General features: G+C 72.3%; 50 protein-coding genes and 4 pseudogenes (1 of these 54 running past the window's edge). 23 read left to right on the top strand and 31 right to left on the bottom strand.

The annotated features are described in order from the left end of the window. Positions 1 to 232 precede the first annotated feature (232 nt). Genes BT364_RS17100 through BT364_RS17085 form a run of 4 tightly spaced genes read left to right on the top strand, consistent with a single transcriptional unit; the run spans position 233 to position 3,826 of the window. Positions 233 to 1,348, top strand: a complete 1,116-nt coding sequence (locus BT364_RS17100; RefSeq protein WP_072486021.1) for an aliphatic sulfonate ABC transporter substrate-binding protein — start codon at positions 233 to 235, stop codon at positions 1,346 to 1,348. A gap of 36 nt (positions 1,349 to 1,384) precedes the next feature. Continuing rightward, positions 1,385 to 2,176: an ABC transporter ATP-binding protein gene (locus BT364_RS17095; protein WP_072486020.1), complete on the top strand. Its 792-nt coding sequence runs from the start codon at positions 1,385 to 1,387 to the stop codon at positions 2,174 to 2,176. Next, complete coding sequence (locus BT364_RS17090) at positions 2,163 to 3,053, top strand: ABC transporter permease (protein ID WP_072486019.1); 891 nt, start codon at positions 2,163 to 2,165, stop codon at positions 3,051 to 3,053. The genes BT364_RS17095 and BT364_RS17090 overlap by 14 nt, the downstream gene beginning before the upstream one ends. An 8-nt stretch (positions 3,054 to 3,061) precedes the next feature. After that, a complete protein-coding gene (locus BT364_RS17085; protein ID WP_072486018.1) occupies positions 3,062 to 3,826 on the top strand; it encodes a sirohydrochlorin chelatase in 765 nt (254 codons plus the stop codon). A gap of 12 nt (positions 3,827 to 3,838) precedes the next feature. Here the strand turns inward: BT364_RS17085 and BT364_RS17080 are convergent, their stop codons facing one another. Beyond that, positions 3,839 to 4,471 (bottom strand): DsbA family protein, encoded by a 633-nt coding sequence (locus tag BT364_RS17080; protein WP_072486017.1) that lies wholly within the window; start codon positions 4,469 to 4,471, stop codon positions 3,839 to 3,841. A 101-nt stretch (positions 4,472 to 4,572) separates the two neighbouring features. On the opposite strand from BT364_RS17080, the gene BT364_RS17075 reads away from it, so the two are divergent. Beyond that, the gene (locus BT364_RS17075; RefSeq protein ID WP_072486016.1) at positions 4,573 to 5,790 is read left to right on the top strand and encodes a hypothetical protein; all 1,218 of its coding nucleotides are present in this window, start codon (positions 4,573 to 4,575) and stop codon (positions 5,788 to 5,790) included. Positions 5,791 to 5,806: 16 nt separating this feature from the next. Here the strand turns inward: BT364_RS17075 and BT364_RS17070 are convergent, their stop codons facing one another. Continuing rightward, complete coding sequence (locus BT364_RS17070; protein ID WP_072486015.1) at positions 5,807 to 6,391, bottom strand: TIGR03086 family metal-binding protein; 585 nt, start codon at positions 6,389 to 6,391, stop codon at positions 5,807 to 5,809. Positions 6,392 to 6,782: 391 nt separating this feature from the next. On the opposite strand from BT364_RS17070, the gene BT364_RS17065 reads away from it, so the two are divergent. Next, the gene (locus tag BT364_RS17065; RefSeq protein WP_371268597.1) at positions 6,783 to 7,652 is read left to right on the top strand and encodes an aldo/keto reductase; all 870 of its coding nucleotides are present in this window, start codon (positions 6,783 to 6,785) and stop codon (positions 7,650 to 7,652) included. Positions 7,653 to 7,737: 85 nt separating this feature from the next. Then, a complete protein-coding gene (locus tag BT364_RS17060; RefSeq protein WP_072486014.1) occupies positions 7,738 to 8,535 on the top strand; it encodes an ABC transporter ATP-binding protein in 798 nt (265 codons plus the stop codon). 7 nt (positions 8,536 to 8,542) lie between these two features. Here the strand turns inward: BT364_RS17060 and BT364_RS17055 are convergent, their stop codons facing one another. The 6 genes from BT364_RS17055 to BT364_RS17030 all read right to left on the bottom strand — a co-directional run bounded on the left by BT364_RS17055 (position 8,543) and on the right by BT364_RS17030 (position 14,335). Continuing rightward, positions 8,543 to 8,944 (bottom strand): nuclear transport factor 2 family protein, encoded by a 402-nt coding sequence (locus tag BT364_RS17055; protein WP_072486013.1) that lies wholly within the window; start codon positions 8,942 to 8,944, stop codon positions 8,543 to 8,545. Then, the gene (locus BT364_RS17050) at positions 8,941 to 9,552 is read right to left on the bottom strand and encodes a DUF1697 domain-containing protein (RefSeq protein WP_256259899.1); all 612 of its coding nucleotides are present in this window, start codon (positions 9,550 to 9,552) and stop codon (positions 8,941 to 8,943) included. The genes BT364_RS17055 and BT364_RS17050 overlap by 4 nt, the downstream gene beginning before the upstream one ends. An 88-nt stretch (positions 9,553 to 9,640) precedes the next feature. After that, positions 9,641 to 10,843 carry a S8 family peptidase gene (locus BT364_RS17045; protein WP_072486012.1) on the bottom strand — a complete coding sequence of 401 codons (1,203 nt, stop codon included), beginning with the start codon at positions 10,841 to 10,843 and terminating at the stop codon, positions 9,641 to 9,643. A gap of 407 nt (positions 10,844 to 11,250) precedes the next feature. Beyond that, positions 11,251 to 12,549 carry an ABC transporter substrate-binding protein gene (locus BT364_RS17040; protein WP_072486011.1) on the bottom strand — a complete coding sequence of 433 codons (1,299 nt, stop codon included), beginning with the start codon at positions 12,547 to 12,549 and terminating at the stop codon, positions 11,251 to 11,253. Further along, a complete protein-coding gene (locus BT364_RS17035) occupies positions 12,549 to 13,388 on the bottom strand; it encodes a carbohydrate ABC transporter permease (protein ID WP_072486010.1) in 840 nt (279 codons plus the stop codon). The genes BT364_RS17040 and BT364_RS17035 overlap by 1 nt, the downstream gene beginning before the upstream one ends. Further along, positions 13,385 to 14,335 carry a carbohydrate ABC transporter permease gene (locus BT364_RS17030; RefSeq protein ID WP_072486055.1) on the bottom strand — a complete coding sequence of 317 codons (951 nt, stop codon included), beginning with the start codon at positions 14,333 to 14,335 and terminating at the stop codon, positions 13,385 to 13,387. Before BT364_RS17030 ends, BT364_RS17035 begins: the two co-directional genes overlap by 4 nt. A gap of 125 nt (positions 14,336 to 14,460) precedes the next feature. On the opposite strand from BT364_RS17030, the gene BT364_RS17025 reads away from it, so the two are divergent. Continuing rightward, entirely contained in the window at positions 14,461 to 15,327 is an 867-nt protein-coding gene (locus BT364_RS17025; protein WP_072486009.1) for a phosphotransferase enzyme family protein, read from the top strand. 36 nt (positions 15,328 to 15,363) lie between these two features. Here the strand turns inward: BT364_RS17025 and BT364_RS17020 are convergent, their stop codons facing one another. Together BT364_RS17020 and BT364_RS17015 are read right to left on the bottom strand one after the other, a co-directional pair. Beyond that, complete coding sequence (locus BT364_RS17020) at positions 15,364 to 16,095, bottom strand: 3'-5' exonuclease (protein ID WP_072486008.1); 732 nt, start codon at positions 16,093 to 16,095, stop codon at positions 15,364 to 15,366. A 78-nt stretch (positions 16,096 to 16,173) separates the two neighbouring features. Continuing rightward, the gene (locus BT364_RS17015; protein WP_072486054.1) at positions 16,174 to 17,406 is read right to left on the bottom strand and encodes an SAV2148 family HEPN domain-containing protein; all 1,233 of its coding nucleotides are present in this window, start codon (positions 17,404 to 17,406) and stop codon (positions 16,174 to 16,176) included. 566 nt (positions 17,407 to 17,972) lie between these two features. Between BT364_RS17015 and glgX the strand changes: the two genes are divergently transcribed. Both glgX and treY read left to right on the top strand, forming a co-directional pair. Then, complete coding sequence (gene glgX / locus BT364_RS17010; RefSeq protein WP_072486007.1) at positions 17,973 to 20,138, top strand: glycogen debranching protein GlgX; 2,166 nt, start codon at positions 17,973 to 17,975, stop codon at positions 20,136 to 20,138. 90 nt (positions 20,139 to 20,228) lie between these two features. Beyond that, positions 20,229 to 22,598, top strand: coding sequence for a malto-oligosyltrehalose synthase (treY, locus tag BT364_RS17005; protein WP_072486006.1), 2,370 nt, complete (start codon positions 20,229 to 20,231; stop codon positions 22,596 to 22,598). On the opposite strand, the gene BT364_RS17000 is transcribed toward treY, so the two are convergent. After that, positions 22,585 to 23,640, bottom strand: a complete 1,056-nt coding sequence (locus BT364_RS17000) for a cytochrome P450 (RefSeq protein ID WP_072486005.1) — start codon at positions 23,638 to 23,640, stop codon at positions 22,585 to 22,587. The genes treY and BT364_RS17000 overlap by 14 nt on opposite strands. A 124-nt stretch (positions 23,641 to 23,764) precedes the next feature. Continuing rightward, a pseudogene (locus tag BT364_RS16995) lies at positions 23,765 to 24,334 on the bottom strand (LysR family transcriptional regulator substrate-binding protein); the annotation flags it as partial. Here BT364_RS16995 and BT364_RS16990 point away from each other — a divergent pair. Beyond that, positions 24,327 to 24,869 (top strand): annotated as a pseudogene (locus BT364_RS16990) (dihydrolipoyl dehydrogenase); the annotation flags it as partial. The pseudogenes BT364_RS16995 and BT364_RS16990 overlap by 8 nt on opposite strands. Before the next feature lie 26 nt (positions 24,870 to 24,895). Here BT364_RS16990 and BT364_RS16985 read toward each other — a convergent pair. Further along, positions 24,896 to 25,462, bottom strand: coding sequence for a DUF1707 and FHA domain-containing protein (locus BT364_RS16985; RefSeq protein WP_072486004.1), 567 nt, complete (start codon positions 25,460 to 25,462; stop codon positions 24,896 to 24,898). A 184-nt stretch (positions 25,463 to 25,646) separates the two neighbouring features. Here BT364_RS16985 and BT364_RS16980 point away from each other — a divergent pair, with 184 nt between their 5' ends. Next, positions 25,647 to 26,600, top strand: a complete 954-nt coding sequence (locus BT364_RS16980; RefSeq protein ID WP_072486003.1) for a GNAT family N-acetyltransferase — start codon at positions 25,647 to 25,649, stop codon at positions 26,598 to 26,600. 256 nt (positions 26,601 to 26,856) lie between these two features. Here BT364_RS16980 and BT364_RS16975 read toward each other — a convergent pair. Then, positions 26,857 to 27,422: pseudogene (locus BT364_RS16975) on the bottom strand (family 1 glycosylhydrolase); the annotation flags it as partial. Between the two features lie 183 nt (positions 27,423 to 27,605). Here BT364_RS16975 and treZ point away from each other — a divergent pair. Then, positions 27,606 to 29,408 carry a malto-oligosyltrehalose trehalohydrolase gene (gene treZ / locus BT364_RS16970; protein WP_072486002.1) on the top strand — a complete coding sequence of 601 codons (1,803 nt, stop codon included), beginning with the start codon at positions 27,606 to 27,608 and terminating at the stop codon, positions 29,406 to 29,408. 49 nt (positions 29,409 to 29,457) lie between these two features. On the opposite strand, the gene BT364_RS16965 is transcribed toward treZ, so the two are convergent. From BT364_RS16965 to BT364_RS16955, 4 genes and pseudogenes are all read right to left on the bottom strand, one after another. Next, positions 29,458 to 30,585, bottom strand: coding sequence for an aminopeptidase P family protein (locus BT364_RS16965; RefSeq protein WP_072486001.1), 1,128 nt, complete (start codon positions 30,583 to 30,585; stop codon positions 29,458 to 29,460). A gap of 71 nt (positions 30,586 to 30,656) precedes the next feature. After that, positions 30,657 to 30,895, bottom strand: a pseudogene (locus BT364_RS39195) (hypothetical protein); the annotation flags it as partial. A gap of 38 nt (positions 30,896 to 30,933) precedes the next feature. Continuing rightward, entirely contained in the window at positions 30,934 to 31,593 is a 660-nt protein-coding gene (locus BT364_RS16960) for a LuxR C-terminal-related transcriptional regulator (protein WP_072486000.1), read from the bottom strand. Then, positions 31,581 to 32,888: a sensor histidine kinase gene (locus tag BT364_RS16955; protein WP_072485999.1), complete on the bottom strand. Its 1,308-nt coding sequence runs from the start codon at positions 32,886 to 32,888 to the stop codon at positions 31,581 to 31,583. Before BT364_RS16955 ends, BT364_RS16960 begins: the two co-directional genes overlap by 13 nt. 169 nt (positions 32,889 to 33,057) lie before the next feature. Here BT364_RS16955 and BT364_RS16950 point away from each other — a divergent pair, with 169 nt between their 5' ends. Next, entirely contained in the window at positions 33,058 to 33,774 is a 717-nt protein-coding gene (locus BT364_RS16950; RefSeq protein ID WP_072485998.1) for an ABC transporter ATP-binding protein, read from the top strand. Continuing rightward, complete coding sequence (locus BT364_RS16945) at positions 33,771 to 36,425, top strand: ABC transporter permease (protein ID WP_072485997.1); 2,655 nt, start codon at positions 33,771 to 33,773, stop codon at positions 36,423 to 36,425. The genes BT364_RS16950 and BT364_RS16945 overlap by 4 nt, the downstream gene beginning before the upstream one ends. Positions 36,426 to 36,444: 19 nt before the next feature. Here the strand turns inward: BT364_RS16945 and BT364_RS16940 are convergent, their stop codons facing one another. From BT364_RS16940 to BT364_RS16915, 7 genes are all read right to left on the bottom strand, one after another. Continuing rightward, positions 36,445 to 37,377 carry a LysR family transcriptional regulator gene (locus BT364_RS16940; protein ID WP_072486053.1) on the bottom strand — a complete coding sequence of 311 codons (933 nt, stop codon included), beginning with the start codon at positions 37,375 to 37,377 and terminating at the stop codon, positions 36,445 to 36,447. An 85-nt stretch (positions 37,378 to 37,462) separates the two neighbouring features. Next, positions 37,463 to 38,656: a glycine C-acetyltransferase gene (locus tag BT364_RS16935; RefSeq protein WP_072485996.1), complete on the bottom strand. Its 1,194-nt coding sequence runs from the start codon at positions 38,654 to 38,656 to the stop codon at positions 37,463 to 37,465. Between the two features lie 51 nt (positions 38,657 to 38,707). Further along, complete coding sequence (tdh, locus tag BT364_RS16930; RefSeq protein ID WP_072485995.1) at positions 38,708 to 39,736, bottom strand: L-threonine 3-dehydrogenase; 1,029 nt, start codon at positions 39,734 to 39,736, stop codon at positions 38,708 to 38,710. A 366-nt stretch (positions 39,737 to 40,102) separates the two neighbouring features. Further along, complete coding sequence (locus BT364_RS16925) at positions 40,103 to 40,741, bottom strand: GNAT family N-acetyltransferase (RefSeq protein WP_079179497.1); 639 nt, start codon at positions 40,739 to 40,741, stop codon at positions 40,103 to 40,105. A 145-nt stretch (positions 40,742 to 40,886) separates the two neighbouring features. Then, complete coding sequence (locus BT364_RS41555) at positions 40,887 to 41,027, bottom strand: hypothetical protein (RefSeq protein ID WP_177328148.1); 141 nt, start codon at positions 41,025 to 41,027, stop codon at positions 40,887 to 40,889. Between the two features lie 166 nt (positions 41,028 to 41,193). Further along, positions 41,194 to 42,204: an ArsR/SmtB family transcription factor gene (locus BT364_RS16920; protein ID WP_072485994.1), complete on the bottom strand. Its 1,011-nt coding sequence runs from the start codon at positions 42,202 to 42,204 to the stop codon at positions 41,194 to 41,196. A 144-nt stretch (positions 42,205 to 42,348) separates the two neighbouring features. Further along, positions 42,349 to 42,858 (bottom strand): GNAT family N-acetyltransferase, encoded by a 510-nt coding sequence (locus tag BT364_RS16915; protein WP_072485993.1) that lies wholly within the window; start codon positions 42,856 to 42,858, stop codon positions 42,349 to 42,351. 304 nt (positions 42,859 to 43,162) lie between these two features. Between BT364_RS16915 and BT364_RS16910 the strand changes: the two genes are divergently transcribed. Both BT364_RS16910 and BT364_RS16905 read left to right on the top strand, forming a co-directional pair. Further along, positions 43,163 to 45,625, top strand: a complete 2,463-nt coding sequence (locus BT364_RS16910; protein WP_072485992.1) for a GTPase-associated protein 1-related protein — start codon at positions 43,163 to 43,165, stop codon at positions 45,623 to 45,625. Positions 45,626 to 45,792: 167 nt separating this feature from the next. Then, positions 45,793 to 46,263 carry a hypothetical protein gene (locus tag BT364_RS16905; protein ID WP_072485991.1) on the top strand — a complete coding sequence of 157 codons (471 nt, stop codon included), beginning with the start codon at positions 45,793 to 45,795 and terminating at the stop codon, positions 46,261 to 46,263. A 45-nt stretch (positions 46,264 to 46,308) separates the two neighbouring features. Here the strand turns inward: BT364_RS16905 and BT364_RS16900 are convergent, their stop codons facing one another. Beyond that, positions 46,309 to 47,430, bottom strand: a complete 1,122-nt coding sequence (locus BT364_RS16900; RefSeq protein ID WP_072485990.1) for a DUF1648 domain-containing protein — start codon at positions 47,428 to 47,430, stop codon at positions 46,309 to 46,311. 147 nt (positions 47,431 to 47,577) lie between these two features. Continuing rightward, the gene (locus tag BT364_RS16895) at positions 47,578 to 47,979 is read right to left on the bottom strand and encodes a GntR family transcriptional regulator (RefSeq protein ID WP_072485989.1); all 402 of its coding nucleotides are present in this window, start codon (positions 47,977 to 47,979) and stop codon (positions 47,578 to 47,580) included. A 67-nt stretch (positions 47,980 to 48,046) separates the two neighbouring features. Between BT364_RS16895 and BT364_RS16890 the strand changes: the two genes are divergently transcribed. Genes BT364_RS16890 through BT364_RS16880 form a run of 3 tightly spaced genes read left to right on the top strand, consistent with a single transcriptional unit; the run spans position 48,047 to position 50,186 of the window. Further along, positions 48,047 to 48,418 carry a hypothetical protein gene (locus BT364_RS16890; RefSeq protein WP_072485988.1) on the top strand — a complete coding sequence of 124 codons (372 nt, stop codon included), beginning with the start codon at positions 48,047 to 48,049 and terminating at the stop codon, positions 48,416 to 48,418. Further along, positions 48,415 to 49,392 (top strand): ABC transporter ATP-binding protein, encoded by a 978-nt coding sequence (locus BT364_RS16885; protein ID WP_072485987.1) that lies wholly within the window; start codon positions 48,415 to 48,417, stop codon positions 49,390 to 49,392. Before BT364_RS16890 ends, BT364_RS16885 begins: the two co-directional genes overlap by 4 nt. Then, positions 49,389 to 50,186, top strand: coding sequence for an ABC transporter permease (locus BT364_RS16880; RefSeq protein ID WP_072485986.1), 798 nt, complete (start codon positions 49,389 to 49,391; stop codon positions 50,184 to 50,186). The genes BT364_RS16885 and BT364_RS16880 overlap by 4 nt, the downstream gene beginning before the upstream one ends. A gap of 63 nt (positions 50,187 to 50,249) precedes the next feature. On the opposite strand, the gene msrB is transcribed toward BT364_RS16880, so the two are convergent. From msrB to BT364_RS16860, 4 genes are all read right to left on the bottom strand, one after another. Further along, entirely contained in the window at positions 50,250 to 50,657 is a 408-nt protein-coding gene (gene msrB, locus BT364_RS16875) for a peptide-methionine (R)-S-oxide reductase MsrB (RefSeq protein WP_072485985.1), read from the bottom strand. Between the two features lie 9 nt (positions 50,658 to 50,666). Then, positions 50,667 to 52,061, bottom strand: a complete 1,395-nt coding sequence (murC, locus tag BT364_RS16870) for a UDP-N-acetylmuramate--L-alanine ligase (RefSeq protein WP_072485984.1) — start codon at positions 52,059 to 52,061, stop codon at positions 50,667 to 50,669. 59 nt (positions 52,062 to 52,120) lie between these two features. Next, a complete protein-coding gene (locus BT364_RS16865) occupies positions 52,121 to 52,573 on the bottom strand; it encodes an indole-3-glycerol phosphate synthase (protein WP_072486051.1) in 453 nt (150 codons plus the stop codon). Between the two features lie 149 nt (positions 52,574 to 52,722). Next, positions 52,723 to 53,487 (bottom strand): pyrimidine reductase family protein, encoded by a 765-nt coding sequence (locus BT364_RS16860; RefSeq protein WP_256259893.1) that lies wholly within the window; start codon positions 53,485 to 53,487, stop codon positions 52,723 to 52,725. 37 nt (positions 53,488 to 53,524) lie between these two features. On the opposite strand from BT364_RS16860, the gene zapE reads away from it, so the two are divergent. The 3 genes from zapE to BT364_RS16845 form a co-directional block, all read left to right on the top strand. Next, on the top strand, positions 53,525 to 54,616 hold the full coding sequence (zapE, locus tag BT364_RS16855) for a cell division protein ZapE (RefSeq protein ID WP_072485982.1): 1,092 nt from the start codon (positions 53,525 to 53,527) through the stop codon (positions 54,614 to 54,616). An 82-nt stretch (positions 54,617 to 54,698) separates the two neighbouring features. Next, positions 54,699 to 55,124 carry an OsmC family peroxiredoxin gene (locus BT364_RS16850; RefSeq protein ID WP_072485981.1) on the top strand — a complete coding sequence of 142 codons (426 nt, stop codon included), beginning with the start codon at positions 54,699 to 54,701 and terminating at the stop codon, positions 55,122 to 55,124. 125 nt (positions 55,125 to 55,249) lie between these two features. Then, on the top strand, positions 55,250 to 55,949 hold the start of the coding sequence (locus BT364_RS16845) for an alkaline phosphatase PhoX (RefSeq protein WP_072485980.1). It continues 701 nt past the right edge of the window; the window shows 700 of its 1,401 coding nt (coding positions 1-700); it begins with the start codon at positions 55,250 to 55,252; its stop codon lies beyond the right edge, outside the window.

Genomic DNA, 55,949 nt, shown 5'->3' with positions numbered 1-55,949 from the left:
ATCTACTCCACGTTCGCGAAGGAGGGCGGCCGCATCGGCAGCGGCGCCCTCGGCAGCGGCCAGGGCGGGGTCGCGCGATGTGCGCGATGACGTACGCGCACCGCCTGCGCGCCCACTCGCCCCAACCGCACTGCCCGCACAGCCAGTTCGGACGAAGACCTGCCGACTTCCCGGCCGCGTCCCCGTAATCGACCGGGACGCGAGGACCGGGCCGACGAGAGGAAAGCCTCCCGTGTCTGCCCCCCGTACCACGCCGCGCCGCGCCCTGACCGCCGTCGCCGCCCTGCCGCTGCTCGCCCTCGCACTCACCGCCTGCGGCTACGGCTCCGAGGCGAAGCAGGACGACGCCAAGAAGGCGGACGTCGCCACCGGCGGCAAGAAGCTCTCCGCGGACACCGTGAAGATCGGCTACTTCCCGAACCTCACCCACGCGACCGCCCTGGTCGGCATCCAGGAAGGCATCATCGCCAAGGAGCTCGGCTCCACGACGGTCGAGCCGTCGACGTTCAACGCCGGCCCGTCCGAGATCGAGGCGCTCAACGCGGGCTCGATCGACATCGGCTTCATCGGCCCCTCGCCCGCCATCAACGGCTACACCAAGTCCAAGGGCAAGAGCCTGAGGATCATCGGCGGGTCGGCGTCCGGCGGCGTGAAGCTGGTCGTCGACCCGAAGAGGATCAGGACCCTGGACGACCTCAAGGGCAAGAAGATCGCCACCCCGCAGCTCGGCAACACCCAGGACGTCGCCTTCCTCAACTGGATGTCCGAGAAGGGCTGGAAGGTCGACGCCAACAGCGGCAAGGGCGACGTCTCCGTGGTCCGTACGGACAACAAGGTGACGCCGGACGCCTACAGGTCCGGTTCCATCGACGGCGCCTGGGCCCCCGAGCCGACCGCCTCCAAGCTGGTCGCGCAGGGCGCCAAGGTGCTCCTCGACGAGTCGACGCTGTGGCCGGACAACAAGTTTGTGATCACGAACATCATCGTGTCGCAGAAGTTCCTGACCGAGCATCCGGACGTCGTCGAGGCGGTGCTGCGCGGCACGGTCGACACCAACGCGTGGATCAACGCCAACCCGGACAAGGCGAAGGCCTCCGCCAACGCCGCGCTCAAGACGCTGTCCGGCAAGGAGCTGCCGGCCGAGGTCCTCGACCCGGCGTGGAAGTCGATCCGGTTCATCGACGACCCGCTGGCCGCCACGCTCGACACCGAGGCCGAGCACGCGGTGAAGGCGGGCCTGCTGGAGCAGACGGACCTGACGGGCATCTACGACCTGAAGCCGCTGAACAAGATCCTCAAGGCCGCGGGCAAGCCCGCGGTCGCCGACGCCGGTCTCGGCGTCAAGTAATCCGGCACCCGGAAAGGATCCCAGGAGGTGACGACCATGGCGACCACCACGCTCACCAAGGCCGAGGACCGTACGGCGGTCGGGCACGCCGCCCGCATCGACCACGTCTCGAAGTCCTTCGGCGGACCGGAGGGGCAGCAGCTCGTCCTGGACGACATCACACTCGATGTCGCTCCCGGCGAGTTCGTCACCCTCCTGGGCGCCTCCGGGTGCGGCAAGTCGACCCTGCTCAACCTGGTGGCCGGACTCGACCGCCCGACCGCGGGGTCCATCGAGACCCCCGGCGGGCGGCCGGCCCTGATGTTCCAGGAACACGCCCTCTTCCCGTGGCTGACCGCGGGCAAGAACATCGAACTCGCGCTGCGGCTGCGCGGCGTACCCAGGTCCGACCGCCGCGCCGAGGCGGAGCGGCTGCTCGAACTCGTACGGCTCGGCGGGGCGTACGGGAAGCGGGTGCACGAGCTTTCGGGCGGCATGCGGCAGCGGGTGGCGATGGCCCGCGCGCTCGCCCAGGACAGTCAACTGCTGCTGATGGACGAGCCGTTCGCCGCACTCGACGCCATCACCCGGGACGTCCTGCACGACGAGCTGACCCGGATCTGGCGCGAGACGGACGTCTCGGTCCTCTTCGTCACGCACAACGTGCGCGAGGCGGTCCGGCTCGCGGAGCGGGTCGTCCTGCTGTCGTCGCGGCCGGGCCGGATCGCCCGGGAGTGGACGGTCGACATCGACCAGCCGCGCCGCATCGAGGACACCGCGGTGGCCGAGCTGTCCGTAGAGATCACCGAACAACTGCGTGGGGAGATCCGCCGACATGGCCAGCACTGAGACCGCCGCCAAGGACACCGCCCAGGACCTGGCGGGCCTGGAGGCGGGGCTGGACGCCCTCGACGCCGTACGGGTGAGCCGCACCCCGGTCCGCGAGGTGCTGGTGCGCAAGGTGCTGCCGCCCGTCGTGGCAGTGGTCCTGGTGCTCGTCGTCTGGCAGGTCCTGATCTGGGCGCAGGTCACCGACGACTACAAGCTGCCGTCGCCGTCCCAGGTGTGGGACGAGGTGACCGACGCCTGGGCGCAGGGCACTCTGCTCGGCTACATCTGGACCAGCGTCTCGCGCGGTCTGCTCGGCTTCCTGCTGGCGCTGGCCATCGGTACCCCGCTCGGGCTGCTGGTGTCGCGCGTCAAGCCGGTCCGCGCGGCGATCGGGCCGGTGCTCTCCGGGCTCCAGTCGCTGCCGTCGGTCGCCTGGGTGCCCCCCGCGGTGATCTGGCTGGGGCTCGACGACAGGATGATGTACGCGGTGATCCTGCTGGGCGCGGTCCCGTCGATCGCCAACGGCCTGGTCGCGGGCGTCGACCAGATCCCGCCGCTGCATCTGCGGGCCGGGAAGACGCTGGGTGCCACCGGGCTCCGCGGCACCTGGCACATCGTGCTGCCGGCCGCGCTGCCCGGCTATCTGGCGGGGCTGAAGCAGGGCTGGGCGTTCTCCTGGCGTTCGCTGATGGCCGCCGAGATCATCGCCTCCTCGCCCGATCTGGGGGTGGGCCTCGGGCAGTTGCTGGAGCAGGGCCGGGAGACCAGCAGCATGTCGATGGTGTTCCTCGCCATCGTCCTGATCCTCACCGTCGGCATCGCGATCGACCTGCTGATCTTCAGTCCGCTGGAGCGGTGGGTGCTGCGCGGCCGCGGCCTCCTCGCCAAGAGCTGAGTACGACCATGACCGCTCCGGTACTTCTCGTCATCGCCCACGGCAGCCGTGACCCGCGGCACGCGGCGACCGTGCACGCGCTCACCGCGCGGGTGCGGTCGCTGCGGCCGGGGCTGCGCGTGGCGACGGGTTTCCTGGACTTCAACGCGCCGTCGGTGCCGCAGGTCCTGGAGCGGCCGGCCGCACAGGGGGCGCAGGACGTCGTCGCGCTCCCCCTGCTCCTCACCCGGGCCTTCCACGCCAAGTCCGACATCCCCACGGTGCTGCGCGAGGCCCGGAGCAGGCTGCCCCGGCTGCGGGTCCGGCAGGCCGAGGTGCTCGGCCCGTCACCGCTGCTGAACTCGGCGCTGGAACGGCGGCTGCACGAAGCCGGGATCCGTCCCGGCGACCGGAGTTCGACCGGGCTCGTCCTGGCCTCGGCGGGCTCCACAGACCCGGAGGCGATCGCAGTGATCGCTGAAATCGCGCGGGAGCTGCGGCACACCGGTTGGTGTTCCGTGCGGCCTGCGTTCGCCTCCGCCGCATCTCCCACGGGGTTCCCGCGTACTGAGGACGCGGTACGGGCCCTGCGGGACGAGGGGGTGCGCAGGGTGGCGGTGGCGCCGTACGTCATCGCTCCCGGCCGGCTCCCGGACCGGATCGCCGAAGGGGCGGCCGACGCGGATGTGCTGGCCGATGTGCTCGGTGCCTCACCGGAGTTGGCGCGGCTGCTGCTGACCCGGTACGACGAGGCCCGGGTGCCGGCGGCCCGGACCGCGGTGCTCACCGCGTGACGCGGCGCCCGGTCACCCCACGTCCAGGCTGCCCGTGCGGGTCCGCTTGAGTTCGAAGAGGTCCGGATTCCCGGCGAGCACCCGGAAGCTGTCGAAGACGCGTCCCGCCTCCTCGCCACGCGGTGCCGCCCGCAGCACGGGCCCGAACCAGACGGCGCCGTCGACATGGATCGTGGGCGTACCGACGTAACCGTCCGCCTCCGGGTCCTTTCCGGCGTCGTGGCTGCGCCGCAGCGCCTCGTCGTACGCCTCCGAGTGCGCGGCGGCGGCGAGCCCGGCGGGCAGGCCGAGCTCCGCGAGCGACTCGGCGATCACCTCGTCGAAGTCCTCGTTCTTCTTCTGGTGGATACGGACACCCATCGCGGTGTAGAGATCGCGGAGCACCCCGTCGCCGTGGGCCTCGGCCGCCGCGACCGCGACCCGTACCGGGCCGATCGACTTGTCGACCAGCTCCCGGTACCAGTCGGGGAGTTCATTGCCGGTGTTGTGCAGATGGAGACTCATGACGTGGAAGCGGAGATCGATGTCGCGCCGCTGCTCCACCTCCAGCATCCAGCGGGAGGTGATCCAGGCGAACGGGCATGCCGGGTCGAAGTAGAAGTCGACGGCGGTCCGGTCCTGTTCCGATGTGCGTGATGTGGTCATGGGTCGAGCCTAGACACGGATTGGCACGTGATCCCGGGCCATTGTCCATCGATTCGACTGGGCCACTTCGGCCCGGGAGGGGCGGGCGGTAGCATCCCCGGATGCGAACCATCGAGACCCTGGCCCCGCAGGCCGGGCAGATCGACACCGAGGGCCTGCGCGCGTTCGACGCGGACGGACTCGCGGGGTACGTCACCGATCCGGCGCACCCGTGGTGGCGCCGCAGGGCCTGTGTGGTCGCGCTGGCCGGGCGGGTGCCGGAGCACCGTGTCGCCGGGCTGATCGCGCGCGTCCAGGACCCCCGCGACGTGGACGAGGTCCGGATCGCGCTGCTGGACCTTCTCCCGGACCGGGCGGAACTCCTGCCCTGGCTCGGGCACGAGGACCGGCGGCAGGAGAGTTCGTACGGAGTGTCCGCGGCGATCCTCAAGGCCCGCGGCCTGCTCGGCGACCGTTCGGCTGCGGGCGAACTGGCGACGCTCGCGGCCGAACCGTGGCCGCGCCTCCGGGCGATCGGCGAGGCCGGGCTGGACGCGCTGGTCGCCCGGCACGGAACGGACGCGGTCCTGGCCGACGTCGGTGACGCGCGCCCCGAGGGGCGTGCCTTCCATGTCCGGATGCGGCACCGCGCCGGCCAGGACGTCACCGACGCGCTCGCGGACCCCGACCGGGCGGTCGCGTACCTCGCCCAGTCACTGCTGACCGACCCGGACCGGCTCCGCGGCTACCTCGGCGAGGCACCGACGGCCGAGGCGAAGCTGTGGGCCGCGTACGCGCTGCACCGTCTCACCGGTGACACCGCCGAGACCCGGGCGATCCACGACTCGCTGGGCCGCCCCAGGGTCGAGGTCGACGGTCTGGACGACGAACTGCGCGGGGTGATCCTCCAGGAGTACGGGCACGACTGCGAGGAGCAGAGCGACCCTCGGTGGCGGGTCGAGGCCATCTGCGCCGAGCCGCCCGTCGAGCCGGACGAGGACGAGCAGCTCCGCCGGGCCACGGCCGCGCTGACCGCGGCGGGCCTGACGCCGCAGCCCCCGGTCTCCTGCGGTGAGGACCACCGGCAGGGCGGCGGCACCTATCACGTCATCAGGTCCGGCAAGAGCAAGGACGGGAGCGAGATCTTCGTCAGCGCCCTCGGCCGGTTCGCCGGCTCGTACGCACCCGAACCGGCCGCCCGCGCGGCCCTGGAATCCGCCGGCTTCCGCTGGATCGACCGGGCGACCGGCGCGATCCGGGTCACCGGCCTCTGCGTCTACTACTTCGGCAGCCGCGAGCCCCTGGACATCGCCACCCTGCTCTTCTACTGGCAGGACTAGGTTCTGTCCGGGCGACTCAGGCCCCGGTCCACTGCGGGTCGCGTCCGCTGTGGGCCAGCGCCTGCTCGAAGACCGACGCCGACGCGGGCAACGCCACCTCGTCGGCGAAGCCGTCGTACTGCCGGTAGAGCGCGGCCATGCTGTCGACGACGCCGAGGACGTAGGCGGCCGCCCCGTCGGAGAGCCGGTACTCCTCGCCGACGGCACGCGCCACGTCCCAGCCGTGCAGGGCCGTCTCCGCGATGAGCATCGCGGCGATGTCGGCGGCCGGGGTGGCCGAACCCCCGAGGTCGACCTCGCCCTCCCAGACCGCCGGGTCGGACCAGGCGGCGACCGCGCGGTCCAGCTGCGCGGCGTACTGCTGCGCCCAGTCGGCGTCGGCGGTGAAGTCGCGGGCGGTGAGCTCCTCCGGGAGGTCCTTGCGCAGGGCGCGGTGCTCCAGGCCGTGGGAGGTGTACAGCACCCAGTGGTTGACGAGCCCGCGCACATCCCAGTCGCCGCAGGGCGAGTTCGGTGCGTCGAGCTGCTCGGCACGGATGGTGCGGGCGATGCGGGCCGCCTCGGCGGCGACTTCGGTCAGGTGCGCGTGCTCGTTCTTCATGCCGCAAGCCTACGAGCGCCACCTCACACAGCGATTGAAGAAAAGCGACAGCAGCCCATCTCTTCCAACAGTCCGTTGCCCCCGACCGAGCCTGGTTCGGCTCCCCGCCCCGCAACCAGTGGACTGCGGGCTGCGGACACACGCGGAAGACGCCCACCAACCGCCCCGCTCCGCACGAGGCACAAGCGCCGCCTCGGCCGGAACACATCTGTCACCATGGAGAAATGGTGTGTTCCCCGCGCGGGTGGGGGTGGGTCGGCACGGGCGGAGCAGAGCCGCCGGGCGGCGGAGTTCTCCCCGCGCAGGTGGGGTCTTCCGCGCTCGGCGTCTCCGTAAGGGTCCGGCTCGGGCGTGAAGTCAGCGGGTGGGGGGAGCGATCTAGGATCGTGGGATGTCCTTCATGTCTGGCTCCTTCGATGAGACCTTTCTGCTCGGCGGCGAACTGCCCGTACGCCGGCTCGGCTACGGCACCGCCCAGCTGACCGGCCCCGGCTACTGGGGCCCGCGCGGTGAGCGACAGGACGCCGTGGCGGTGCTGCGGGCCGCCGTCGAGCAGGGCGTCACGCTCGTGGACACCGCCGACAACTACGGTCCGGGGCTGGCCGAGGAACTCGTCGCCGAGGCGCTCCACCCGTACCGCGAGGATCTGGTGATCGCGACCAAGGGCGGGGTGGTGCGCACCAGTGACAGCGCCTGGCACATCGCGGGCCGGCCGGAGCAGCTGCGGGCGATGTGCGAGGCCAGTCTGCGGCGGCTGCGGACGGACCGGATCGACCTCTATCAGCTGCACCGGCTGGACCCGGAGGTGCCGATGGCCGACCAGCTGGGCGCTCTGGATGCACTGAGGCAGGAAGGCAAGATCCGGCACATCGGTCTGGACACCCTCACCGCCGACCAGCTGGAGCAGGCGCTGTCCCTGACCGGGATCGCCTCGGTGCAGAACCGCTTCAATCTCCTCGACCGTTCGTCGGACGCGGTACTGAAGGTGTGCGAGGCCCACGGCCTGGCCTTTCTGCCCTGGTTCCCGCTGGCCAACGGCGTTCTGACCGGCGACGCCGCCGCGGCGCTCACCGGCATCGCCGACCGGCACGGTGCCCCCCGCGGGCAGATCGCCCTCGCCTGGCTGCTGCACCGGTCCCCCGTGCTGTGCCCGACCCCGGGCACCGGTTCGCCCGCCCATCTGGCGGAGAACCTGGCGGCCCGGGAGATCCGGCTGTCCGCCGAGGACCTGAGCCGCCTGGAGGCGCTCGCACCCGCGTGAAGGAGCACTCGCCCGTACCACCCCCCGTACCACCCCCGCCGTCCCCGCCCCGGCCGCCGCTCCCGAACCGGGTGGCGCCGACCCGGTGATCCGGGCCGACGCCGTCTCGCTCGTACGGGACGGCGATGTGCTGCTCGACTCGGTCTCGCTGACCGTTCGGAGCGGCGAGCACTGGGCGCTGCTCGGTGCCAACGGTGCCGGGAAGAGCACGCTGCTGGGGCTGCTCGGCGCGGTCAACCACCCCACCCGGGGTTCGGTGGAGGTGCTGGGACGCACCCTCGGCCGGGTCGATCTGCGGGAGCTGCGGTCGCTGCTCGGGCATGTCAATCCGCGTCATCCGCTGCGTTCCCCGCTGTCGGTGCACGAGGTGGTGCTGACCGGTCTGACCAACTCGGTCGAGCCGGTGCCGCGCCGGTCGGTGAACGAGGAGCAGCGGGACCGGGCGGAGCGGCTGCTGAAGATGCTCGGCATGGGCGGCAAGTCGGGCTCGCGCCGGCCGGCGCTGTCGCAGGGCGAGCGGGGCCGTACGCTCATCGCCCGCGCCCTGATGCCGCAGCCGCAGCCGCAGCCGCGGCTGCTGCTGCTCGACGAGCCGGCCACCGGTCTCGACCTCGCCGCGCGTGAGCAGCTGCTCGACAGTCTGGACGTGCTGCGGGACGAACATCCGGAGCCGGCCACGGTCCTGGTCACCCATCACCTGGAGGAGCTGCCCGCCTCCACCACGCACGCGCTGCTGCTGCGGGGCGGCCGGTGCGTGGCCTCGGGCCCGGCGGACGAGGTACTGACCACCGACCGGGTCAGCGACTGCTTCGGGCATCCGGTGCGGATCTCCCGTACGGACGGCCGGTGGGCGGCTCGGGCGCAGCGCGTGGGCCGTCGCTGACCGGTGATCAGCCCTCGGCGTCGGCGTCGGCGTCGGCGTCGGCGTCGGCGTCGAACGGCGTGGCCTGGTTGAAGTAGAGCACCCAGCCTTCGTCGGTCAGCCGCCACACCGAACTGCGGTGGGCGAGGCGTCCCTTCGTCTCGGTGTCGTAGGTGAGGTGGACGAGGTCGTCGGCGAGCTGGACCCCGCTCATCCGGGACGCGGTGAGCGGGCCGGGGCGCGGGGCGTCCGCCGCGGTGAGCGAGGTGATCATGGTGTCGCGGTTCCAGACCCGGCCGGTGTAGTCGATCTCGCGGTAGTCGGGGTGCAGCAGCTGGGCGAGGAGTTCGGCGGAGGCGCGCACGGCCGGGTCCAGAAGGCGCAGCTCGCCCTCGACCGCGGCGGCCACACCGGGGGACGGTTCACTCATGTGCGGGCTCCGTCGTGCGCGGGTGCCGGGGGTGCCGTGGTCTCCGGGGGTGCCGTGGTCCCTGTGGGTGCCGTCATCTCCACCAGCTTGACCACGGTGTTCCAGTTGCGCGAGGTGGCGACGAGGCCCTTGGTGACGGAGGAACGGGACAGCGCCTCGGCGAGCTTCGAGCGGCCCAGTCCGTCGGGGGCGTAGAGGTAGAGGGCGCGGTCGCCGAGTCCGAACGCCTCGGGGAGGAAGGCCGCCGGGTCGATCCGGGCGAAGCGGCCGGCGTCGACCGGCTGGTCGTAATAGGTGATGTGGAGCTGTTTTCCTTCGAGTTCGGCGGCCGGGAACGGGCAGGCCGCCGCAACTGCCGCCAGGTAGGCTCCGTCCCGGACCAGGCAGGGTACGGGGAAGCCGAAGCGCTTCTCGATGGCCTGCTCCAGTTCGGCGGCGAGTGCGTTCTCGTCGTCCGACGGGCTGCTGAAGACGGCGTTGCCGCTCTGCAGGTGGGTGCGGACGTCCCCGTGTCCCAGTTCGGTGAGCAGCGTACGGAGTTCGGCCATCGGAACCTTCTTGTGGCCGCTCACATTGATCCCGCGCAACAGCGCCGCGTACATCGTCATGGGCACACCATAGGACGATCTCTTCGCGCGATGCGGCCGCCGCGCCCCGTGGGGGAGGGCGCGGCGGCCTGTCATGGCTGCGGGTCGGTTACTCGACGACCTTCAGCAGCTTGTTCGGCGTGCCCTCGGTCGCGTTGGAGATCGCGTCGGGGGTGGCCCCGTCGGTCAGAGCCGTGGCGACCTCCTCGGGGGTGGCGTCCGGGTGACCGGCGAGGTAGACGGCGGCGGCACCGACGACGTGGGGGGTCGCCATGGAGGTGCCGGAGATGGTGTTGGAGCCGTCGTCGCTGTCGTTCCAGGACGAGGTGATGTCCGAGCCCGGGGCGTAGATGTCCACGATCGAGCCGTAGTTGGAGAACGACGACTGCTCGTCGTCCACCGTGGACGAGGCGACCGTGATGGCCTCGGGGACGCGGGCCGGGGAGCTCTCGCCCGCGTCGGAGGATTCGTTGCCGGCGGCCACCGCGAACGTGACCCCGGAGGCGATGGCCTTCTGGACCGCGGCGTCGAGCGCCTCGTCCGCGCCGCCGCCGAGGCTCATGTTGGCGACGGAGGGGCCCTCGTGGTTCTCGGTGACCCAGTCGATGCCGGCGACGACCTGCTCGGTGGTGCCCGAGCCGGAGTCGTCGAGCACCCGGACGGCGACGATCTTGGCCTTCTTGGCGACCCCGTAGGTCGCACCGGCGATGGTCCCCGCCACGTGGGTGCCGTGGCCGTTGCCGTCGTCGGCGCTGTCGTCGTTGTCCACGGCGTCGTAGCCCGAGCTGGCCCGGCCCTCGAACTCGTTGTGCGTGGTACGGACACCGGTGTCGATGACGTACGCGGTGACACCCTCGCCCGCGCTGTCCGGGTAGGTGTACGCGTTGTCGCCGGCCGTCTCGGTCTGGTCGATCCGGTCCAGCCCCCAGGACGGCGGGTTGTCCTGGGTCTCGTCGATGTGGAACTTCTTGTTCTGGACGACCTTGGAGACGGCCGGGTCGGCCGCCAGGCGCTTGGCCTCGGTGAGCGAAAGGCCGCTGGCGGAGAAGCCGTTGATGGCGGAGCTGTAGTTCCGCTTCAGCTTGCCGCCGTACTCCTTGGCGAGCTTCGCCTTGTCGGCCTTCTGGTCCAGCATCACGATGTAGCTGCCGGAGACGGCGTTCGCCGCGTCCGCGCCGTAGACGACGCCCATCGCGGGGGCGGGGGCCGCACCGGCGAGGGAGGTGTTGAGCAGGGTGACTCCGGCGGCCGCGGCCACGGCGGTTATCGCCGCGGTCAGCTTGATCCGGCGTGCGCGCTTGTGAATTGCCATGAAGAGGGGTCTCCTCGTCATTCTTTGTGGGGGGATTGACCCCCGGCCGGAAGATCTCCGGGGGCTGGCTCGAAACCCTCGCCGATTGACGCGCCCAGATCAAGACCTTCATGCGGCTGTGACTTACTCAACAAAGTTTCGTAATAAGAAACCGGCCAGCCGTGCCCAAGTCGGGCACGGCCGCCGCAACACCCCCCGCGCACAACGGGCTTGGGGCACGACCGGCACACTTCGCACCTGGGAAGACGAACCCCGCCCGGCCGTACGGACGGGCGGGGCGACGGCTTGATTCCACCCTCGTGTTCACAGAGCTCTCACGAGGTGACCACGTTGAGGGCGGCTCCGGGCGACGCGGCCCCCGGAGACCCCCGTCGGCCCGGCGAGCGGCACCTCAGACCCTCAGAACCTCAACGCTGGTAGCGGGCCAGGACCCGGTTCCCGTCGTCGACCAGACGCTTCCTCAGCTCCTGCGCCCCGATGGCTCCGCTGTAGTACTCCTGGAGGGCGGGCGTGGCGACCTTGTCCTTCCACTCCGGGTAGCCGCGCACCGACTGGGCGGGCGCCGGCCGGAGCGCCTTCGCGACGGCGACACCGGTCGCCCAGCCGTTCTCCGCGGTGTGCAGGGACGGGTCGGCGAGGGCCGCCGTGCCGGTCGGGAGCATCCAGTCGCCCTTGGCCAGGCGCACCATGTTCGGCGGCCGGAGCATGAAGTCGATGAACTGCGCGGCCTCCTTCTTGTGCGGGCTGGCCTCCGCGACGGACAGGGTCTGCGGGCTCACGCCCTGGGCGAGGCCCGCACTGCCCGCGGGGGCCGGCAGGACCGTCCACTCGAAGCCCTCGGGTGCCTGCTCGACGACCTGCTGGCGGTAGGAGAAGCCCAGCGGCACCATCGCGTACTTGCCGCCGAAGAACCCGGGCAGGGTGTCGGAGCCGCCCATGCCGAGTGCGGTGCGCGATGCGCTGTGGTCGGTGTCGACCTGGTCGTGGATGGTGCCGGGGACGACCTGGTCGCCCTCGCCCGCGCGGATGGTCACCTTGCCGTCGGCACCGCGGTGGAAGAGCCGGCCGCCGCCGGAGAGTCCGAGGTTGAGGGTGACGGAGACCGGTTCCTTGAGCGGCCAGGCGACGCCGTACCGCCCCTTGCCCGTCAGTTCCTTGGTGACCTGCCGGAACTCGTCCCAGCTCCACGGCTCGTCGGGGGTCGGGACGCGGACCCCGGACTCGGTGAGGATCTTGGTGTTGGCGATCAGGACGCGGGGCTCCTGGAGGAACGGCACACCGTAGACGCCCTCGCCGAAGGTGGTGGTGGACCAGCTCTGCCGCGGGATGTCGGCGGTCAGCCGGCCGGGGAGCAGTCCGCGCAGGTCCGCGAGGTAGCCGCTGTAGGCGAAGTCGGCCAGGTCGTCGGAGGCGTCGTGGATGATGTCCGGCGCCTCGTCGCCCTCGAAGGAGGTGAGCAGCTGGTCGTGGACGGTGTCCCAACTGCCCTGGACGTAGCTGACATGGATGTCCGGATGGGCCTCGTTCCACTCCTTCACCAGCTGTTTGTTGGCGTCGACGGACTCCTTCTGCCAGGCCAGCGACTGGAAGCTGAGCTCGATCCGCCCGCTGGCGTCCCGGCCGTCGTCCGTCCCGGCGCAGCCGGTGAGCAGCAGGGCCAGCGCGGTGGCCGCGGCGGCGGCCGTCGTCCGCAGGGATGCCCGCATCAGCTCTTCACCGCCCCGGCCAGCATGCCGCCCGTGATCCGCCGCTGGATGATCGCGAAGATCACCAGTGAGGGCAGGGTGGCGAGGAACGCGGCGGCGGCGAGCGGCCCGAGATCGGCCGCGCCCTCCGCACCGATGAAGTGGGTCAGTACGACCGGCAAGGTCTGCTTCTCCGGGGTCTTGAGCAGGACGAGCGCGAAGAAGAGCTCGTTCCATGCGGTGATGAAGGCGAAGAGCGCGGTGGCGACGATGCCGGGGGCCAGCAGCGGGGCCGTGACCGAGACGAGTGTCCGCAGTCGGCCCGCGCCGTCGACCGAGGCGGCCTCCTCCAGCTCGGCGGGCACCGCCCGTACGTATCCGACCAGCATCCAGAGCGCGAAGGGCAGCGCCCAGACGACGTACACCATGATCAGCCCCCACAGGGTGTTGATCAGATGGAGGTTCTTCAGGATCAGGAAGAGCGGGATGATCAGCAGGACGAGCGGGAAGGCCTGGCTGATCACGACCCATCCGGTGGCCGCCGTCGAGAGCCTGGAGCGGCGGCGGGCCATCACATACGCCATGGGCGTGGCGACGACGACCGCGATGAGAGCGGCGCAGACCGCGGCGATCAGCGAATTGGCGGCGGCCTGGAGCAGCGGCTGTTCGTCGAAGGCCTTGCGGAAGTTGTCGAGCGTCGGATGGTCGGGGATCCAGGTGGGGTGCAGGGAGCCGAGTTCGCGCGCCGGTTTGAAGGCGGTGGAGATCAGCCAGAGGAACGGGAACGCCAGGAAGACGAGATAGCCGAGCAGCGCGGCGTACTGTCCGGCGCGTGCGGTTCTGCTGGTGCGCATGCTCATCGGTCCTCGCCTCCCCTGAGCCGGCCGGCGAGATACACGGCGAGGATCACGGAGATCACCGCGACCATCACACAGCCCATCGCGGCGGCGTATCCGAACTGTCCGTAGTGGAAGGCCTCTTCGTACGCGAAGAGCATCGGCAGCCGGGTGCGCCCGCCGGGCCCGCCGTTGGTCAGTACGTAGACCAGCGCGAAGGAGTTGAAGTTCCAGATGAAGTTGAGCGCGGTGATGGCGAGCGCCACCGGCCTGAGCACGGGCCAGGTGACGGTACGGAAGCGGCGCCAGGCACCGGCCCCGTCCAGCGCGGCCGCCTCGTGGAGCTCCTGCGGGGTGTTCTGCAGCCCGGCGAGCAGGGCGACGGTGGTCTGGGGCATGCCCGCCCAGACGCCCACGACGATCACGGCGGGCAGGGCGGTGGCGAGTCCGGTGAGCCAGTCCCGGCCGTCGCCGAGGCCGAGATCGCGGATGGTCTCGTTGAGGATGCCCGCGTCCGGGTTGTAGACGAGCCGCCACATGAGGCCCACGACCACCTCGGGCATCGCCCACGGAATGATCGCCAGCGCCCGCGCCAGCCAGCGCATCCGCAGATTCTGGTTGAGCAGCAGGGCGAGGCCGAGGGCCAGTACGAACTGCGGGACGGTGACGCCGAACGCCCACACCAGGCCGATCCGGAACGAGTCCCAGAAGAGGGTGTCGTGGAGCAGGTCCTGGAAGTTCAGCCCGCCCACCCACTGGGTGGAGCGGGTGCGGCCGGACTGGGCGTCGGTGAAGGCCAGCGCGATGCCGTAGAGCAGGGGGCCGACGCTCAGGACCAGGATCGGGATCAGCGCGGGGAGCACCAGGAACCAGGTGCCGGCGCTCCGGCCGGCGGGCCGGGACCGCTTGTCCTGCGAGCCGCCGGGCGGGCCGCGCCTCTCCGAACGTACGGTTGCACTAGCTAATGTCATGAATTCGCCCCCTTGCGTCATTCGATCGGTTTCATACCGTTCTGGCCGCTCAGGTGGCCTCCGTCATCGTGCTGACGGGCCGTCGGTTCGTCAAGCCAACCTGCACGGATGCGAAAATCGCAGCCATGAACGAGATGCGTGCGCGTGAGGTGCTGACCGCTGCCGGACTGTCCGGCGGTGCGGAGCTGCTCGCGCTGGGTGAGAACGTGGTGTTCGCCGTCGGCGACCTGGTGGTCAAGGTCGGCCGGGACGCCGTGCGGCACCCGGAACTACGGGACCGGGCCGAACGCGAGGTGGCCGTCGCCCGGTGGCTGGCCGATTCGGGCGTACCCGCCGTACGGGCCGCCGAGGCCACGGCGCGCCTGGTCGAGGGCCACCCCGTGACCCTCTGGCACCGGCTGCCCGACGCCGTGCGCCCCGCCGAGCCGCGGGACCTGGCACGGCTGCTCACCCTGGTGCACGCGCTGCCCGCCCCGGACGGCCTCGGTCTGCCGCGCCGTGAACTGCTGGGCGGCGTCGAACGCTGGCTGCGGCTCGCGGGCGACGCGATCGACCCGGCCGACGCCGACTATCTGCGCGAGCGCCGCGACGGCTTCGCTGCGGCCGCCGCCGCACTGGTCCCGCATCTGCCGCCGGGGCCGATCCACGGCGACGCGCTGCCCCGCAACGTCCATGTCGGTCCGGACGGGCCGGTGCTGGTCGATCTGGAGACCTTCTCCGCGGATCTGCGCGAGCACGACCTGGTGGTGCTCGCCCTGTCCCGGGACCGGTACGGCCTGGCGCCCGAGGCATACGACGCGTTCACCGCCGCGTACGGCTGGGATGTCCGCGAGTGGGAGGGCTGCGCCGTGCTTCGCGGGGCCCGGGAGACGGCCAGCTGTGCCTGGGTGTCCCAGCACGCGCCGAGCAACCTGAAGGCCCTGGCGGAATTCCGCCGCCGGGTGGCCTCGCTGCGTGACGGCGACACGGCGGTGCGGTGGTATCCGTTCTGAGCGCCACCCCCTGAACCCGGCTGCGGGGCCGGGCCGTCAGCCCGCGGCGACCCCGGCCGGCTCCCGCAGCGGCCAGTGGCCGTCGACCACCGCGTCGGCGGTGCCCTTGCGGCGCAGGAACTGCTGGAAGTCCGCCGCCCATTGCGCGTACCACTCCACCTGACGCTCGTGCAGCTCGGCGGCGGTCAGCCCGGCGACCGAGCCGTGCCGCTCGGCTATGGCGTACGCCACCCGGACCGCGGCCAGCGCGTCCGCCCCCGCGTCATGGGCTCCGCCGTGCACCACGCCGTACTCGACGCAGACCGCCTCCAGGTTGCGCTTGCCCTTGCGGTAGCGGTCGACGGCCCGGTCGATCGTGTACGGGTCGATCACCGGCCCGATCCCCGCCCCGTCGAGCCGGTCGCTCAACGACGGCAGCCCGTGCCGCCGCAACTCCGCCGTGAGCAGCGTCAGATCGAAGGCGGCGTTGTACGCGACGACCGGCACGCCCCGGCGCCAGTACTCCGTGAGCGTCCCGGCGATCTCGTCGGCCACCTCGCGCACCGGCCGGCCCTCCGCCGCCGCCCGCTCGCTGCTGATGCCGTGGATCGCCGAGGCCTGCTCGGGAATCCGGATGCCCGGATCCGCCAGCCAGGTGCGCTGCCGCACCGGCTCCCCGTCCCTGCCGCCGACGCCGACGATCGCGGCCGTCACGATCCGGGCCTCCAGCGGATCGGTGCCGGTCGTCTCCAGGTCGAAGCCGACCAGCGTGTCCCGGTGCCAGCTCATCCCGTACCTCCTTCGTGGTGCTCTCCCCCAGGTGATGACCACCCTCGCATGCACCACTGACAACGCGGTCGCGGCCCCTCAGGAGACGGGCCGGGAGTCCGCCCACACGGACTCGAATTCCTCGCGGTACGTCTCGAACAGCCCGTGCTCGTTGTCCTGCCCCGCCCGGACCACGGCACGCCCGCCGCCGCGCAGCACCAGCACGGGTGCCTCCATGCCGCGTGCGCGCCGCAGATAGGTCTGCACGACCCCGACCGCGTCCGTCCCGTCGCCGTCCACCAGATAGGCCGTGAAGCGCGGGGTCTCGTCGAACACATGGATCTCGAAGGCTCCCGGATCGCGGAGCTTGGAGCGGACCCGGCGCATATGGAGGATGTTCATCTCCACCGTCCGGCTCAGCTCGCCCTTCTTCAGGCCCAGCTCGCGCTCCCGGCGTTTGACCGCGCTGCTCGCCGGGTTGATGAAGAGCAGCCGCACCCGGCAGCCCGACTCGGCGAGCCGGATCAGCCGGCGGCCGGAGAAGTTCTGCACCAGCAGATTGAGCCCTATGCCGATCGCGTCGAGCCGGCGCGAACCGCCGAAGAGATCCTCGGCCGGCAGCTGGCGCTGGAGCCGCACCCGGTCGGAGTGGACGGAGACCACGTCCGCGTACCGGTCGCCGACCAGCTCCTCGACGGCGTCGACCGGGAGCCGGTCGGCCGACGGGACGGCGGCGCCGCTGCCCAGGATCTCCAGGAGCCGGGCGGAGGCGCGCTCGGCCTGGGCGAGGACCGCCTCGTTCAGGGCGCGGTTGCGGGAGACCACGTTGCGGGCGACCTCCAGCTCGTCGAGCGCCAGCTCCACCTCGCGCCGGTCGTCGAAGTACGCCTCGAAGCACGGCCAGTGCTGGACCATCAGCTCACGCAGCTGAGGCAGCGTGAGGAAGCTGAGGACGTTGTCGTCGGCGGGGTCCAGCAGATAGCCCTTGCGGCGCGAGACCTCGCGCACGGCGACGGCGCGCTGCACCCACTCCTGCCCGGCGGGCCCGGCGGCGGCCACCACCCAGTCCTCGCCGTGCACCGGCTCGTAGATGGGCCGGAGCACCGCGGCGACCACGGCGCGCAGCCGCTGCTCCACCAGATTCAGCCAGATGTAGGCCCGCCCGGCCCGCTGGGCGCGCGTACGCACCTCGCTCCAGGCGTCCGCCCCCCAGTCCAGTTCCGCGCCGATCTCCATGGGCTGCGCAAGTGAAACCGCCCCTGGCGGGACATCGGTGGATTCCCCCTCGTGACCTGGGTCACCTGGGGGCAGCTCGAAGCCTCCCGAGCTCACCCGCGCACCGCCTTCCACTCCCCCACCAACGATCAAGGAAGGGTACTCCGGGAGCGGGAGCCGGTGCAGCCGGATGCACATGCTGCTTCGTCAACTCCCCTGTGACGCGGGGATGTTCCCGGCGGCAAGATCTGCCGTAGTGAGGGGATTCATAGTGATTGAGCACCCCATCCGGCGCCCAGTACCGGGCGAGCGCCGGGGCCGGGGGTCCGGATCCCGGTTCCGGGCGACACGGAGAGGCCCGATGTTGACCGGACCGCGTGACGTGCCGGTCGGTCCTAGGTAGCCGCACCTGTTTCGGGGAAGATCTGGCTCAGAGCCTGTCGGGTGGCCTCCGATCGGATAGCGGACGCGGTCCGGTGCGTGCGATTCCAAGGCGGAGGAGGGAGTCGACGCGGAGCGTCGGCGACCGACGACAACGCGGGAAGCGTGCGCATCAGGGCGTGGCCGCCCGGTCGGAGGCCACCCGACAGACTCCAGGGCCTGTCCGGCGGATCAGGGGTCGGACGGGTTCTGGCAGCCCGCAAGCTCCAGGCACCCGGATCAGAAGTGGAAGAGTCGAACCTATGCAGGTCTGGCCGGGACAGGCGTATCCCCTCGGTGCCACGTACGACGGCGCCGGGACCAACTTCGCGGTCTTCTCGGAGGCCGCCAGACGAATCGAGTTGTGCCTGCTGCACGACGACGGTTCCGAGACGGCGGTGGAGCTCAGGGAGACCGACGCCTTCGTCCGCCATGCCTATCTGCCCGGCGTGATGCCCGGTCAGCGGTACGGCTTCAGGGTCCACGGGCCGTACGAGCCGGAGCGCGGCGCCCGCTGCAATTCGGCCAAACTGCTGCTCGACCCGTACGCCCGTGCCGTCGCCGGAGAGATCCGGTGGGGCGAGGCGGTGTACGGCTATCCGTTCGGCCGGCCCGACGCGCGCAACGACCTCGACTCGGCGCCGCACACCATGACCTCGGTCGTGGTCAACCCGTACTTCGACTGGGGCGACGACCGGCGGCCCCGTACGGACTACCACCGCACGGTGATCTACGAGGCCCATGTGAAGGGCCTGACGATGCTCCACCCGGGGTTGCCGAAGGATCTGCGCGGAACCTACGCGGGGCTGGCCCATCCTGAGGTGATCGCCCATCTGACGGAACTGGGCGTCACGGCCATCGAACTGATGCCTGTTCACCAGTTCGTCCAGGACCACCGGCTGGCCGACGCGGGGCTGGCCAATTACTGGGGCTACAACACCATCGGCTTCTTCGCCCCGCACAACGCCTACGCCTCCTGGGGCGACCGCGGTGAGCAGGTGCTGGAGTTCAAGCAGGCCGTGCGGGCGCTGCACCAGGCCGGCATCGAGGTGATCCTCGACGTGGTCTACAACCACACCGCGGAGGGCAACCACCTGGGTCCGACGCTCTCCTTCCGGGGCCTGGACAACGCCTCGTACTACCGGCTGGCGGACGACCAGCGGTACTACATGGACACGACGGGGACCGGGAACTCCCTGCTGATGCGGTCGCCGCACGTGCTCCAGCTGATCATGGACTCGCTGCGGTACTGGGTCACGGAGATGCATGTGGACGGCTTCCGCTTCGATCTGGCGGCCACCCTGGCCCGGCAGTTCCACGAGGTGGACCGGCTGTCGTCCTTCTTCGACCTGGTGCAGCAGGACCCGGTGGTCAGCCAGGTGAAGCTGATCGCCGAGCCGTGGGACGTGGGCGAGGGCGGCTACCAGGTGGGGAACTTCCCGCCGCTGTGGACCGAGTGGAACGGCAAGTACCGGGACACCGTGCGGGACCTGTGGCGGGGCGAGCCCCGGACCCTCGCCGAGTTCGCCGGACGGCTGACCGGCTCGTCGGACCTGTACCAGGACGACGGCAGGCGGCCGCTCGCCTCGATCAACTTCACCACCTGCCACGACGGATTCACGCTGCACGACCTGGTCTCGTACAACGACAAGCACAACGAGGCGAACGGCGAGGGCAACCGGGACGGCGAGAGCCACAACCGGTCCTGGAACTGCGGCGCGGAGGGGGACACCGACCAGCCGGAGATCCTCGATCTGCGGATGCGGCAGATGCGGAACTTCACCGCCACGCTGATGCTGTCGCAGGGCGTGCCGATGCTGAGCCACGGCGACGAGTTCGCGCGTACGCAGCGAGGCAACAACAACGCGTACTGCCAGGACAACGAGTTGTCGTGGGTGCACTGGCCGGACCCGGCAGAAGCCGCGGAGGACGACGCGCAGGAGGCCGACCGGGACGGGGAGAGCGGCCTCGGCAGCAGTCTGCTGGAGTTCACCCAGGCGATGGTCTGGCTCCGTCGCGACCATCCGGTCTTCCGGCGCCGCCGGTTCTTCCACGGCCGTCCGGTCGAGGGCACCCACGACGAGCTCTCGGACATCGCGTGGTTCACGCCGGAGGGCCGCGAGATGACGCAGCGGGACTGGCAGGCCGCGCACGCCAAGGCGCTGACGGTCTTCCTCAACGGACACGCGATCTCCGAGCCGGGGCCGCGCGGCGAGCGGATCTCCGACGACTCGTTCCTGCTGATGTTCAACGCGAGCGCCGAGACGCTGGAGTTCTCCGTTCCGGTCAACCACGGCCGGCAGTGGCTGGTGGTGGTCGACACGGCCCGCCCGGTCGGTGTCATGCCCGGCTCGGGGCCGAAGGTGGCGGCGGGCGATCGGGTGAAACTGGTCGGACGCAGCATGGCCGTGCTGCAGCGGCCCGCTTAGGGCGTGTCAGGCGGCCGGGGCACACCGCCGGTCGAGCCCTTTGCGGCGTTCCGTGACACAGATGCCGCCAGGCTGGGTACGAACGTCCGCATGACGCCCACCGCCACCTACCGGCTCCAGCTCCAGCCCGACTTCCCGTTCTCGGCCGCCGGAGACGCCGTGCCGTATCTCGCCTCGCTCGGCGTCTCCCATCTGCATCTGTCCCCGGTCCTGGAGGCCGTGCCCGGCTCCCGGCACGGCTACGACGTCGTCGACCACGGCCGGGTCCGCGCCGAGCTCGGCGGCGAGGAAGGGCTGCGGGAGCTGGCCCGCACGGCGCGCGGGCACGGTCTCGGACTGATCGTGGACATCGTGCCGAACCACATGGCCGCCGTCCCCCGCCACAACCACGCGCTGTGGGAGGTGCTGCGCGAGGGCCCCGGGTCCCCGTACGCCCGCTGGTTCGACATCGACTGGGCGGCGGGCGGCGGCAAGGTGCTGCTGCCGGTGCTCGGCGGGCGGATCGGCGACGAGCTCGGCAGGCTCCGGGCCGACGGGGACGTGCTGCGCTACGGCGAGCAGGAGTTCCCGCTGCGGACCGGCACCGCCGGTCTGCCGCTGCCCGAGCTGCTGGACGCCCAGCACTACCGGCTCGGCTGGTGGCGGCTGGCCCGCACCGAGCTGAACTACCGGAGGTTCTTCACCATCTCGGAGCTCATCGGGGTGCGGGTGGAGGACCCCGAGGTCTTCGCCGCCACCCACGGCAAGATCCTCGAACTGATCCGGGACGGTGTCGTCGACGGGCTGCGCATCGACCACCCCGACGGGCTGGCCGACCCCGCGGCCTACCTGGAGCGGCTCTCGGCGGCGACCGGCGGGCGGTGGACGGTGGTGGAGAAGATCCTCACCGGCGGCGAGCCGCTGCCCGCGGACTGGGCCGTCGCGGGGACGACCGGGTACGACGTGCTGCACCGCGTCGACGGCCTGTTCGTCGACCCGATGGGCGCGGCGGAGCTGGTCGGCCGCTACCGGGAGTACGCGGGTCCCGCCGGCGACCGCGGCGGTCACTGGACGGCGACCGTGCGCCGCGCCGCGTACCGGGTGGTGACGCATGAACTGGCCGCCGAGACGGAGCTGCTGACCCGGCTCGCCGTACGGATCTGCGCGGACGACCCCGCGCTGCGCGATCACGCCCCGTGGACGCTGCACGCCGCGGTGCGCGAACTGCTCGTGCGGGTACCGGTCTACCGCCCGTACGCGACGGCCGGCGGGCCCCGCACGGCGACGGCCGAACAGACGCTGCCGGACGCGGTCGTGCGGGACGCGAAGGCGATGTTCGCCGTCGCGGAGGAGGCCTCGGCCGTCGACGTGGTCCGGGAGCTGGCGCTGGGGCGGCTGGGAGAGGGGCCCGAGCGGGCCGCGTTCTGTGCCCGGTTCGCCCAGACCGCTTCCGCGTTGCGCGCCAAATCGGTCGAGGACACGGCGTTCTACCGGTACGTGCCGTTGATCTCGGCCAACGAGGTGGGCGGCGAACCCGGACAGCCCGCGGTGACGCCGGAGGAGTTCCACGCGTTCTGTGCCCGGCTGGCCCGCGACTGGCCCGCCACCGGCACGGCGCTGACCACCCATGACACCAAGCGCAGCGCCGATGTAAGGGCCCGGATCGCGGTGCTGACTCAGTGCCCGGAGTCGTGGTCCGGGCTGCTGACGGAGCTGGAGCGGGCCACCCCGGCCACCGCGCCCGACGCCCAGCTCGCCTGGCAGGCCTGGCAGACGGCCGTGGGCTGCGCGAGGCTGCCGGGCGGCGAGATGGCGGGCCGGCTGGAGCCGGCGCTGCTGAAGGCGGTCCGCGAGGCGGGGCTCTTCACCAGCTGGACCGAATCCGATCCGGGGTACGAGCGGGCGGTGACGGACTTCGTCGCGGCCGGGCCGGCCGCCGGTTCCGGTCCGGTGCGCGAGATCCTGGAGCGGTTCGCGAACACGCTCGACCCGTATGTGCGGGCCAATGTGCTGGGGGCGGCGCTGGTGCATCTGACCATGCCGGGTGTGCCGGATCTGTACCAGGGCACGGAGCGCGAGTACCTGGCGCTGGTCGACCCGGACAACCGGCGGCCGTTCAGCGAGCCGTCCCTGGACGGGGCCCTCGGCGAGAAGGGCGAGCTGACGGCGGTCGCCCTGCGACTGCGGCGCGAGCGGCCGGAGGTGTTCGGCGAGTCCGGTACGTACGCCCCGCTGAGTGCCCGTGGCCCGGCGGCCGCGCACTGTCTGGCGTTCTGCCGCTCGGGCGAGGTGGTCACCGCCGTGACCAGGCTGTCGTTGCGGCTGGCGGAGTCGGGCGGCTGGCACGACACGGAGCTGGCGCTGCCGGACGACGGTCCGTGGACCGATCTGCTGACGTCCGGTCGGGAGTTCGCCGGGGGATCGGTCGCACTCGCCGAGCTCTTCGCCGGGCGGCCGGTGGCGCTGCTCAGCCGGGCCTGACGAGGAGGGCCCGCGGACCACGGGTGAGCAGCCCGGTGCCGGCCGGGCGGAATCCGTCGGCCCAGCGGAGCCGGGGCATCGCGTCGAGCAGCGCGCCCAGGCCCTGCCGGGCCTCCAGTCGGCCGAGCAGAACGGCCGGGCAGGACGCGGGGCCGGTGAGGGACCGGCCCTGGTCGCGGCGGAAGGGGTCGAAGAGGTCGGGGGCGGCGAACCGTTCCGGATCGCGGCCGGCCGAGCCGATCAGGCAGGCGACGTCCGCCCCGGCGGGCAGGGTGCCGCCGCTGAGGGCGACCTCGGTGACGGTACGGCGCAGCACCACCTGGACCGGAGGGTCGCGGCGCAGCGACTCGGTCCAGGCCCGGTCGGCCAGGGCGGGTTCGATGCGCAGGGCGGCGAGGAGGTCGGGGGCGTCCAGCACATTGGCGAGGAAGGAGGCGAGCGCTCTCTCGCGGAGGCCGGTGTGCCGGGTGCAGGGTGCGGCGGTGGTGACCGTCCCGGCGCCGGGCAGCCGGTGCGGCCGGACGCTCGCGTCAGGGGTGGCGCCGACGGGCAGCCAGCGGCAGAACTCCTCGACGAGGTCGGCCTGTTGGCGGCCGGCGATCCGGCGCGCCAGGACGTACGCGGTCCGCTCGATCCGCGCTGCCATGTGACGTGGTACCGGGCCGGGGTCCGGCATGTGATGGTGCACCGGCCCGGGCGCGGGCGTGCGGTGCTTGCGGGGTGCGCAGAGGGGGCTGCCGTGACAGAGGCCGAGCGGGGCGGGGCCGCCACGGGGTGCGGTGTCGTGCGGGAGGCCGGCGAAACGGGGGTCGGTGAGGGCCGTGGCCACGTCCGCGTACCGGCTGACCAGCCAGGCGCCCAGGGGCGCGTCGTAGCTGAGCGGGTACTCCTCGCGCAGGACGCGGTAGAGCCGGTAAGGGTCGTGCACCGCGCCGGGTGCGAGCAGGCTGGGGCCGGTGCTCGGGCGGGGGCCGCGCGCCGGCCTGCCGGTCCGGCGGCCGCGTTCCGCCACGGGTATGCCTTCCGGCGCGTCGGCCTGCATCGGTACCCCCGGGGCGTCAGGGCGCCGGTGTGCGGCGCGGCTTCCCCCCAGCGGACCACCGGCGGCGGCGTCACGCAGCCGACGTACGGCCGTCCGGGTGACGGCGGTACGCCCGGTCGGGGTCTCAGCCCGTCGGCGTCCGGGGGCACAGCGGCCAGGAGACCCCGAGCAGGTCCGTGAACGCGGCGGCGGCCCCGGTGAGTTCGACCCGGGAGAAGACCGCCGGCCGACGCCGCCACGGAGGTTCCACGGCGAGGGCCGCGCAGTCCTCACCGACCGCGCCCCGGACCACATGCGCCGGCGCCGTGGCGACCCCGACCCCGGCCGCCGCCATCCGCACCGCCGTCGACGTGTGTTCGGTGCGTACCGCCGTACGGGGTGTGAAGCCGGCCTCTCCGCAGGCCAGGTCGAGGAACGGCCTGCCCTGGACCACGGGTTCCATCGCGCAGCGCACCCGGAGCCGGTCGGCCAGCTCCCGCAGGCGGACCGAGGTGCGTCCGGCGAGCGGGTCGTCGAAGGGGACCACCAGGACGATGTCCTCCTCGCCGACCGGGACGACGGGCCCCGGCCAGTGCGCGGGCGGCGGGCCGACGGCCAGGTCGGCGGTGCCGCGTTCGAGCTGCTCCTCCAGGGCTTCCGGGGTGGCGTACTCGTGGAGGACCAGGCCGACCCCGGGGTGCGCCCGGCGCCAGCGCGTCGCGCCCGTCGACTGGTCGCGTCTCGAAACGTCCGTGCCGGGCATCCATGTGGTGGGCGATCTGCTGCCGCCGCCGTCCCTCGGGCTGGCCCACGCGTCGTTCGCGGAGGGTCTGCTGGTCGCCGAGACGCTGGCCGGTCTGCCCTCACCGGCGGTGGACTACGCCGCCGTCCCCCGGGTCACGTACTCGTCCCCGCAGACCGCCGCGGTGGGCCTGACCGAGGCGGAGGCCCGTAACGCCGGGCACGACGTCATAGTGGGCAGCATGCCGCTGACCGCGGTGGCCAAGGGAACGGTGCACGGGCGGGGCGGCATGGTGAAGGTCGTCGCCGAGCGCGGCGGCCGGGTGCTCGGGGTGCATCTCGTCGGACCGCACGTCTCCGAGATGATCGCCGAGAGTCAGCTCGTCGTCGGCTGGGACGCCGAACCGGGGGATGTGGCCCGTCACGTCCACGCCCATCCGACGCTCTCCGAGGCGGTCGGCGAGGTCTTTCTCACCCTCGGCGGACGCGGACTGCACCAGCGGTCCTGAACCGGCCGGGCCCCGGGCGAGGGATCTCAGTCCGGAGGCCCGAGGACGGGCGCGGAGAGCCGGAAGCTCATCCGCCCGAAGCTCACCTGGTCCCCGTCGCGGACCGGGACCGTGCCGGTGACCCGCTGGCCGTTGACGCAGGTGCCGTTGGTCGAGCCGAGGTCGCGCAGCAGCCAGCAGCCGCCCCGCGCGGTGAGCTCCGCGTGCATCCGGGAGACGGTCTCGTGGTTGAGCCGCAGACCGTTCCCGGGATCGCGGCCGATCAGCAGGGGGTGCGGGCTGGGGGTGGGGAGCAGGAGCTTCGGGAGCCGCTCGGTCTGCCAGACCCGGCGTACCCGGCCAGGAAATCCGGACACCCCGCCCACGACCCGGAGTATCCGCCGTGACCAGCGGCCCTCGCCCTCCAGGTCGGCGGTGAGTGCGTCCAGTTCCTCGGAGCGCCGGGCGGTGAGGGCCAGCTCCATGCGCCGCATGAAGGTGTCGTGGGACAGCTTTCCCTCCGCCGCGCCGTCTCTGAGTACGCCGAGCACGCGGTCGCGCTGGGCGTCGGACAGCCGCACGGGATACGTGTGGGACTCGAAGGAGGACGTCACACAGCCGATTGTCGGTCCGACCGCCCCGGAGTGTCCAGAACGCTCCCGTGTCCCGCCCCGGGCCGCGCGGAACGCCCTGCCGCGAATATCCCCGCGCACGGCCGCGGGGACGTTGCTACTGTCTCCCGCCGCAGGCCGCCCGGCATCCGCCGGAAGGCACGCCTGCGCAGCCCGAGGAGCTTGTGTGACCCTTGCACCACAGGAACTGACCATCCGTCCGCTCGCCGGTCCGCAGGAGCTCGGGCTCTTCCGCCGGCTTTCGTACACCCTCGATCACGAACTCGCCGACGACCTGGAGAGCGGGCGTCGCCGCCCCGAGTGGATGTGGGTGGCGATGCGCGGCGAACACCTGGTGGCACGGATCGCGTGGTGGAGCCTGAGCGGGGAGGCGCCGCTGCTCCTCGACTTCTTCGACCTGGACGACACCCTGCCCGAGCCCGACCGCGGCGAGATCGGCCTGAAGCTGCTGGAGACGGCGACGGCCGCGGTCGTGCCGGCCGGCGCCCCGCGGCCCGAGTACGGACGCTTCGTACCGGCCGACTGGCGCGAGGACCCGGCCGTCCGCGACGCCGTCGAGGCCCGGATCCGGGTCATGGAGCGTTCCGGTGCGCGGATGCTGGTCGAGCGGCTCCGCCTGGAGTGGCGCGCCGGCACGCCGGTCCCCGCCGGCAGCGGCCGGCTCCGGTTCCGCCCGGTCGACGGTCGCGAGGATCTCCTCGCGCTGATGACACCGGTGATGGAGGGCACCCTCGACGCCCACGGGCAGGCCGACCTGGCGTCCGGGCTCAGTGCCCGCGAGGCCGCCGAGAAGCACTACGACGAGGAGCTGGCGGAGTACCGGACCCCGCGCGAGTGGTGGCGGATCGCCGAGCTCCCGGACGGTGAACCGGTCGGGTTCGTGATCCCGGCGCGCAACAGCTACAACCCGATCATCGCGTACATCGGTGTGCTGCCCGCCCGGCGCGGCCACGGCTACATCGACGACGTCCTCGCCGAGGGCACCCGGGTGCTGGCCGCGCAGGACGGCGTGGCACGGATCCGGGCCGCCACCGACCTCGGCAACGTACCGATGGCCAAGTCCTTCGCGCGCCTCGGGTACGTGAACTTCGAGCGCTCCTTCGACATGGTGTGGAACTGAATCGGTGGACGGCCGACCGGCTCGCCGGTTACGGTGACTGCTCCGCCCGAGAACCGAGGAAGGAGGCGAGAACAGTGCGTACACGTACCACTTCATTCCCGCGCTCCCGTCCCGTTCGCCGGGCGGTTCCGGTTTCGGTCTGACCGGAAGCGCACCGCTTCTTCCGGAGGACTGTTCCATGACCGATCTGGTCATCCGCGCGCGGCGCCACCGACCGGAGCAACGCGCCGATGGCAGCCGCGTTCGCGCGGGCCGGTCATCGCATCAACCAGGAACGCATCCATCTGATCTGAGTGCGGGGGGTGAGTTCCGCCAGCCATTCCGGGCGGAGCTGCTGCTCGGCGGGGATCGTCGCGTCCTCGCCGAGCGGCCCCACGTCGAGCAGCAGGTTGCCGTCCCCGGCCGCCGTCTTCCCGTACGAGTCCTTGGGGGTCCGGCGCAGTGTCTCGTAGTCGATGTGGACCAGGCCGAAGCGCTTGCTGGCGCCCTCGATCCACTCGACATTGTCGGTGAGCGACCAGGTGAAGTAGCGCGCACGTCGACACCCGCGTCGATGGCCGTGCGCAGGGCCCGCAGGTGCCCTTCCAGGTAGGCGATGCGGCGGGTGTCCTCGGCGGGCTCGTCGACGGCACAGCCGTTCTCGGTGATGTAGAGCGGCGGGAGCCGGTCGCCGAAGCGGTGGTGGAGCTGGACGAGGGTCTCGCGCAGGCCGTCGGGAACGACGGGCCAGCCGAAGTCGGTCTTCTCGTACCCCTCGTGTCGGCCGCCCCCTCGGTCCGGAAGGCGGATGCGGAGGCTCCCCAGAGGAAGCCGGGCGGGAACGACGGCACAGTCATCTCGGCCTCCACAGCCGTAAGAGGGAGTGCGTATTGAGCGGAACCCGGCGGGGCAATGATCAGAACCAGACCTTAATCGCCAGTAACGGGCTCGATCCAGTGTCGTGGGCCGGTGATCGCGGCTGCTGCCGACGATGGGGCACGGGGCGAGGAGACGAGGAGCGTTGCAATGCTGTTCGAGGTATGGGCACCGGATGCGGACTCGGTCGGGCTGCGGCTGTCGGGCGAGCTGCGGACGATGGGACGTGATCCCGGGCGGGACGGCTGGTGGACGGCCGAGGCGGAGGCCTCTGACGGGGACCGCTACGGCTTCGTCCTGGACGGGGGCGACGGCGAAGAGGGCGGCAGCGACGGGGGCGGTGCCGGCCTGCGTGTGCTTCCCGATCCGCGTTCACGCCGCCAGCCGGACGGGCCGGACGGCGAGAGCGCCGTCGTCGACCACTCGCTGTTCGAATGGCGCAGCGACTGGGCCGGCCGGGGACTTCCGGGCGCCGTCCTGTACGAGCTGCACATCGGTACGTACACCGACGAGGGCACCTTCGACGCCGCGGCCGCCCGGCTGGGCCACCTCGCCGAGCTCGGCGTCACCCATGTGTCGCTGATGCCGGTCTGCCCGTTCCCCGGCACCCACGGGTGGGGGTACGAGGGGGTGTCGCTCTGGGCCGTGCACGAGCCGTACGGGGGGCCGGAGGGGCTCAAGCGCTTCGTCGACACGGCGCACGGTCTCGGGCTCGCGGTCCTCCTGGACGTGGTCCACAACCACCTCGGCCCGTCCGGCAATCATCTCCCGGCCTTCGGCCCGTACTTCACCGAGACCCATCACACGCCGTGGGGTGCGGCGGTCAACCTCGACGCCCCCGGTTCGGACGAGGTGCGGGCGTTCCTGCTGGGCAGCGCGCTCGCCTGGCTGCGGGACTACCGGCTCGACGGGCTGCGGCTCGACGCGGTCCACACCCTGGCCGACGGGCGGGCGCTGACCTTCCTGGAGGAGCTGTCCACGGCGGCCGACGCGCTCGCGGCCGAGCTGGGCCGTCCGCTCCCGCTGATCGCCGAGTCCGACCTCTGCGACCCGCGGACCACGACCCCCCGCGAATCGGGCGGCATCGGTCTGCACGCCCAGTGGAACGACGACTTCCACCACGCCCTGCACACCGCGCTCACCGGGGAGTCCCAGGGCTACTACGCGGACTTCGCCGAGGCTCCGCTGGCCGCCCTCGCCAAGACCGTGACGAGCGCGTTCTTCCACAACGGCACGTACTCCAGCTTCCGGGGCCGCACCCACGGCCGCCCCGTCGACATCACCCGCACGCCCGCCCACCGCTTCGTCGGCTACGCCCAGACCCACGACCAGATCGGCAACCGGGCCCTGGGCGACCGGCTCTCCGCCGCCCTCTCCCCCGGCCTGCTGGCCTGCGCCGCGGCCCTCGTCCTGACCGGGCCCTTCACGCCGATGCTGTTCATGGGCGAGGAGTGGGGCGCGCGCACCCCCTGGCAGTTCTTCACCGACCACACCGATCCGGAGCTCGCCGAGGCCGTACGCAGCGGCCGGCGGCGGGAGTTCGCGGCGCACGGCTGGGTGTCCGACGACATTCCCGACCCGCAGGACCCGGCCACCCGGAACCGTTCCTGTCTGGACTGGAACGAACCCTCGCAGGAGCCGCACGCCCGGCTGCTCGCCTGGTACCGCGAGCTGATCGCGCTGCGCCGCGCCCTGCCCGACCTCCACGACCCGGACCTGGCGTCGGTGCGCACCGCCCACGACGAACAGGCGCGCTGGCTGGCGTACCGCAGGGGCGATCTGCGGATCGCGGTCAACCTCGGCGAGAAGCCGGCCACGATCCCGCTGGGCGGCGGGCGGCGCCGGGGCGGCGGGGACCGGGTGGTCGCGGCGTGGGAGCCGGTGGAGGCCCCGGGCGCCGACGGGCTGCTGCGCCTGCCTCCGGAGTCCTGCGTGGTGCTGACCGACGGCTGACGGTCCGGACACGGGGCGGGACGCACCTCGCGCCCCGCCCCGTGTCCGGCTACTCGACGATCGCCAGCTCGCGCGCGGTGCTGTTGAGGCGTCGGCCGCCGTCCTCGGTCACGGTCACGATGTCCTCGATCCGTACGCCGAACCGGCCCGGCAGGTAGATGCCCGGCTCCACGGAGAAGCACATCCCGGGCACCAGCGGCTGCTCCTCGCCCTCGATCATGTAGGGCGGTTCGTGGGTGGTGACGCCGATGCCGTGGCCGGTGCGGTGGATGAAGCGTTCGCCGTAGCCGAACTCGGTGATGACCGCGCGGGCCGCGCGGTCGATCTCCTGGCAGGCGACGCCCGGCCGGACCGCCTCGCAGCCCGCCTCCTGCGCCTCCCGCACGATGTCGTGGACCCGCTGCTCCTCGGCGGTGGGTTCACCGACGTGGACCGTACGGGAGGTGTCCGAGCCGTAGCCGTGCTTGAGGCCGCCGAAGTCGAGTACGACCATGTCGCCCCGCTCGATGGTGCGGTCACCGGCCTCGTGGTGCGGATTGGCGCCGTTGGGGCCGGAGCCGACGACCGTGAAGTCGACCTGGGAGTGCCCGAACTTCTTGAGCAGCTCGGCCAGTTCGGCGGCGATTTCGGTCTCCTTGCGGCCGGAGAAGCGCACCTTGAGGATCTCCTCGTACGTGGCGTCGGCCGCGGCTCCGGCGGCCGCGAGCCGCTCCAGCTCATGGGTGTCCTTCACCGCGCGCAGCATCGGCAGCGCCTCGGTGAGGGAGACGTACGAGGTGCCCGGCAGGGTGCGCTGCAGCCCGAGCAGATGCATCGCCCAGGCGTTGTCGCTGATCCCGAAGCGGCCCGCGTCGTCGAGCAGCGGCGCGGTGACGGCGTAGGGATCCTTGCCGTCGGTCCAGTCCCGCAGGGTGAGGGCCGGGGCACCGACGGCCTTCTCGGCGTCCGGGGCCTCCAGCGTCGGAACGACGAGGACCGGGTCCTGACCGGCCGTGAGGACGAGGACGGTGAGGCGTTCGGTGTTCACGGGCTGATAGCCGGTGAGGTACACGAGGTCGGGTCCGGGCGCGACCAGGACGCCCGCGAGCCCGGCCTCGGCGGCGGTCTCGGCCGCGCGCGTCATACGGGCCCGGTAGTCGTCGGCGGTGAACGGTACGGGCCGGCTCCGGCTGGACATGCGGGACCTCCTGGTGACGCGACACGGCACACAGCATCCTGCCCTTCCGGGCCGGTCGACGCGAGCGGGGCTCAGGTCTCCGGACCCTGCCGCACGACGAGGTCGGCGCCGGCCCGCCTTCGCTCGACCAGGCGCGCGTTGACCTCGTCGGACTCCGCCACCCACCGCTCGGCGTACGGTCGCGGCTTCCCGAACCGCACGCGCTCGGCGTACGGTCGCGGCTCCCGAACCGCACATGCCGCTCGACGAGCCGCCGTACCCGCAGGGCCGGGTCGGCCTCCAGGAACCACACCCCGTCGAGCAGCGGCCTTCACGGGGTACGGGTACGGGTACGGGTACGGCTCCGGGTCAGCGCGTCCCCTTGCCCTCCAGATACGCCAGCACCGCCAGCACCCGTCGGTGCACCGTGCCGTCGTCGGGTTCCAGGCCGAGCTTGGCGAAGATCGAGCCGATGTGTTTGCTCACCGCCCGTTCCGTCACGACGAGTTCGGCGGCGATGGTGCCGTTCGCCTTGCCCTGGGCCATCAGTTCCAGCACTTCGCGCTCGCGCGGGGTGAGGCTCCGCAGCGGCTCGGCCGACGACTTGCGGGTCAGCAGCTGGGTCACGACCTCGGGGTCGAGCGCCGTGCCGCCGGCCGCCACCCGGTCCAGCGCCTGGAGGAACTGGTCGACCCGGCCGATCCGGTCCTTCAGGAGATAGCCGATGCCCTGCGCGCCCTGGGCGAGCAGCTCGGCGGCGTACGTCTCCTCCACGTACTGCGAGAGCACCAGGATCGGCAGCTCGGGCAGCTCCGCGCGGGCGGCGAGCGCGGCGCGCAGCCCCTCGTCGCGGAAGCTGGGCGGGAGCCGCACATCGAGCACGGCGGCGTCCGGGCGGTGTTCCAGCAGGGCGGGCAGCACTTCGGGTCCGGTCGCCGCGTCGGCCACCACCTCGTGGCCCGAGCCGGTGAGCAGCAGGATCAGGCCCTCCCGCAACAGCGCGTTGTCCTCGGCGATCACGATCCGCACGGCAGCTCCACTTCGATGTCCGTCGGCCCCCCGATGGGGCTGCTGATGCGGGTGGTGCCGTCCAGGGCGGCGATCCGCCGTCCGATGCCGACCAGCCCGCTGCCGGACCCACCCCGGTCCGTTGCCCACGTGGGCCGGGGGCTCGGGCGATCGCCGCCGGTGGAGGGCTTCTCCCAGGTGCCGTGCCGTTCGCCCGCGCCGCCGTGCCCATTGTCGCTGATGGTCACGCGCAGGGTGCCGGGGGTACGTTCGATGCTCACAGTCGCGGCTGTCGCACCGCTGTGTTTGCTGATGTTGGTGAGCGCCTCGGCGATGACGTAGTAGGCGGCGGCCTCGATCGCGGCCGGAAGCCGCCGGCCGTCCTCGACACCGTCCAGCTCCGCGGTGACGGGCACGCCCGCGTCGGCGGCCAACGCCCGGACCGCGCCCGCCAGTCCGCGGTCCGTCAGCACCGGCGGATGGATGCCGCGCACCACGTGCCGCAGTTCCGCGAGGGCCGCCTCCGCGCCGTCCTGTGCCTCGTCCAGGCGGATGCGCGCGGCGGCCGGGTCGCTGTCCAGGAGCTGTCTGGCGAGGCCGATGCGCAGCGACAGGGCGACGATCCTGGCCTGGGCTCCGTCGTGCAGATCGCGTTCGATGCGCCGCAGTTCGGCACCGTGCGCCTCGACCGCGCCGGCCCGGCTCTCGGTCAGCTGGGCGATCCGTTCGGCGAGCGCGGCCGACGGCGACGAGGTGAGCAGCGACCGTGTCCAGCCGGCCGACAGGTCCGCGAGTACGCCGTGCCAGCGCAGCACCCACCCCTGCCGCTCGGGCAACGGGGTCCCGTACTCGTCGGCGGCGCGCCGGTCCAGCAGATGCACGACCGGCAGTGCGACCCCGTCCACCAGGAGCCCGACCGGCCACAGCACCATCGCGAGGTAGCCGATGGCATTGCCCATGAGCGCCTGGAGGGGCAGCCAGAGCGCGTCGCGCCAGACCGTCGGATCGGCGAGCACCCGCCGTACCCGCTCGGACAGTTCACCGTTGTCCAGCGGCGGATACCGCGTCGGTGTGAACGGCACGCCCAGCCGCGCCGCAGCCCTGCGCCGCTCGAACTCCGCGAACCGGCGCAGCACCTTGGCGGCCTCCGGCAGCGCGGGCAGCCCGATGATCACGGCGGCGAACAGCAGCACCGCCACCACGAGGAACGCGCTCACATAGGCGAGCAGCGCGACCGCGATACCGATGGCGAGATAGCGCGAGGCGTCCCAGGAACGCCGGATGGCGGCCGTCAGCGGGACGGGAGTGGTGCTCATGACGCATCACGTTACGGGGGCTCGCCCACCGCCGGAGTGGGGCCCTCCCCCGAGGCGGGGTGGAGCTGGCTGCACCCCCGTTCCGGGACCGCGCACCCTCGTGCGGACGGCCTCGGATTCGTAGCGTTTACCCAGGTCAGAAGGGCCATACGGGGGCAGGGAAGGAAAGGTGGAGGCAACGGTGGACACGATCACAGCGGTGCGGTCGTCCGCGCTGAGGCTGGAGTCGGTGAGCCGGCGCCACGGCCGGCGCGGCCGGGAGACGACCGCGCTCGACGCGGTCAGTTGCGTGGTCCCGGCCGGGAGCTTCACCGCGGTGGTGGGTCCTTCGGGGTCGGGGAAGAGCACGTTCCTTCAGTGTGCGGCGGGTCTGGACCGTCCGTCCTCGGGCACGGTACGGATCGGGGACACCGATCTCGGTGCGCTCTCGGAGGCCGCGCTGACCCGGTTGCGGCGGGACCGGATCGGCTTCGTCTTCCAGTCGCACGCCCTCAATCTGGTGCCTTCGCTGAGCATCGAGGAGAACGTGGTGCTGCCACTGGTGCTGGCGGGCGCCGACCCGGCGGACGAGCGGGTGCTGGCCCGGGGGCGGGACCTGCTGGCCCGGGTCGGGCTGGCGGGCCGCGGGGCGCGGGGCCCCGCGACGCTCTCCGGGGGGCAGCAGCAACGGGTCGCGGTGGCAAGGGCGTTGGTGACCGAACCCGAGGTGATCTTCGCGGACGAGCCGACCGCCTCCCTGGACCCGGAGTCGGCGGCGCTGGTGCTCGGCCTGCTGCGGGACGCGGTGCGGATCGACGGCCGTACGGTCGTCATGGTCACCCATGACCCGGTGGCGGCGAGCTGGGCGGACACCGTGCTGACGATGGACGGCGGCCGGCTGCGATGAGCAAGGAGAACAGAAGCGGGAGCGACGCGGCGGTCCGGTCCCGGTCGGATGCGCGGCCCGGGCCGGATGTACGGCGCGGTGTCCGTCGGGCGTCGGCGTTCCTCGCCCGGCGGTCGCTGAAGGCGCACCGCCGGGCCTGGGGCGCGGTGTTCGTGGCGACAACGGCGGCTGCCGCGCTGATCGGCGCCTTCGCTCTCGTCGTGGGCTCGCTGCTGCTGGCGCAGCCGCCGGTGGAGCGCTACGCGGGGGCCGACGCGGTGGTGGCGGCCGATCAGCAGGTGACGTACACGGCGAAGCCGTGGGGCAGCGAGCCGCAGACCGCGACGGCGTATCTGCCGGAACGAGTGCGGCTCGACCGCTCCGTGGTGGCGAGGGCGGCCGCCGCGCACGGCGTCGCGAAGGCCGTCGCGGACGATTCGGTACCGGTGACCGTGGGCGGCGAGGGCGGCGCGGCCTCGGGCTCCGGCCGTTCCTGGGCGGCCGCCGCGCTCACCCCGTACCGGCTGACGGAGGGCCACGCGCCGAGGACCGCCACCGAGGTGGTCCTCGACGGCGTGCTGGCGGCGGCCACCGGGAGCGGCACCGGCGACCAGGTGACCTTGCAGGTCGACGGGGCTCCGCGGCCGTACACCGTCAGCGGTGTCGTCGGCGCCGGGCACGGGGGCGGTTCCCCCGCCGTCTTCCTCACCGAGGAACACCTCACCGCCCTGGCCGGGCACCCCGGCACGGTCGACGCCGTCGGCATCGTCGCCGAGGCCGGGGTCCTGACCGGTGCGCTGCGGGCGTCGCTGGAGGACGCGTTGCCCGACCGGGCCCGTGGCGACCGCGCGATCCGGGTGCTCACCGGCCCGGAGCGCGGGCAGGCCGAGTACCCGGACGCGCTCGGCGCCCGCGACGAGTTGCTGCCGCTGCTCGCCTCCATCACGGGGACGGTCTTCATGGTGGCGCTCCTGGTGATCGCCACCACGCTCTCCCAGGCGGTCCACCAGCGCTCCGGTGAGCTGGCGCTGCTGCGTGCCGTCGGGGCTACGCCCCGGCAGCTCAGGTCGGCCGTCGGCCGTGAGGTGAGCCGGGTGGCCGGTGCCGCGGCGGTGCTGGGCGGGGTCGGTGCCGTACCGCTGGGGCTGCTGATGCGGTCGCTCCTGACGACGGACCCGCTGCCGCTGCCGGTACCGGTGTGGCTGCCGTTCGCCGCTGCGGCCGCGGCCGCCGTGCTCGTCGCGCTCGCCGCCCGCCCGGTGTCGGTCCTCGCGGCCAGGTCCATCACCGGGCTGCGGCCCGCCGCCGCACTGGGCGCGGCCGGTGCTCCCGAGCCGGGCGAGCCGGGGCGGGTGCGTACGGTCTGCGGGTCGGTGCTGGCCGTGGCGGGCGTGAGTGCGGCCGGTGCGGCGACGGCGCAGGGCGGGCAGGCCGCCGCGGTGGCCGCTTCGGGCGCGGCGACCTCGCTGATCATCGCCGTGGCGCTGCTCGGACCGTGGATCGCCCGGGTGGCGATGCGGGTCCTCGGCACTCCGGTGCGGCGTGCCGGTGGGGTGTCCGGCTTCCTCGCCGCCAGGTCCGCCGCCGCGCACAATCGGCGCCTCGGTGCGGCGATCACGCCGATCGTGCTGGTCGTCGCGTTCGTCTGTGTACAGCTGGCGGCGGCCTCGACGCTGGAGCGGGCCGCCGGCCGGCAGGCCGCCGCCGCGCTCCGGGCCGATCTGGTGGTGACGGGCCCGGCGGCCGGACTTCCGGCCGGTGCGGCCCGGGCCGTGCGCGAGGCACCGGGGGTGGCGGCGGCGACCGGAGTGCTGCGCTCCGGGGTCGTCCTCGCCCACCGGGAGATGGGCGATCCGAAGCTCGACCGGTTCCCGGTGCTGGGCGTGACGGCGGACCAGCTGGCCGGCACGCTCGATCCGCGGGTCACCGCGGGCGATCTGGCCGACCTCACCGGCAGGAGCACGGTGGCGGTCGGCGAGGACCGGGCCGACGATCTCGATGTCGGCCCCGGCGACAGGGTGAAGCTCCGTCTCGGCGACGGCACCGAAGTACGGCTCCGCGTGGTGGCGCTCTACGAACGGGCGCTGGGGCTCGGTGAGTTCATGCTGCCGCGCGAGGCGCTGGCGGGGCATGTCCCGGCCCTTCGCGACCAGCGGATCCTGATCCGCTCGACGGACGGCACGGCCGCCGCCACCGCCGCTTCGGTACGGCGTGCGCTCGCCCCCTACGAGGGGGTGCGGGTCCGGCCCGCGACGGCCGACGACGTACGGATCGCACCCACGTCCTCGGACCAGGACAACGCGATGATCATCATCGGTGTCGGGGTGATCGGTGGCTTCGCGCTGCTCGCCGTGGTCAGCACGCTGTCCCTGATCACGGTGGGCCGCCGCGCCGAGTTCCGGCTGCTGCGGATGGTCGGTGCGGGCCGCCGTCAGGTGCGGCGGATGCTGGTGCTGGAGACGGGGCTGGTGGCGGTGGCCGGGCTGGCGATCGGCACGCTGGTCGCGGCGGTCCCGCTGGTGGCGTTCGCGGTGTCGGCGACCGGTTCGGTGCCGTATCTGCCACCGGAGCGGTACGGGGTGCTCGCCCTGGCCGTGACGGTCGCGGCGGGTGCGGGGGCGCTGTGGCCGGGGTCGTCCGGCGGCCGGTCCGGCCTCGGGCGGCGGATGTGAGGGCGGTTGCCCCGGGGTGTCACGGTGACGCGGGCAGAGGAAGCGCGCCCTCCCGGGCCGCCGCGGCGGCCAGCGCGTCGAGCACCGGGGCGATCAGCGGATGCCTCTCCGCCCCCTGCCGTACCGCGGCGAAGACCCGGCGGGTAGGCGCGCTGCCCGCCACCGGCCGAACCACCACCCCCGCCAGCTCCATCCCCCGCAGCGCCGACCGCGGCACCAGCGCCACCCCGGCTCCCGCCCCGGCCAGCGCGACCACCGCGCGGAAGTCGTCCGAGGAGTGCGCCAGCCTCGGCTGGAAGCCGGCGAACTCGCAGGACAGGACCACCACGTCGTGGCAGGGGTTGCCGGGGTACGGGCCGATCCACGCGTCCTTCTCCAGGTCGGCGATGGCCACCTGCGCCCGGTCGGCCAGCCGGTGCCCGACCGGCAGCACCGCGTCGAACGGCTCGGAGTACAGCGGCACCCGGGTCAGCCGCAGGTCGTCCTCGCCCGGGGCGCCCCGGTACTCGACGGCGACCGCCACATCGACCTGCCGGTCGAGCACCATCGGCACGCTCGCGTCGCCCTCGGCGTCCTGGACCCGGACGCGGATGCCGGGCGCGGTGTGCGTCAGTTCGGCGATCGCGGGGGCGAGGACCAGGCCGATGCCGGTGGCGAACGCGGCGACGGTGACCGTACCCGCGTCCCCCGCGTTGTAGGCGGCGAGCTCCGCCTCGGCCCGTTCCAGCTGGGCCAGCACCGCGTTGGTGTGGGTCAGCAGGATCTCTCCGGCGGGGGTGAGCCGGGCGCCTCGCGCGCCCCGTTCGACGAGCCGGTGCCCGGTCTCCTGCTCCAGCGCGGCGAGCTGCTGGGAGACCGCGGAGGGGGTGAGATACAGCGCGGCGGCTGCGGCGGTCACCGTGCGGTGGTCGGCCACCGCACGGAGGATGCGCAGCCGCCGTGAATCGATCATGTGCCCCATTGTCCCAGGTCACGGAGGGAACCCCGCCTCCCGGGCGGGGTTCCCGGGTGAGCCTGCGGGCAGGGGCGTCCGGGCGCTACTCCCCCAGTGCGGCCCGCGCGTCGACGAACGCGTCCACGGCGCGGTTCACGTCCGCCGTGGAGTGCGCGGCGGAGAGCTGGACGCGGATCCGGGCCGCGCCCTGCGGGACGACCGGGTAGGAGAAGCCGATCACGTACACACCGCGCTCCAGGAGGAGCTCCGCCATCCGGCCCGCCTTCGCCGCGTCCCCGATCATGACGGGGGCGATGGCGTGGTCGCCGGGCAGGATGTCGAAGCCCTCCTCGGTCATCCGGGTGCGGAAGAGCGCGGTGTTCGCGTCGAGCTGCTCGCGCAGGTCGCCGGCGGCCTCCAGCAGGTCGATGACCTTGAGCGAGGCGGCCGCGATGACCGGGGCGAGGGAGTTGGAGAAGAGGTACGGGCGGGAGCGCTGGCGCAGCAGCGCGACGATCTCGGCGCGGGCCGCGACATAGCCGCCGGACGCGCCGCCGAGCGCCTTGCCGAGGGTGCCGGTGATGATGTCGACCCGGTCCATCACGTCGTGCAGCTCCGGCGTGCCGCGGCCGCCGGGGCCGACGAATCCGACGGCGTGCGAGTCGTCGACCATGACCATGGCGTCGTAGCGCTCGGCCAGGTCGCAGATCTCGCGCAACGGCGCGACGTACCCGTCCATGGAGAAGACGCCGTCGGTGACGACGAGCCTGCGCCGGGCGCCGGACGCCTCCTTGAGCTGCTTCTCCAGGTCGTCCATGTCGCGGTTGGCGTAGCGGAACCGCTTGGCCTTGGAGAGGCGGATGCCGTCGATGATGGAGGCGTGGTTGAGGGCGTCGGAGATGACCGCGTCCTCCGGGCCGAGGACAGTCTCGAAGACACCGCCGTTGGCGTCGAAGCAGGAGGAGTAGAGGATCGTGTCCTCCTGGCCGAGGAACGTGGAGAGCCGCTGCTCCAGCTCCTTGTGGACCTCCTGGGTACCGCAGATGAAGCGGACCGAGGCCATGCCGTAGCCCCAGCGGTCCAGCGCCTCGTGGGCGGCGGCGATCACCTCGGGGTGGTCGGCGAGGCCCAGGTAGTTGTTGGCGCAGAAGTTGAGCACCTCACCGGGGCGGCCGCCCGCGGTGACGGCGACCGACGCGGACTGCGGGGTGCCGATCACGCGCTCGGGCTTGTGCAGTCCGGCGGCCTCGATCTCTTCGAGGGTGGTGCGCATGTCGTCGCGTACGGAGTCGAACATGAGGGGTGTCTCCCAGCTGTCTGCGGTGGCGTCGTCTTCGGAGGCGTCGGGTCAGGAGGTCCAGTCGAGGATGACCTTGCCGCCGCGGCCGCTCGCCGCGTCGTCGAAGGCCGCCTCGAAGTCGCGGTAGCCGTACCGGCCGGTGATCACGGGGGCGAGGTCGAGGCCGCCCTCCAGCAGTACGGACATGGCGTACCAGGTCTCGTACATCTCACGGCCGTAGATGCCCTTGACGGTGATCATCGAGGTGACGATGCGGGCCCAGTCGACGGCGAACTCCTCGGACGGCAGTCCGAGCATGGCGATCCGGCCACCGTGCGTCATGTTCGCGATCATGTCGCGCATCGCCTCGGGCCGGCCCGACATCTCCAGGCCGACGTCGAAGCCCTCGCGCAGTCCCAGGCGCTTCTGGCCCTCGGTGATGGTCTCCTCGCCGACGTTCAGGGCGAGACTGACGCCGACCTTCCGGGCCAGTTCGAGGCGGGCCTCGCTGACGTCGGTGATGACGACGTGGCGGGCACCCGCGTGCTTGGCGACGGCCGCGGCCATGATGCCGATCGGCCCGGCGCCGGTGATCAGTACGTCCTCACCGACCAGCGGGAACGACAGCGCGGTGTGCACGGCGTTGCCGAACGGGTCGAAGATCGCGGCGACGTCGAGGTCGACGGGAACCCGGTGCACCCAGACGTTGGACGCGGGCAGGGCGACGTACTCGGCGAAGGCCCCGTCCCGGCCGACACCGAGGCCGACCGTGGAACGGCACAGGTGGCGGCGGCCGGCCAGGCAGTTGCGGCACTTGCCGCACACCAGGTGGCCCTCGCCGCTGACCAGGTCGCCGACGTTGATGTCGACGACGTCGGCGCCGGTCTCCGCGACCTCGCCGACGAACTCGTGCCCGAGGACGAGCGGGGTGCGTACGGCCTGCTGCGCCCAGCCGTCGTAGTTGCGGATGTGCAGATCGGTGCCGCAGATGCCGGTACGGAGGACCTTGATCAGTACGTCCGTGGGGCCGGTCTCCGGCTCCGGCACGTCCATCAGCCAGAGTCCCGGCTCGGCCTTCTGCTTCACGAGTGCCTTCACGGCTGCGGCTCCCTGCGCTGGTGCGGCGTTGAGTACCCCGGGCCGGGGGCATGCCTGTGGAAAGCCTGCGGCCCGGGGAGGATCGAGAGGGACGGGACACATCGGCAGCGCGCGTCGGTCGGCTGCCGCGCACCATCCTCGGCCGTCACGGAGAAATCTGCCGCACCCCGCGCCACAGGTCCATCGAGGTTTTCTTAAGCGCGCCCGAAGATCCGCTTCATGCCGTCGGCACGGTTCCCCCGTCCGGACCGCGCCGGGTCCGGCGAGGGCGGCGGCGAGCGGTCGGCGATCAGGGCGGACAGCAGTCCGGGGGCGCCCAGGCACCCGGGGTCGTCACCGAACCGCCGTACGGGGGTGTCGTCCGGGCTACTCCCCCTCGGTCCGGGCCGGTTCCGGGTCGGTGGCCAGGCGGGCGTGCAGGTGCTCGTCGTGGTACTTGCCGTCGCCGAAGCGGTGGGAGTCGCGCAGGGTGCCCTCGGGGAGGTAGCCGCAGCGGTCGGCCACCCGGCAGGACGTCTCGTTCCCGACGGCGTGGGCGATCTCGATGCGGCGGGCGTCGGCCGTCGCGAAGCCCCAGCTCGTCACCGCCCCGGTCGCCCTGGTCGCGAAGCCCCGTCCACGGGCGGCGGGCAGCAGCCAGTAGCCGATCATCGCCAGTCCGTCCGCGCGGTCGACCCAGCGCAGGGTGACGTTGCCCAGCAGGGTGCCGTCGGCGGCGTCCAGGGCGGCGAAGGTGGCGGCCGCGCCGCGTTCCCACCCACCGTCGCGCGCCTCCACCCAGGCGCGGGCCGCGTCCCGGTCGGCTGTCGCTATGGGGTTCCAGAGGGCGATCGCCGGATCCGCCCCGGCGGCCACCAGGCCGTCCAGCACGGCTTCCGATCCGGCGTCCTCCCGGCTCCAGGGGCGCAGCACCACGTCTCCCAGATCGAGTGTGGTGCGGATGAAGGACTTGCGGTCGACGGGGCCGGGGTTCTGGGCGGCCTGCGGGGAGGAGGAAGTACTCATGGCACCTTCCTACCGAAGAGCCGAGCCCCTGACCAGCGATTTTCCGGAGCGCCGAGGTCAAGGCCCGTGCGCACCGCGCCGCACACGAAGTCGGGACCGGTGTGCGGCGCGGCGGATCGCACGGGTCACATGCGGGGACGGTGGGTCAGGCAGAGCGCCAACTCCGTGACGTCGCCCGCCTCCACTCGCCGGAGACCGTGCCGGGCACCGCGTCGGCCGTGCTCGAACCGGCGAGACCGGCCAGGGCCAGGGCGGCGACCGCCGCGGCGAGTGTCTTGCGCTTCAATGGAGTATCTCCTCTGCTCGGATGGCCCCTTGGGCCCGTTGAGCGGCACCCTCGGAAAATCGATCGATCCGGAGGCGATCAACGACCGGTGGGGCGGCCGGTACGTGAGCCATTGAGGTGAACCGGGCGCACTGGGCACGGCCCGCCGCGCGCCCGAAATGCGCCGTCAGGCAGCGTTGTTGAGGAGGCTGTGGCCCGCGGGGGTGGTGGTGTGGAGGGCCGTGTTGTCATGCCGGGTGGTGCGGGTGAGGCCGGCACGGCGGAGGACGGTTGCGTGCTCGCTGGCGCTGGACGGGGAGATACCGGCGTGGCGGGCGAGTTCGGTGGTTGTGCAGCCAGGACGGTGGGCGATGGTCCACAGCACCACGGCGCGGGTATGGCCGAGAAGGGCGGCCAGCGAGTCGGAAACGGTGCTGAGGGTTCGCGCCGTGTCGATGGGGGACAGGAAGAGGTCGGTATCGCGGAGACCAACGGGGTAGGTCAGCCACGGCTGGGGTTCGGCCGTGTCGTCCAGCGCGGGGTACACCGCCCCGAAGACCGAGGGGATCAGGAGCAGGCCGCGGCCTGCGAGATGGATGTCGCCCGTACTGCCGGAGGCCATGGTGAGTTCCAGAACGGGCGGCTTCCACTGGATGCAGCGGGGATTGAGTCCGGACAGCAGGGCTTGGAGCCCGCCATGAGCGACCTGACGCGCACGCAGTGCCTGGTCCGCGCTGTTGAGGGCATCGATGTGCTGCTGATACGGGGCGATGATGTGCTTGTGTGCGTGGGCGGCGGTGTCGGCCAGTTCCAGTAGCAGTTGCTTGTCGCTGCCGAGTGACTGTGTCCAGGCCGGCACGGGGCGCCGATGGTCGCGTCCGGCCCAGGTCTCCATGTTCTTGCGGACATGGGCGGCGGGCGTGGCACGGACCCGGTCCAGCGCTTCTTCGATGGTGTCGGCAGTCGCGTGGCCGAGGAATTCCACTGTCCAGCCCGTCGGTGGGATCAGGTCGCACAACCGCCTGACTCGCGGTGACAGACGGCGCAGCGATTCCCGGCGCCAGGCCCCGAACCGGGTCGGATGGCTGCCTTCCTGCAGCAGTCGCAGCGCGATGTCCAGCTCCAGCATGGGACCCGGCCCGCCGGCCAGCCGGGTGCGGGTCAGGTCTTCGGCGGTGAAGTGGATACGCAGCGGCATGACACAGAGCCTGTCCAGGGTGTCGTTATTCGGGCTAGGTCAAATCACGTCGATCACCGATCGGCCGCCCAGCCACCCTTGTCCGTGAGCGAGCACGAACACGGTTCACTTCGTCCCCGGCCATCGGCGGCCCGAAGACCGGTGTCAGACCAGGTCGGTGCGGGGGTCGATGACCCAGTGGTTGGTTCGCAGGACTCGGCCGGCGAAGGGCACGTCTTCCTCGCCCAGGAACCTGAAACCAAGTGCGCGGCACATACCGTTCGACGGAGCGTTCGCTGTCGCGGGAAAGGCGTGCACGAGCCCCCACCGGCCGTCGTCGCGGGCCGGCTCGAGCAGCATCCGAACGGCCCGTTTACCGAGTCCCCGCCCTTGGAACTCCGGCAGCACCATCCAGCCGATCTCGGAGATGCGCTCGGCGTCGGCGCCATGGGGCCACAAGGCCACGGTTCCCGCGACCACTTCCGGCTCGGCCGCATCGGGCACGATCATCTTGATCCAGTCCGTTCCCGCCTCTGCTCCTTGAACATCGCGTCGGACCTTCGCCTCCATGCCCTCGCGAGGCAACGGGCCGCCCAGCTCGGCCATCATGGCCGGGTCGCATCGCATCCGGACGTAAGCGTCGACGTCGCCGTACTCAACATCACGCAGCAGCATCCGTGTTGCTCCTTTTCGCTTCGGAAATCGACACCACGGCCGACGGCGGCCGGCCTCGGCCGAGTAGGCGGAAGTGTGCGCAGAGAGCGTACGGCTCGGCCTCGGTCAGCGCGCGCACGCGTGCGGGCGCGCGGGGCGTACGCGGTACGGCCGTTCGGCGGGGCGCGCGGGGGAGGCACGCGCCTTGATAGCGTCGCTCCCGCGATCGCGGTTTCCGCCTCCCGCCGGGTCGTCGCCGTGCGTCGTACGGGCCGCCCCGAGGGGCACGGGGAGTTCTGCGGCAAGGACGAAGAGAGCCCGACGCATGAGTCTCGCGCAGTTGCACTACACCTCTGCCTCTGCTGCCTCTGCGGACGACGACGGGGGCGGGAGCGGCGCGCACTTCACCGCGGTCAGCACAGGACTGCCCACGCAGGTGCTGGCCGAGGCCGAACAACTCCTTCGCTACGAGCCGCCCACCGACGCCCCGCACCGGCCGACACCCGACCAACTCCGTTCCCTCCCCGAGGCGTTCAGCTTCAGCTCGCTGCCGGACGGCGGACACCTGCTGTCCCGTGCGGTGGCGTTCGCCGGTCACGGCACCCTCGGGTTCCACGCGCACGCGGTGCATCTGACGGCCGGTACGCGGCTGCCGGGCGACGCCCTGCCGATCACCGCCTGGCGGTCGCCGAGCTGGGCCTCGACCCCGCCGGACGGCGGCGCCCCCGACCGGATATCCACGCTGCCCGCCTCCGCCGCCTTCGGCCCCGAGGCGCTGAACGACTTCGCGGTCTCCCGGAGCCCCTGGCTGGCGGCGGTCTTCGCCGACCTGCGCCGGGTGTGCGAGGACCCGTCGGCGGGGCGCCTGGTGCTGGTGGAGCGGCACAGTGCCGATGTGGCCAGATGGATCGCCCTCGCCTCGGCCGTGCTCCCGCCGGACGACGCGCACCGGCTGACGTTCACGACGTACACCCGTCGCCCCGACCGTTCCCCGCACCAGGTCGTCGGCGTACTCCCGCAGGATGCCCCGCAGGACGGCGGCTCCGGGGCGCAGGCGCTGCGGGTGCGCGACTGCACGGGCGCTCGGCCCGGCGAGCCGGTGGACGACGCCTGGGCCGAGACCTGCGCCCGGATCTGGCGGAACCGGTCCCCGGAGTTGTTCCGGGCGGCGGCCGAGCTGCCCGGCGGGCCGTTCGTCGCCGGTCCGCTCGCCGTGACGGCGCTCTGCGCGGGCGTTGTGCTCGGGGCAGCCGAGCGGGCCGCGGCGGCCGAGTGGGCCGCCGAGCGGCCGTACGCGCTGGACGAGGAGCGCACCCACCGGCTCACCGACGCGCTGACCGACCCCGACATCGATCGCACGCCTCGCGAACTCGCCGCCGTGGCCCGGCTGTTGACCGCGTTCGACGGAAGGGCCCCGGCCTCCGTGACGGGCTCCCTCGGCGCCCTGCTGGTGACGGAGGCGGTCTACGGGGGCGATGTCTCCGTGGCTCCACCGGGGCGTTCGGTCTTCGCCGAGCCGGACGGGGAACGCGTCGCCGCGGCGCTCGTCGAGACCGTCGGCGACGATCTGCGCACCGAACTGGCCACCGGCGGGCCGGTCGCCCCGGACGCCGTGCCCGGCCAAAGCGTGGGGCGCGCCGTGCAGTTGCTGCGGATCGCGCGGCTGCTCGATGTGGACTGCGCGGAACTGCTCCCCGATGTCGTGGGGCGGATGGCCCGGTCCCTGCTGGACGAGGGGGCCGCCGACTGCGCCGCGGTGCTGCTCGATCTGCTGGACGAACAGTTCGATGTCCGTACGGCGCTGCTCGGTGAGCTGGACCGGATCGCCCCGCAGGACCCGTCGGCGGCGGAGCGGCTGCTGGCGGAGGTCGCGCTGCCGTTCACCGGGGCGCAGGCACTGCCGCACCTGCGGATGTGCGCGGCGGCGCCGGACGCCAGGGCGGGCGGCGGCGAGGACCGGGTGAAGGTGCTGAACGCCGTGCTGCGCGCCGGTGGGATGTCACCTTTCACCGAGCCGTTGGTGCTGCGCACGGCGGTGGGTCTCGTCTGGGGCGGCACCACCCCCACGGCGGGCGAGGCGCGGCTGCTGCTGACCGGGAGCACTTCCGACGCGCACCGTACGGCCGGTACGTGGGCCGCTCTCGTGGCGGCGGCGCTCGGTGCCCCGGCCGACGACGCGGAGGCTCCCGAGCTCGCCCATGATCTGTTGCGCGGCTTCCCCCAGGAGATCGACGCGCGGGCACGCGGCGCGCTGCTCCTCCTGGAGTTCGCGCGGGACGTCCGCTCGGGGGCGGCGGAGCCCGGCTGGGCGGAACGGGCCCGGAGACTGTGCGCCGGGGCCGAGCCGGTGGAGCCGGGCGTGCGCGAGCAGGCGTTCGGCGCCCTGGCCGGGCGGCTGCTCGACCCGGACCGGCCGGAGGCGGAGCTGTACGCGTTCGTCCACAGCGACGACCCGGACCTCATCGCGGCCTACGGCGGCGCCGCCCGGCAGGACGCGGTGCTCGCCCGGCTGCGCTCCGACCCGGCCTATGTCGCCGACTGCTTCACCGTCTGGAGCTCCCACCCGCACGCGGGCCGCGCCTGGAGCGAGACCCGGGCGGCGCTGCTGGAGGAGGTGCTGCGTCCGGTGGTGCGCGGCCTGTCCGCCGGTGAGGTGGCGGCGGTGGAGGAGGCCGCCGAGCGGGCGGGCAGCAGCCGCACGGCGGAGGCGTTCCGGACGTGGAACCGGCCGGGCGGCTTCCGCAAGCGGCTCGGCAACAGACTGGCGGCCCGGGTGCGGCGGTCGTGAGCGGCCCCCAGGCGGTCGTGAGCGACGCCCCAGCGCGGTGAGCGGCACCCCGGGCGGTCACGGGCGGGCCACGGAGGTCGTGGCCCGTCATGGGTGACCGGTACCGTGTGACACATATCGATCTCGTGCGCTCCCGGCGGGCTGCGTGACACCCCCAGGAGGAACAGATGACGACGAACCGCGGACGCAAGGACGTCATCCGGGACCGGATGGCCGCGACCGGCGAGTCGTACAACGTCGCCGCCCGCAATCTGAAGGCCATGAAGGACATGGGCGCCACGCGTGAGGCCGTCCTCACCCAGCGCTGGCGTCCCGCCGACACGCTCGACGTCCCGTGCCCCTGCGGCGGCACGTGCGAGCCCGGCGAGCGGTGCGAGCGCTGCCACGCGCTCCACCGCCATGTGGCGCGCTACCCCGGCAGTGTCACGGACGTGGAGACCTGGGCCGACCGTTACGACTGCATGGGCTGCGCGTCCTCGTACATCCTGACCGTGGCGCTGCCCGGGCGGCCCTGGGGTGTCGCCGGGACCGTGGTCCGGGGCGGCTCCGCGGAGCCGGTCGTGCAGGCCCGGGTGTTCCCGGGTGTCGCCCATCCGCTGCTGCGGCCGGAGAGCGCCGGGGACGAGGCCGAGGACTGACCGCCGGCCCCGGCACCCGTCCCGGAATCACCGGCCGCCCCGAAGTCACCTGACGGCCTGGACGACGGTCGCTCCCACCGCGACGGCGAGGACCAGTGCCACGGCGACCAGGGACCGCGGGTTGCCGAAGTTGACCGTCCAGCCGATGCCGACCCGTTTGGGCACCAGGACCGCGGGGTCGTCGGCATTGACGTAGACCGTGCCGGCGCCGCGCCAGAAGCGGTCGTCGTCGCGCGGGACCAGTCCGGTGCTCTCCTCGCCCGTGTCCTCCCGCAGCCTGCTCCCGGCGGGCCCGACGCGCAGGACGAGCCAGGCGGTCACGGCGAGGACCCCGACGAGCGGCACCCCGGTGGCGGCCAGGGTCATGGCCGTGGAGCGGGTGTCGCTCCACATCAGCGCGGACAGCCCGAGCAGCATCAGGTTCACCAGGGCGGTGATGCCCAGCATGGAGCGGGCCGTGACGGTGAGATAGCGGCGGTACCGTGCGGCACCGGCCACGGGGCGCGCCACGTCGAGGTCGGCGCGGGCACGGAGCAGCCCGGCGACGGTGGCGGCCATGGTGAGGGTGAGCAGGACCTGGCCGAGGACGAACCCGAAGGCGGTCCACACACTGGTCGGGTACGTACGGTAGACGGTGCCGCCGAGCGAGCGTTCGGGCAGTGCGATGCGGTCGGGCAGGCCGGGGTAGACGACGACGCCCGCGACGACGCTGACGGCGATCACGACGAGCGCGGGGACCGTCCAGCCCCAGGGGAAGCGGACCGGGTCGGTGCGCAGGGACGTGTCCACGACGGCGCCCTGCCGGGCTTGTTGGTACCACCCGCCCTCCGCCTTCGCGCGGACGATGGCCCGGTGGGCGCGTACCCACAGGGCGGCGGCGAGGGCGCAGAGCAGCAGCGAACCGGCGACTGCGGCGGCGGGGGTGCCGAGCGCGGCGCCGAGCGCCGAGGCGGGAACGGTGACGACGGCCGCGGCGACGAGCATCGCACCGCGGTAGCGGCTGCGCTGTTCCTCGACGGCGGCGGCGCGCGCCTTGTCCGGCGGTACGCGGACGCCGAAGGGAACGGCGGAGGGGTTGAGGAGCGGGCTGGGGGCGGTGTACAGCACGGCGCTGAGCACCGCGAGTATGCCGAAGTTGAGAGCTGCGTCGACCAGCAAGGTGTTCACCTGTCCGTTCTTGTCACTGACCCCGGCGGGGCGGGGCTCCGCGCCGGGACACGGCGCGACGTTCCGGGGGCTCGTTCCATGAGCCGTTGTCCGGGGGATGTCGCACTGCGGCAGGCGCCGCCGCGGTCCCCCGCCCGGCCCCGGGGGTCAGGGCTGTTCGTCCTCCCTCCCGGGGAAGCGGTCCAGAACCGCCGCGACATGACTCATCACCTCCGCCTTCGCGATCCCTCGCACATCCAGCTCGGCGAGGAGGGTGCGCATGCGCGCCTCCCAGTCGACGCCGGCCCGCAGTTCGTCGGAGGGCTGCTTGACGTCCGGCCGGACCGCCGCACCGCTCTTGCGGTTGATGCGGATGAATCCTTCGCGTCGTAGCAGGTCATAGGCCTTGTTGACGGTGTGGAAGTTGATCGCCAGGTCAACGGCCAGCTGCCTGGTGGACGGAAGTCCGGCACCGGGCGCCAACGCCCCTTCCGCGATGGCCTCCACCACCCGGTCCCGGATCTGCTGATAGATCGGCACCTCGCTGTCGAGGTCGAGCACTAGATACACGCCCCAACTCTATCTGCTATACATCTAATAGAACAGACGCTCAGGCCCCGTTGGAGGGTGAATTCCCATGGCACTGATGAACATCACCGACACCGGCCTCACCATCGAGTTCAGCGGCCGTGAGCGCATATGGACCCTGCGCCGCTCCCTGACCGTCCCGCTCACCGCGGTCCGCCGGGTGACCGTCGTCGACAACCCGCTGCGCGCGGCCCACGGCGTCCGCAAGGGCCTGCACGCCTCCGGAGTCGCCAAGATCGGCACCTGGGGGCTGATCACCGGCCCGCGTCAGCTCGTGGCCGCCTACCGGGGCAGGCCGGGGCTGCGCGTGGAGCTGGACCGTGCCGCCGCCGGCGGTGACTTCGACGAGCTGGTCCTCTCGCTCGACGACGCCCAGCGACTGGCACAGCTCGTCGAGCAGCGGGTGGGGAGCCACCGATGAGCGGACGCCCGCAGGGCCTGCCCATAGAAGTCGGCGGGCTGACCAAGCGGTTCGGCCACGTCCGCGCCGTCGAGGATCTGAGCTTCACCGTGCGGCCGGGCGTCGTCACGGGCTTCCTCGGCCCCAACGGCGCGGGCAAGACCACGACCATGCGGATGGTCCTCGGCCTGGTGGCTCCCACCGCGGGCACCGCCACCATCGGCGGAAAGCGGTACGCGGACCTGCCCAGGCCCTCCGCCACCGTGGGCGCCGTCCTCGACGCCTCCGCGGTCCACCCCGGCCACTCGGCCCGCGACCATCTGCACATCTACCGCACCATGGGCGGCCACCCGCCCGAGCGGGTCGACCGACTGCTGACCCGGCTGGGGCTCGACCGGGCGGCCGACCGCCGGACCCGCACCTTCTCCACGGGCATGCGGCAGCGGCTCGGTCTCGCCACCGCCCTGCTCGGCGACCCGCGGGTGCTGCTGCTGGACGAGCCGGGCAACGGACTCGACCCGGAGGGCATCGCCTGGCTGCGCGGCCTGCTGCGCGGGCTGGCGGCCGAGGGGCGCACGGTGCTGGTGTCCAGCCATGTGCTGAGCGAGGTGCAGCAGATCGTCGACGACGTCGTGGTGATCCGCGAGGGCCGGCTGGTGGCGGCGGGACCACTGGCGGAGATCGAGCGGCTCTCGCCCGGCACGGTGCTGGTCCGCTCCCCGGACGCGGCGGCCCTGCGCACCGCACTGCTGCGCGGCACCGCGCGGGGTGGGGCGGCCGACCGGGTGGACCTCATGCCGGACGGGACGCTGTGCGTGTACGGGCTGGCGGACTCGGCCGTCGCCGATCTGGCCGCCGCCGAGCAGCTGCGCGTGTACGGGCTGTCCGCCGGGACGAGCCTGGAGCAGCTCTTCCTCCGGCTGGCGGGGGACGGCGCACCGGCAGGCCTCGACCGGCCGTCGGCACTGACGGACGAGGGACGGAACCGGCGATGAACGCACTGATCAAGGCGGAGTTCCGGCGGCTGGCCGCCACCCGCCTGTGGCTGTGGGCACTCCTCGCGGCCGTCGTCCTGGGCGGCGGCATGGTGGGGGCGGTGACGCTGGTCGGCCCGGAGAACTTCGATCGGCCGGCGCCCGGCCTGGACACCGAGGACGGCGTCCGCTCCGTCCTCGGGATGCTGAGCTTCACGGTGTTCCTGCCGGCCGCTCTCGGCACCCTGGCGATGACGGGGGAATACCGGCACCGCACCGTCACGTACACCTTCCTCCACGCCCCGCGGCGCCGGCAGGTGCTCACCGCCAAACTCGTCGCGTACGGCGTCGCCGGCCTGGCGTACGGGCTGGTGCTCACCGGCACCGCGGGGGCCGCCTTCTTCGGGGGCGCCGCGGCGCGCGGGGTGACCCCCGGCATGGCCACCGGCGAAGTGCTGGAGCTGCTGCTCCGGCCGGCCCTGGCGATGGCGGTGTACACCCTGCTGGGCGTGGCCGCCGGGGCGCTGATCCGTCACCAGGTCGCCGCGCTGGCCGTCGTGGTCGGCTATCTGTACGCGGGCGAGTTCCTGCTGATGACGATCCCGGGCGTGAAACTCCTCTATCCGCTGCTGCCCGGTGGCGCCACGGCGGCCCTGACGGGCTTCGACTACGCCGCGGACACGATGGCCGCGGAGCTGGCGACCGGTCCGGTGCCGCTGCTCTCCCCCGTCGGCGGCGGACTGCTGCTCACCGGCTACGCCCTGGCCGCGGCGTTCGTCGCGGTGCTGGTGCCGATGCGCAGGGACGTGTACTGAGCCCGCACGGCGCAACGGGTGCCCCGGAACGTGTTCCGGGGCACCCGCCTCGTCTCTTGTCTCTCAGCTCTGGTCCGGGACCAGGCGCAGCGAGATCGAGTTGATGCAGTACCGCTGGTCCGTCGGAGTGGGGTAGCCCTCGCCCTCGAAGACATGACCGAGGTGCGATCCGCAGCGTGCGCAGCGGACCTCGGTGCGGACCATGCCGTGGCTGCGGTCCTGGATCAGCTCGACCGCGTCCGTGTCCTTCGGGTCGTAGAAGGACGGCCAGCCGCAGTGCGACTCGAATTTGGTGTCCGAACGGAACAGGTCGGCGCCACAGGCGCGGCAGGAGTAGACGCCCGTGGTCTTGGTGTCGGTGTACTCACCGACGAAGGCGGGTTCGGTGCCGGCCTGGCGCAGGACCGCGTACTCGGCCGGCGTCAGCTCCGCCCGCCACTGCTCGTCCGGCTTCTCGATGTCGTACGACACATCGCTCCCTCAGCTCGACAGGTGATCCAGGATCTGCGGGCCGAGCTCCGTGACGTCGCCCGCTCCCATGGTGAGAACGAGGTCGCCGGGCTTCGCCATTCCCGCGATGGTCCCGGCGACCGCGGCCTTGTCGTGGACCGCGGTGGCATCGGCGCCCGCGGCCCGCGCGGCGTCGATGATCAGCTCGCTGGTGATGCCGGGGATCGGGTCCTCGCGGGCCGGATAGATGTCCAGCACCACGGAGGCGTCGGCCAGCGCGAGGGCCTGGCCCATCTCGGTGCCGAGCTCCTGGGTGCGGGAGAAGAGGTGGGGCTGGAAGACGACCAGGAGGCGGGCCTCGGAGGCGGCGCCGCGCATCGCTTCGAGGTCGGCGGTCATCTCGGTGGGGTGGTGCGCGTACGAGTCGATGACCTGCACGCCCGCCGCCTCGCCCTTGAGCTGGAGGCGGCGCTTGACCCCGGTGTACTTGCCGAGGGCCGAGGCCAGGTTGTGGGCCGGGATGCCGAGGGCGACACCGGCGGCGAGGGCCGCGACGGCGTTGAGGGCGTAGTGGCGGCCGGGCACGGAGACCGTGAACGTGAGGTACTTCCCGTTCAGGACGACCGTGACCTCGCTGGTCAGGCCGCGCGGGGTGATCTTGTGGACGCGTACGTCGGCGGTCTCGGACTCGCCGTAGGTGACGACGTTCAGCGAGGGGAGGGCGCGGACCCGCTCCGTCAGCTCGACGGCGCCTTCCTGGTCGGCGGCGATCACCAGGGTGCCGCCCGGGACGATCTTGCCGGCGAACGCCTCGAACGACTCGTAGATCTCGGCCATCGAGGCGTAGTTCGCGTGGTGGTCCAGCTCGACGTTGAGGACGATCGCGACCTCGGGGTCGTACTTCTGGAAGCTGCGGTCGCTCTCGTCCGCCTCGGCGACGAAGATCGCGCCCTCGCCGTGCGCCGCGTTGGTGCCGGGGCCGGCCAGGTCGCCGCCGATGGCGTACGAGGGATCGAGGTTCAGCTCGGTCAGGGCGACGGCCAGCATCGACGTGGTGGTCGTCTTGCCGTGCGTACCGGCCACCGCGATGGCGCGCAGCCCGCCCATGAGCGAGGCGAGCGCGTCGGAGCGGTGCACGACGGGGACCGACAGCTCGGCGGCGCGCAGCAGCTCCGGGTTGTCGGCGCGGATGGCGCTGGAGACGACCACGCACGAGGCGTCGTCCGCCAGATGTCCGGTGGCGTGCCCGATGTGGACGGTCGCCCCCAGCGCCCGCAGTGCCTCGGCGGTACCCGACTCCTTGGCGTCGCTGCCCGCGACCTTGGCACCGCGCTGGGCGAGGATCTTCGCGATGCCCGACATTCCGGCGCCGCCGATGCCGATGAAGTGCGGCCGTTCCATGGCGGCAGGAATACCGGGTGCCATGCGTGTGTCTCCCAGAAGTCGATACGAGTACCCGAGTGGGTACGGAGTGCCCGCCCAGCCTATTCGCTGTGCGCGAAGAGCTTGAGCACCGGTACGCCGACCTTGTGACGGGCCCGGGACGCCCAGTCCCGGTGGAAGAACTCCTCGACGTAGTGCGGTGCGGTCAGCACGATCACCTCGTCCGCCTCCGCGTCGTCGACCACGGACTTCAGCTTGTCCAGGGGGTGGTCCTCGATCACCTGTCCGACCGCTTCGGAGCCTGCCTGGCGCAGTGCCTCCAGTGAAACTTCGAGCGCGAGTTCGGCGGGCTGTCTGGCGTTCTTGCCCTCGGGTTCCTCACCCTCCCGGGCGGCCTCCTTCAGTTCGCCCATCGCCAGGTCGTCGATGGCTCGCAGCAGCACATCGGCCTGGTCACCGCGCGGCTGCATGAGCACGACGAAGGAGGTCTGCTCCTCCCCGTGCAGGGTGGTGACGAACTCGACGTCCTCGGAGGTGAGGGGCTTCTCGATCATCAAAACGCTGGTGAACACCACGGGCGCCCTTCTGCTTCAGTGGCCGTCGCCGGTCACTGCTGAAACCATCCTTCCCCGTGCTCGCACGGGGTCTGCGAGAGTAATTGTGCCCACCGGAAGCTAACCGGAACGACAAATTCCGCTGATTGTCAGCTCCGACGGTACCGAGTGAAGAGGAACCCGGCCTCTTCCAGCATCGACGTCAGGGCGAATCGTTCCGGCACGGCCATTGAGGGGCCGCCCGCGATCCGCTGCGCGTCCCCGGCGGTCAGCATCGGCGAGAGGGTCAGACAGAGCTCGTCCAGCACCCCGGCGGCCACGAACTGCCCCAGCATCCTCGGGCCGCCCTCGGTCAGCAGCCGCTTGAGCCCGCGGTCCGCCAGCTCCCGTACGGCCCTGGCGGGATCCACCCGGGAGCCCTCCCCCGCGATCACCACCTCGGCGCCCGCCCGGTGCGCCTCCTCGACCCGGCCCGCGGGGGCCCCGGCGCCGGTCAGCACGAGGGTCGGGACGAGCGGCTCGGTGAAGAGCGGCAACGAGAAGTCGAGGTCCAGACTGCCGCTCACCACGGCGATCGCGGGTGCGGGCCCCTGTCCGGCCGCGGCCCGGCGGGCGGCGAAGGCCTCCCGGGCCCTGGCGGGGCGGTAGCCCTCCAGGCGCACCGTCTCCGCCCCGGCGAGGACCACATCGGCCAGACCGCGCAGGGTGCCGAAGATCCGCATGTCGCTCTCGCAGGAGATCGGCTGCGAGCGGCCGTCGTGCTGGGCGGCCCCGTCGAGCGTCGAAACCATGTTGGCGCGCAGCCAGGGGCCGTCCTGTTCGGGGTAGGCGTAGGCGTCGGCCAGGGCGTCCAGACTCCACTCCTCCTCGTGGTCAGCCGGTGTCAGGTCGGTCACAGGGAAGAGGCGTCGCATGTTCTGCAGTCTGGCACGGCGCTTAAGGTTGAGAGTTGTGTCGTCCTCCACAGCCCTGCCGGGGCAGAGCCCCATAGCCGAAACGGCTCCCCTGTCCCTGTGTGCCCTAGAGCCCCGCGTTCCCGCCGATCGACTGGTCGCCGAGATGGTGCCGCCGCCGCGCTTCGACTCCGTACGCTTCGATACGTACGTGCCGGACCCGAACCAGCCGAGCCAGACGGAGGCGGTCGGGGTCCTGAGCGACTTTGCGGCCGGGCTCGGCGGCGCGCACGCCAGCGGCTCGGGCAAACGCAAGTGGTTCAGCAGGAAACCTGCCGCCGCGTCGGCGCCCCTCGGCGTCTACCTCGACGGCGGCTACGGCGTCGGCAAGACCCATCTGCTGGCCTCGCTCTGGCATGCCACCCCCGCCGCCCCCTCGCTGAAGGCGTTCGGCACCTTCGTCGAGCTGACCAACCTGGTCGGCGCGCTGGGCTTCCAGCAGACCGTGCAGACGCTGAGCGGGCACCGGCTGCTGTGCATCGACGAATTCGAGCTGGACGACCCGGGCGACACCGTGCTGGTGTCGTCGCTGCTGAGCAGGCTGGTCGAGGCCGGGGTCGCGCTCGCCGCCACCTCCAACACACTGCCCGGCAAGCTCGGTGAGGGCCGGTTCGCCTCGGCCGACTTCCTGCGGGAGATCCAGGGGCTGTCCGCGCACTTCCGTCCGCTGCGGATCGACGGCGAGGACTACCGCCACCGCGGGCTGCCCGAGGCCCCGCCGCCGTACTCCGACGAGCAGGTCACCAGGGCCGCGTACGCCACCGAGGGCGCCAGCCTGGACGATTTCCCCTCCCTGCTCGACCATCTCGCACGGGTCCATCCGAGCCGCTACGGCGCGCTGACGGACGGTCTGCGGGCGGTCTGCCTCACCGAGGTCCAGCCGGTCCCCGACCAGTCGACCGCGCTGCGGCTCGTCGTCCTCGCGGACCGGCTGTACGACCGGGAGGTCCCGGTGCTCGCCTCCGGGCTGCCGTTCGACCGGCTGTTCAGCGAAGAAATGCTGAACGGCGGATACCGGAAGAAGTACTTCCGGGCGATCTCCCGGCTGACGGCGCTGGCGCGCGACGCGAAGGGGCTGGTGGCGCAGTAGGTTCGGGGCGTACCACCCGAGGCGTCTTCGGGCGCCCCGGGGCTCCCGTATCGACCGCGCACACCGTTTGAAGGGAATCGGCATGGCAACCACGCGTCAGGCTCACACGGTCTGGGACGGCAACCTGATCGAGGGCAAGGGTGTCGTCACCCTCGACTCCTCCGGCATCGGCGAATTCGACGTCTCCTGGCCGTCCCGCGCGGAGAAGCCGAACGGCAAGACCTCTCCCGAGGAGCTCATCGCGGCGGCCCACTCCAGCTGCTTCTCGATGGCGCTGGCCCACGGTCTGGCCGCGGCCGGCACCCCGTCGACCCAGCTGACCACCACGGCCGACGTCACCCTCCAGCCCGGCACCGGCATCACCGGCATCCACCTCACCGTCCAGGGCCAGGTGCCCGGTATCGGCGAGGCGGACTTCATCAAGGCCGCCGAGGACGCCAAGGCGAACTGCCCGGTCAGCCAGGCGCTGACCGGCACGACGATCACGCTCTCCGCCTCGCTGGTCTGACCCCAGGGGCCACTCCCGGCCCGGGACGCACCTGGGGCCCGGTGACCCGCATGGTTCCCGCGCGGCGATACGCGTGCTACACACATGCGGGTCACTTCTCCTGTCCGCCAGCAGGGAGTTGCCTCATGTCATCAGAAACGTCACGCCTGACCGAAGAAACGTCACGACCGACCGCCACCCGTCGCCAGGTCCTGGCCGGCAGCGGCGCGGCCGTCGCCTCCATCGCCTTCACCGGGGCGTTCTCCGAACTCTTCGCGGGTACCGCGGCCGCCCGGGGACACAGCGGGTACGGCCCGCTGGTGCCCGACCCCGACGGTCTGCTCGACCTCCCGAAGGGCTTCCGCTACCGGGTCCTGTCCCGGGAGGGCGACCCGCTCCGCTCCGGCGAGGGCCAGGTACCCGGCAACCACGACGGAATGGCCGCCTTCGCGGGCCGCCACGGTCACGTCCGCCTGGTCCGCAACCACGAGAACCGGGTCACCGCGAAGCTCCCGGTCCCGGTCGTCGAGGGCCTCACCTACGACCCGATGGGCAAGGGCGGCTGTACGACCCTGGAGCTGGACGGCCGCAACAACGTCCTGGGCGAACGCGTCGCCATCGCCGGTACGGCGGTGAACTGCGCGGGCGGCCGCACCCCTTGGAACACCTGGCTGACCTGCGAGGAGACCGAGGACAGAGCCGGCACCAACGGCTACACCAAGGACCACGGCTTCATCTTCGAGGTGGACGGCGCCGATCCGCACCGCACCGGGGCCGTACCGCTCACCGCGATGGGCCGCTTCCAGCACGAGGCCATCGCGATCGACCCGAAGAGCGGGATCGTCT

This window comes from Streptomyces atratus (assembly GCF_900119365.1).
In the GTDB taxonomy this organism is placed as follows: Bacteria; Actinomycetota; Actinomycetes; order Streptomycetales; family Streptomycetaceae; genus Streptomyces; species Streptomyces atratus_B.
Note: the sequence above shows the minus strand (reverse complement) of the source record. Positions and strands in the feature narration are given on the sequence as shown.

What these genes read in the sequence shown, in the direction of transcription:
- BT364_RS17035 (WP_072486010.1), bottom strand. Translation starts at nt 13,388, where the DNA reads ATGAGCATGCGCACCAGCAGAACCGCACGCGCCGGACAGTACGCCGCG.
- BT364_RS16910 (WP_072485992.1), top strand. Translation starts at nt 43,163, where the DNA reads ATGAGTCTCGCGCAGTTGCACTACACCTCTGCCTCTGCTGCCTCTGCG.
- BT364_RS16860 (WP_256259893.1), bottom strand. Translation starts at nt 53,487, where the DNA reads ATGCGACGCCTCTTCCCTGTGACCGACCTGACACCGGCTGACCACGAG.
- BT364_RS16850 (WP_072485981.1), top strand. Translation starts at nt 54,699, where the DNA reads ATGGCAACCACGCGTCAGGCTCACACGGTCTGGGACGGCAACCTGATC.
- BT364_RS17080 (WP_072486017.1), bottom strand. Translation starts at nt 4,471, where the DNA reads ATGACCACATCACGCACATCGGAACAGGACCGGACCGCCGTCGACTTC.
- BT364_RS16880 (WP_072485986.1), top strand. Translation starts at nt 49,389, where the DNA reads ATGAACGCACTGATCAAGGCGGAGTTCCGGCGGCTGGCCGCCACCCGC.
- BT364_RS17075 (WP_072486016.1), top strand. Translation starts at nt 4,573, where the DNA reads ATGCGAACCATCGAGACCCTGGCCCCGCAGGCCGGGCAGATCGACACC.
- BT364_RS17070 (WP_072486015.1), bottom strand. Translation starts at nt 6,391, where the DNA reads ATGAAGAACGAGCACGCGCACCTGACCGAAGTCGCCGCCGAGGCGGCC.
- BT364_RS17020 (WP_072486008.1), bottom strand. Translation starts at nt 16,095, where the DNA reads ATGAGCTGGCACCGGGACACGCTGGTCGGCTTCGACCTGGAGACGACC.
- BT364_RS17000 (WP_072486005.1), bottom strand. Translation starts at nt 23,640, where the DNA reads ATGCAGGCCGACGCGCCGGAAGGCATACCCGTGGCGGAACGCGGCCGC.
- BT364_RS17045 (WP_072486012.1), bottom strand. Translation starts at nt 10,843, where the DNA reads ATGGCAATTCACAAGCGCGCACGCCGGATCAAGCTGACCGCGGCGATA.
- BT364_RS16955 (WP_072485999.1), bottom strand. Translation starts at nt 32,888, where the DNA reads ATGAGCACCACTCCCGTCCCGCTGACGGCCGCCATCCGGCGTTCCTGG.
- BT364_RS16890 (WP_072485988.1), top strand. Translation starts at nt 48,047, where the DNA reads ATGGCACTGATGAACATCACCGACACCGGCCTCACCATCGAGTTCAGC.
- BT364_RS16940 (WP_072486053.1), bottom strand. Translation starts at nt 37,377, where the DNA reads ATGATCGATTCACGGCGGCTGCGCATCCTCCGTGCGGTGGCCGACCAC.
- treZ (WP_072486002.1), top strand. Translation starts at nt 27,606, where the DNA reads ATGCTGTTCGAGGTATGGGCACCGGATGCGGACTCGGTCGGGCTGCGG.
- BT364_RS17090 (WP_072486019.1), top strand. Translation starts at nt 2,163, where the DNA reads ATGGCCAGCACTGAGACCGCCGCCAAGGACACCGCCCAGGACCTGGCG.
- BT364_RS17050 (WP_256259899.1), bottom strand. Translation starts at nt 9,552, where the DNA reads ATGACGATGTACGCGGCGCTGTTGCGCGGGATCAATGTGAGCGGCCAC.
- glgX (WP_072486007.1), top strand. Translation starts at nt 17,973, where the DNA reads ATGCAGGTCTGGCCGGGACAGGCGTATCCCCTCGGTGCCACGTACGAC.
- BT364_RS16905 (WP_072485991.1), top strand. Translation starts at nt 45,793, where the DNA reads ATGACGACGAACCGCGGACGCAAGGACGTCATCCGGGACCGGATGGCC.
- BT364_RS16925 (WP_079179497.1), bottom strand. Translation starts at nt 40,741, where the DNA reads ATGAGTACTTCCTCCTCCCCGCAGGCCGCCCAGAACCCCGGCCCCGTC.
- BT364_RS16915 (WP_072485993.1), bottom strand. Translation starts at nt 42,858, where the DNA reads ATGCTGCTGCGTGATGTTGAGTACGGCGACGTCGACGCTTACGTCCGG.
- BT364_RS16965 (WP_072486001.1), bottom strand. Translation starts at nt 30,585, where the DNA reads ATGTCCAGCCGGAGCCGGCCCGTACCGTTCACCGCCGACGACTACCGG.
- murC (WP_072485984.1), bottom strand. Translation starts at nt 52,061, where the DNA reads ATGGCACCCGGTATTCCTGCCGCCATGGAACGGCCGCACTTCATCGGC.
- BT364_RS17095 (WP_072486020.1), top strand. Translation starts at nt 1,385, where the DNA reads ATGGCGACCACCACGCTCACCAAGGCCGAGGACCGTACGGCGGTCGGG.
- treY (WP_072486006.1), top strand. Translation starts at nt 20,229, where the DNA reads ATGACGCCCACCGCCACCTACCGGCTCCAGCTCCAGCCCGACTTCCCG.
- BT364_RS16920 (WP_072485994.1), bottom strand. Translation starts at nt 42,204, where the DNA reads ATGCCGCTGCGTATCCACTTCACCGCCGAAGACCTGACCCGCACCCGG.
- BT364_RS16945 (WP_072485997.1), top strand. Translation starts at nt 33,771, where the DNA reads ATGAGCAAGGAGAACAGAAGCGGGAGCGACGCGGCGGTCCGGTCCCGG.
- BT364_RS17085 (WP_072486018.1), top strand. Translation starts at nt 3,062, where the DNA reads ATGACCGCTCCGGTACTTCTCGTCATCGCCCACGGCAGCCGTGACCCG.
- BT364_RS17040 (WP_072486011.1), bottom strand. Translation starts at nt 12,549, where the DNA reads ATGCGGGCATCCCTGCGGACGACGGCCGCCGCCGCGGCCACCGCGCTG.
- BT364_RS16885 (WP_072485987.1), top strand. Translation starts at nt 48,415, where the DNA reads ATGAGCGGACGCCCGCAGGGCCTGCCCATAGAAGTCGGCGGGCTGACC.
- BT364_RS17055 (WP_072486013.1), bottom strand. Translation starts at nt 8,944, where the DNA reads ATGAGTGAACCGTCCCCCGGTGTGGCCGCCGCGGTCGAGGGCGAGCTG.
- BT364_RS16935 (WP_072485996.1), bottom strand. Translation starts at nt 38,656, where the DNA reads ATGTTCGACTCCGTACGCGACGACATGCGCACCACCCTCGAAGAGATC.
- BT364_RS17065 (WP_371268597.1), top strand. Translation starts at nt 6,783, where the DNA reads ATGTCCTTCATGTCTGGCTCCTTCGATGAGACCTTTCTGCTCGGCGGC.
- BT364_RS16865 (WP_072486051.1), bottom strand. Translation starts at nt 52,573, where the DNA reads ATGATCGAGAAGCCCCTCACCTCCGAGGACGTCGAGTTCGTCACCACC.
- BT364_RS17030 (WP_072486055.1), bottom strand. Translation starts at nt 14,335, where the DNA reads ATGACATTAGCTAGTGCAACCGTACGTTCGGAGAGGCGCGGCCCGCCC.
- BT364_RS17025 (WP_072486009.1), top strand. Translation starts at nt 14,461, where the DNA reads ATGAACGAGATGCGTGCGCGTGAGGTGCTGACCGCTGCCGGACTGTCC.